This window comes from Psychrobacter sp. Ps3, from assembly GCF_022129275.1.
GTDB classification, from domain to species: domain Bacteria; phylum Pseudomonadota; class Gammaproteobacteria; order Pseudomonadales; family Moraxellaceae; genus Psychrobacter; species Psychrobacter submarinus.
The window spans coordinates 1-42,360 of sequence record NZ_JADQAL010000023.1 but is presented as its reverse complement, the minus strand read 5'-3'; the positions used below and the strand labels follow the sequence as shown (position 1 = coordinate 42,360).

Below are 42,360 nucleotides of genomic sequence, written 5' to 3'. Positions count from 1 at the left end.
GACGCCTGATATCCACGCCCTAGAAGGACGTGGTTTTACGGCGCTGGATGATAAAAATGAAGTTAGACCTTCAAATCACACCGAATAATACTAGCGCTGTATAGGCTCTAAATATAGCATTAACCTTTATCAAACAGAGTGCGTCACACCGCCATCAACACGTATGCTCTGCCCCGTAATATATCCAGCCGCCTCTGATAACAAAAAGGCAATCGTTGCAGCAACTTCCTCAACTTTACCATAACGTTCCATCGGAACATTTTCACGGCGCTCATCGACCTCAGGCAAGCTATCAATCCAACCAGGTAAGACATTATTAATGCGAACACCTTGTGACGCATAGTCATCAGAGAAAATCTTAGTAAACGCACCCAGACTGGCTCGAAACGCTGTCGAGGTTGGGAAGGTTGCTGTCGGCTCTGTGACCCAAGTTGTAGAAATGTTGACAATAGCGCCGCCGCTTTGTGCCACCATGATCGGCGTAACTAACCGAATCGGACGCACCGCACTGAGAAAATAAACCTCCATACCTTGATGCCAGTCTTCATCGGTAATCTCTAAAATGGGCGCACGTGGGCCGTGGCCGGCAGAGTTTACCAGCGCATCAATACGGCCCCATGTCTCCATTGCTAGGTCAACTAAGCGCTGTACATCAGCATCGACTAAGTTAGAACCGGTGACACCGACACCGCCAAGCTCTTTTGCTAAGGCTTCACCTCTACCTGAGGACGATAAGATTGCGACCTTATACCCATCTTGAGCAAGCTTACGAGCGGCCGCTGCACCCATACCTGAGCCACCTGCCATAATAAGCGCAACTTTTTCTATAGTCATGATTTTCTCCATTAGTGATTGATTTATCTATCATAACTAATGGCTGCAGATATCTCGCATGATATTAAAAGATGCTAGACTGTAGAAAATCTATTGTCAAATATAATGTCTAAGGAATGACTATGACAAACGCTTATCGCGCTTTACCCTCTTTGAATGCCTTGCGTGCATTTGAAGCAGCAGGGCGTCATTTGAATTTTCGTGCGGCTGCCGATGAGCTTTTTGTGACACAAGGAGCGGTCGCTCAGCAGGTGCGTGCCTTAGAAGAACACATGGGATTTGCGCTGTTTCAAAGGCTGCCAAAGGGTGTAGCTCTGACTGCTCAAGGCGCAATCTACTTTGCAGAAGTCACACGGGCGTTTGAGATTTTAAAAAAGGCCACTACTCAAGTACTCAAAGAACCTAGGACGGTCACCATTAGTGTGACACCGACATTTGCCACTAAGCTGTTACTGCCCAACCTTTCAGCGCTAACAACTGCTGTTCCTGATATTGACCTACGTACTGTCGCCACCGAATCTATTGTAGATTTCGACCGTGATCAGGTAGATATAGCGGTACGGCTTACCCGTCCACCATTTCCTACGTCATTTGATGCGCAGTTATTGTTCAAACAAAAATTAGTAGCCGTTGCTAATCCTTATTTTGTCGCTGACATCACGCTTCCTATGTCACTCAAGCAATTAAAAGAGATGCCACTGCTACATGATTCACACAACAACTGGCCACGTTTTCTTAACACGGCAGATAAGTTGCCAGGTGCAGTATTCAACCAAACTGCGCTGGCTTTAGATGCAGCTTTGGCAGGACAAGGGATTGCGATTGCTTGTCAGGCGTTCGTGCAAGCGGATTTGTCTGCGGGACGTTTGCTACAAGTCAGTGAATTAGATCTAACCGTCGAGCCTGATTATTACCTTATTCGTAAACGCGCATCGGTATTACGACCTGCTGTCGATGCGGTATGGGAATGGTTTATTGAAAACTTAGTTGTTGGTTGATTAGTATGTAATAACTTAATGGCTATACCCCAAGGGAAACAGCTAACTTAACCCTCATACCTATTAACAGACCACTGAAAACAGACTGCTATAGTAGAACCACCTATATTAGAGCTTGTTTGATGTCAAAATAGGTATATCAATGAGTAAGTGACTTCTCAGCCATCTCATTAGCCATATTTAATGCTTGATACAGACTGCTGTCGTTAGCGCCGCTTTGCCCTGCTAGGTCAAGCGCGGTGCCATGATCGACAGAGGTGCGAATATAAGGCAGTCCTAAGGTTAAATTAACTGTGTCACCAAAACCGTGTGATTTGAGTACGGGCAACCCTTGATCGTGATACATGGCGATGACTGCATCACAGTTTGCCAAATGTCTGGACGTAAATAACGTATCGGCTGGCATCGCCTCAGAGATATTAACCCCGGCAGCGATAAACTTACGCAATACGGGATTGATAATCTCAATCTCCTCCATACCCAAATGCCCGCCCTCGCCTGCATGTGGATTGAGACCGCACACCAAAATACGAGGCTGCGTGAGGCCAAACTTTTCTCTCATGTCATCGAGGACGATTTGTATTGTTTGCCGCACATTATCTGAAGTAATAGCATCAGCTACATCTCTGAGCGCCAGATGAGTGGTCACTAGCGCCACTTTCATGGCTTGATTAGCCAGCATCATTACCACTTTGTCGCAGCCACTTTGCTGCATAAAAAACTCAGTATGACCGCTGAACATAGTGCCATCAGGCAGTTTGATATCGGCATCTATTAGCGCAGACTTTTGCAGTGGTCCGGTGACGATAGCAGCGATTTGTGCGCTAGTGGCAAGCTTGTGCGCTAGAGTGAGTTGCTGTGCGACCATCGCGGAATTATTGGTGTCAATACGACCTGCCACTACCGGAGCATGACAAGGTATATTGATTAAGGTAAAGCCGCTATCATTCAGCTTATTTTGCGCGCCTTCTGACGCTATAGTTTTTTCACTGTCATCTTTATTATTATCAAAATCGTCTTCTAATATTTGCCAATCGACCACTTGCCATTTAGGATCGTTTTTTATTGTGCCGGCTTTGAGCAATCTATCAGCGCGCGCGCTCATCGCCTCGTGGTCAGCCGTGACCCAAATGGGCCGATCGAAATCCTGCAGTTTACCAGCATCAGCAAGCATCAATACGACATCCATGCCTATGCCAGCAGGCTCTCCGGTAGTAATGAGTAAGGGCCGCTTAGCTAATAGATCTTGCATATCAAACCATCCTTTTATTTATAACACTTATATTTATAGCATTGATTTTATTATTTTTTTTATTACATCCTCTTAGTCCTTACCTAAATCACAAAAGCCAATGAAACAGTGAGTAGCGACTGAGCAAGATAAAGATACTTAACGATTATGGCTAAAAAAAGGGCATAATGTGTTAAACTTCGCTGTTAATTGTAGCATCAATACGCTGAGTTTTATTTTGCGTTTTAGAAGTCTCGGCACTCCTCACTTATCAATAATTGGCTTCAAACCTATAGTAGTTATTGCATCATTTTGTATTGTTTTTACTTTAATATTAGGCGCTCATGGCAGATAACGACAAAACCGACGACTTACTCAATCAGCAGCCCCCGCACAATATCGATATCGAAAAGGCTTTGCTGGCCTCTTTGATGAGTATTGAAGAGGCGTACGACAAGATTGCCGATATTGTTACCAAGGACGATTTTTATGCTGGCCGTCATCAGCATATTTTCGCGGCTATTGCGCACTTGGCGGCAGTGAACGAGCCTTATGATACGGTGATGGTACATGATTGGTTAGAGGCGCAAAAGCTTCTTAAGAGCGCCGGCGGCGATAGCTATCTAGCGGATATTCTGAGCCAAAGCCCAGCGACTCTATTTAACCTGACCGCTTACGCCCAGCGGGTTCGCGAGCTGTCGACGCTACGCCAACTCATTACTGCTAGTAACGATATGCTCAGCCTCGCTTATAACCCCAAAGATCAGTCGGTCAGCGATATTTTAGACAGCGTTGAGGCGACTATCTTTAGTATTAACGAGCAGCATAATAAACGCGCCGAACAGCGCGGCCCTGTCGGTATCACCTCGGTACTGACCAATGTCATCGACCAAATACAAGAGCTCAAATCCAACCCTGATGGCATGATAGGCCTACAAACGCCTTTTACTGAGCTGAATAATAAAACCCAAGGCTTGCAAGCAGGTGATCTAGTTATTGTCGCGGCGCGCCCCTCTATGGGTAAAACGACTTTTGCGATGAATCTGGCGGAAGGTATCTTATTTAATGAGGAGTTACCCGTTGTGGTCTTCTCGATGGAGATGCCCGCTGAGTCTATCGTTATGCGTCTGCTGTCTTCTTGGGGCGCGATTAACCAGACACATTTGCGCTCAGGGCAGATGAATGAAGATGAATGGGCGAAGATGATGAACGCCATACAGCATCTACAATCCAAGCATCTGTATATCGATGACAGTACGGCGCTACCCCCATCCGAGCTGCGCTCACGCTGCCGCCGTATCGCCAAAAACCATGATGGTAAAATTGGCGCGGTTATCGTCGATTATCTGCAACTGATGAAAGTTCCTAGCCTCGATGGCAACCGTGTGGGCGAGATCTCCGAGATCTCACGTAGTCTAAAGGCGCTTGCCCGTGAGCTTGAATGTCCAGTTATTGCGCTCTCGCAGCTCAACCGCAGTCTTGAGAATCGCCCTAATAAGCGCCCGATCATGTCTGATCTTCGTGAATCTGGTGCTATTGAGCAGGATGCGGATTTGATTATGTTTATCTATCGCGATGAGGTCTATAATGAAAACTCAGACCATAAAGGCGTCGGCGAAGTCATCATCGGTAAGCAGCGTAACGGCCCTATCGGTACGATACGCCTAGCTTTTGAGGGACAATTTACCCGCTTTACTAACTTAACCCCTGAATACTATCAAGGCGCGACTTTTGATGATGAGTAATGCTTGCTATTTACTTGTTCCGCGGCTTTGAACTCACTTAAAACTTATATAATCAATTCACTTTACAACCGATACGATGCTACTAGGATGGTTTTTCGTAGCCTCTGCAGTGCAAAGCGCACAGTAAGCAAAGAAAAACTGGTACCAGTAGCACGATGATACTATCGTATCTATTTTATTTTCGATTGAATATAACCTAAAACCCGCCAAAATTTTGCTAAAAGAAATCTATTATGCGTACCGCTACCGTCACTATCGATCCTCTTGCCCTCACTCACAACTTGATGCAAGCCAAACGCTTAGCGCCTAAATCAAAGGTACTAGCGATGGTCAAGGCCAATGCCTATGGTCACGGCGTCGCTATGATATTACCAGCCTTGCAGCAAGCGGATGGTGTTGGGGTCGCAAGCTTTACCGAGGCGCTTGAGGCGCGGCAGTTGGGCTGGGATAAAGCCATTGGTTTAGTCGAAGGGGTATTCAGCGCGGATGAATGGCAACAAGCTATCGACTATGATTGCAGCTGCGTGATTCATCATCAGCCGCAGCTTGATTGGGCGCTGGCGAATATCCCAAGCTCTGATAGTGCGACGCGAATAGTTTGGCTTAAATATAATACCGGTATGAACCGTTTGGGTTTTGATTATCAGCAGACGATTGAAGCGGCAAAGCAGCTACATCAAGCTGGTTATCAGCTTATTTTAACCACGCATTTTGCCAATGCTGATGATCGCAAACATCCGTTAAATGCGCTACAGATTCAGCGCTTTGATGAGATGCTAGCGCTATTAAAAAAGACTGTTAGCGAAGATGTCCAAGGTTCGCTATGTAATTCAGCAGGACTCGTGAACTTCCCTGAACACCACTATGATTGGGTACGCCCCGGTATCATGCTCTATGGTAGCTCGCCCGTCATTGATAAGTCAGCGTCCGAGTTAAATTTAAAACCGGCGATGGAATTTAGCGCTCAAATTATGGCGTTATCTACGGTCAATACAGGTGAGGCTATTGGTTATGGCAGTCGCTGGATTGCGGATAAGCCCACTAGAACGGCACTCGTCAGCATAGGTTATGGTGATGGCTATCCTCGCGCAGTAAATGACGAGACGCACGTTTGCGTACTGGTTAAAAGTAAAACAGAGGACTCAGAAAAAAGCAATCAAAGTGATCAAGGCTATACAAGCTATCTTTGCCCGGTGCGCGGACGCGTAGCGATGGATATGATCGTTGTCGATGTCAGCGCTCTGCCCGAAGCATTACCACTAGATAGTAAGGTGGTCCTTTGGGGTAATGCGCCACATGTCGATGACGTCGCCGCCCAAGCAGGCACTATCGGTTATGAGCTTCTTTGCCGCTTAAGCGCAAGGCCTGCACGTGTGCAAACCATATAATCTGTCTGATCTTTAAGCCTAGTCTATTATTCGAAATCTGCAAAAATTGGGCATTTACATTAAAGGTAATTACGCTATACTAAAAGTTTGTTATCTCCGCGGTCAGTGTGCTGAGGCACAACTACCAACACCGGCTGATAGCCCACCATTATAATTGACCGTGATCGACTGCTAGGACTGCTATGAGCTTGCGCCATTTTTTGACTTTATCTGATTTAAGCAAACAAGAACTAGAAACCTTAATCAAACGAGCCAGCGAGCTGCGTAAAATGCAACACGCAGGTGAGATTTATCAGCCTTTTGTGGGCCGGACGCTTGGCATGATATTTGAGAAGTCCTCTACCCGTACGCGTATTTCGTTTGAGACCGGTATGGGACAATTTGGCGGCAGTGCGATTTTTTTATCACCAAATGACACGCAGCTTGGTCGCGGCGAACCTTTAGAGGACTCAGCCCGCGTCATCTCGAGCATGGTCGATATCATCATGATTCGCACCTTTGGTCACGAAAAAGTCGAAACCTTTGCTGAGTACTCTAGTGTGCCGATTATCAACGCTTTGACGGACGACTTTCACCCCTGTCAGCTCCTCGCTGATATGCAAACCTTCTATGAGCATCGCGGCAGTATCGAGAACAAGACCGTCACTTGGGTCGGCGATGGTAATAATATGTGCGCCTCCTTTATGCAAGCGGCGAGTCAGTTCGGCTTTGAGCTACGCGTGGCCGCGCCTTATGGCTTTGAGCCTGATCCTAAGCTGATGGAGCGTTTCTCGCATTGCGTCAGCTTAGTCGAAGATGTGCAAGATGCGGCAAAAGACTCGCACCTTATCGTCACTGACGTCTGGGCCAGTATGGGTCAAGAGTCTGAGCAAAATACACGCGCGCGCCGCTTTGCACCCTATCAAGTGACACCATCGCTATTAGATAAAGCTGATCCAGATGTTGTCTTTATGCACTGCTTGCCTGCGCACCGCGGCGAAGAAATCTCTCACGACATGCTTGATGATCCGCGCTCCGTGGTCTGGGACGAAGCCGAAAACCGCTTACATGCGCAAAAGGCCTTGATGGAGTTTTTGCTCAAGGATAAGATTAAACTATCGGTTTAACTGATGGATAATCGATTTGTTTAAAAGCACATATTTTTAAAACAGATAGCAAAAAGGCAGATTACTTATAGTAGTCTGCCTTTTCTTAGTTTCAAGCTTCAAAAGTTTAACGATAAATAATGACGCCTATTAACGCGTTATCGTTTCAACCCCACTACCACTGGCTTTTAGTAAAACATCGGCTTGATTGGCGGCAAAAATACCATTACAAACCACACCCACAATATTATTTAGCTCTTTTTCAAGCGCTATAGGATTGCTGACATCTAGGTCATAAGTATCGAGAATGACATTGCCATAATCAGTGACAAAGTCCTCACGGTAGACTGGCTCACCGCCCATTTGTGCTAGCTGACGTGCCACATAGGAGCGCGCTTGCGGCAAGACTTCGATCGGTACAGGAAACGATCGGCCTAGTATATCGACACTCTTACTCTCATCGACCATACAGACGAATTTATTGGACGCTGCAGCGACGATTTTTTCACGCGTCAGGGCGCCGCCGCCGCCTTTGATGAGTTGCAGATGGGCATTAACTTCATCAGCACCATCTATATAGACATCAAGCTGGCCGGCAAAGTTTAGATCGACAATCTCGATACCCAAAGCACGCAATTTGTCTTCTGTCACCTGTGAGCTGGCAACGGCACCAGCAAGCTTGACCTGCGGCAATAGCTCAATCAGGCAGTTCACCGTACTACCTGTTCCTACGCCAAGTATCATGTCATCTTCGATATAACTTAGAGCAGCTTGGGCTGCGGCTTGCTTTTGTGCTTGCTGATCACTCATCATAAATCCTTGACAGAATAAACGTATCGTCTTAAAAGTTAAAAAGTTAAAAGGCGCGCATATTATAACTGATGCTTGTTAGATATGTCAGCGTAAAACCAATTCTAATAATGAGGTCTTCCACCCGGAATTGATAACTAATATAGATGACTTTTAAACCCCAGAGACATGAGGTAACCAAAACACTAACGCTAACAGCGTCGCTAATAATACTGGCGGCGTAATGAGCAGGCCGATTTTCATATACTGCCCCCAGCTGATTTTATAGCCCTTTTCTGCTAAGACATGCAGCCATAACAAGGTCGCAAGACTGCCAATGGGCGTAAACTTCGGCCCTAGATCATTGCCAATCACATTGGCATAAATCATCAGTTCACGAGTCGCTGCGGGTACTTGCGCGCTATCGATAGCTAGTGCACCTACCAAGGTAGATGGCATGTTATTCATGATAGAGGCCACAATCGCTGAAAGAAATCCCGTGCCTACTGTGGCGATGACATTGCCTTGCTGCCCTAACCAATTGAGTATTTGAGCACCATAAGCCGTTAGCCCTGCGTTACCCAAGCCATACACCACCAAATACATACCCACAGAAAACAAGACGATCTGCCAAGGCGCGTTACGTACGACGTCAGGGACAGAAACAACGGCATCTCGCCCGCCTTGCCACCAGCGCCCAGCGATGGCCATTAATACCAATGCCGCTGCTCCAGTGACGAGGGAGATAGGAATACCTAGTGACTCGGTGGCAGAATACGCAACCAATAACAATGCTAGTAGCGGAAAAGCGGCTTTAAACACCAGCGGATCTTCGATAGCGGATTCAGGTGCGCTCAGATTGGCAATAGAATAGTGCGTTGGTATTTGGCGCGCATAGACCACCCACAGCACTGCTAATGTCGCAATGACAGAGACAATATTGACCGGCACCATAACCGCTGCATAACGCCCAAAGCCAATATCAAAATAATTGGCGCTGACGATATTGACCAGATTGGAAGTCACTAACGGCAAACTTGCGGTATCAGCGATAAAGCCCGTCGCTATGATAAAGGCCAATGCCGATGGCGGCGAAAACTTAAGCCGTAGCAAGATGGCGATGACGATCGGTGTCAGAAGTAATGCCGCGCCATCATTGGCAAAAAACGCGGAGATAAACGCGCCCAGTATCACAATCATAGGAAACAACAAACGCCCTTGCCCGTTGCCCAGTCTGGCCACATGGAGCGCCGCCCAACCAAAAAACCCTGCCCTATCTAAGATAAGCGAGATGATGATAAGCGCCACAAAGGTAAAGGTCGCATCCCAAACGATATCCCACACCACAGCGACATCGGACAATTGCACCACACCAAAAGCCAAGGCGACCAAGGCTCCGCCCAGCGCACTCCAACCAATGCCCAAGCCTTTAGGCTGCCATATCACCAAAACCAAAGTCACGATAAAGATAGTTAATGCGAGCATGGAGCAACCTTATTTACAGCGTGTTGATTATAACTAGGAGATATTAAAGCGACTTTTGATTGACACGTTGCGACACTGCTTCGGCACTTTCCACCCGTTCTGAATAGCGATCAGTCAGATAAGCTGAGCGTCCACGAGTGAGCCACGTAAACTTCACCAGCTCCTCACAGACATCCACGAGGCGTAGATATAAAGGTGACATATCCATGCGATTGTCATCATTAAACTCTAAAAAGGCCTTTGGAATCGAGGATTGATTGGGGATAGTAATCATGCGCATCCAGCGCCCCAGAATACGCAGCTGATTGACGGTATTAAAGCTTTGACTGCCACCGCTTACTTGCATTATTGCCAAGGTTTTGCCTTGAGTGGGGCGTACGCCGCCCAGTGCAAGCGGTATCCAATCGATTTGTGCTTTCATAATGCTGGTGATGCTGCCGTGACGCTCTGGACTCACCCACAGCATGCCCTCTGACCACTGCGCCAGCTCGCGCAGCTCTTGCACCTTTGGGTGATTGCTGTCAGCATCATCTGGTAGCGGTAGACCCGATGGATTGAACATCCGCACCTCGCACCCATACCAACGCAGCAGCCGACTTGCCTCCTCAGCCGCTAACCGAGAAAATGAGCGCTCACGTAATGACCCGTATAGGACGAGTATTTTAGGTGGATGACGTGGGTCATTTGGTGCAATCAATGACTCAGTATCAATCGGTTGTAATTGACTGGCATCAATATTAGGCAGGTCATCTAGCTTTAACGACCCCTCTGCGTGAGGCTGATTATTATTGGCTATTGTCATGATAAATCGTCTCGCCGTCTTCTTTAGTAAAGCTGCTCACTGGATTTTCTAACAATGCAAACACCCGCTCTGAAGGTCGGCATAACGCTGCGCCCTTATCCGTGACCACGATAGGACGATTGATTAAGATAGGGTGCGCGATCATCGTATCGATAATATGGTCATCAGATAGCTCAGGATTGTCTAAGCCCAGCTCATCATTGATAGCTTCTTTGCTACGTAATAACTCTCTTGGCGAGATATCCATCTTTGCCAATAGGTCAACCAACTCGTCACGAGTCGGCGGGTTTTTTAGATACTCCACCACTTCTGGCTGCTCACCTGATGCCTTTATGATGGCAAGGGTATTGCGAGAGGTACCGCAGTTGGGGTTGTGAAAAATCAAGGGTTTCATAGCGATTTCACCTATTTTTTGAATCTAGTTATTAGGGTGTGCTTTACAGACTGTCTTTTTTATCAGATTTGGCAGCCTCACAGCCGCTTAAGCTATCTATGAGCGAAGCACACAGCTCTGGATGCCCTGCGCAGCAGTCTTGCAATAAAAACTGCACGACCGCCTCCATATGCGACAACGACGCGCGATAGATAATTTGCCGACTTTGGCGTTTTGACACCACCCACCCTGCTCGTGCCAGCACGGCTAAATGCGCGGACATGGTGTTATGCGGTACCGACAGCTGACGGGCTATTTCACCCGCAGGTAGGCCGTCAGGCTCTTGACTGACCAGTAGTTTAAAGGCTTTTAGACGCGTGTCTTGAGACAGTGCAGCGAAGCTTGCAATAGCGTTAGTTATTTCCATATGTCCGATAATACAGACATATCAGAATAATGCAATAAGTTTCGTTTATACCCAGTCAGATTACCGCCCTGTTCTATCAGATACCCAAACAAGCTGACTACCTTTTAACCGCCAAACACTCACTCCTGCCCAGTTCAGTATGAAATCACCACAAAACTGCAATTGTGTCTTGCAAGATAGGTAAAATCAGCATAGGCTAATCTATTTCGTTTTTATTGTTATCTATACTTTTTATCGACAATTTTTAGGGGTCATTATGCTATCACACTGGGTACGAGCCATCTTGCAAGCCACCGTCTATGACGTTGCTATTCAAACGCCACTAGAAGCAGCTCCCAAGCTGACCCAACGTTTTGCTAATGATATTCGCTTTAAGCGCGAAGACCTGCAGCCTGTCAAATCCTTTAAATTGCGCGGCGCTTATAATCGCATTAGCCAGCTGTCCGATGAGCAAAAAGCGCGCGGCGTGATTTGTGCATCAGCAGGCAACCACGCGCAAGGCGTGGCTTACTCTGCGAAAACACTTAATCTTAACAACATCATTGTCATGCCCACCACTACGCCAGACATTAAAGTCAATGCGGTGAGAGCACTTGGGGGCAATGTCGACTTACATGGTGACAGCTTCGACGAGGCCAACCGCTATGCGATCAACCGCGCCAAGACTGAGGGCCTGACCTTTATCCCGCCTTATGATGATGAGCTGGTGATTGCCGGTCAAGGCACCATCGGGCTTGAGCTCACCCAGCAGTGGCGCAACATGGATTATGTGTTTGTGGCGGTTGGCGGCGGCGGCTTAGTCTCAGGGGTTGCCGCATTTTTAGGCGAAGTTGCGCCGCATGTCAAAGTCATCGCTGTAGAAGCGGAACAATCAGCCTCGCTTAAAGCTGCCCTTGAAGCCAATGAGCGCGTTAAGCTTGAGCAAGTCGGTCTGTTTGTCGATGGTGTGGCTGTGGCGCAAATCGGTGAGCTGCCTTTTGATGTGGTGCGCACGCAAAAAAGCGATGGCTCCGGGCCTATCGTCGAACCAGAAGTGGTGACTTGTACTAACGATGAAGTCTGCGCAGCAGTCAAAGATGTCTTTGAAGAAAACCGCAGTATCGTTGAGCCAGCCGGTGCTCTATCGGTCGCTGGTATGAAAAAATATATCAAAACGCACGATTTGCAAGGCAAAAACTGCGTCGGCATCATCTGCGGCGCTAACATGAACTTTGACCGCCTGCGTTATATCGCTGAGCGCACCGAAATCGGTGAGAAAAAAGAAGCCATCTTTGGTGTGACCATTCCTGAGCAGACTGGCGCTTTCTTAAACTTCTGCCGTAGCCTACATGGACGTAACATTACTGAGTTTAACTACCGCGCCGATAGTCAAAAATCACCAGACTCGATGGAGCCTGCCTCAATCTTCGTCGGTATCGCCCTAAAAGAGGGCGAAAAAGAGCGACACACCATCAGCAAACAGCTGGCAGATGATGGCTATACCGCTCACGATTTGACCGACGACGACATCGCCAAATCACACATCCGCCATCTTATCGGTGGCCATGCTCATGTCGAAAACGAGCAGCTACTAAAAGTGGTCTTTCCCGAGCGTCCTGGCGCGTTGCTGACTTTCTTAGAAAAACTTGGCGATGATTTTAATATCACCTTGTTCCATTATCGCAATCATGGCGCCGCTGAAGGTCGCGTGTTGGTTGGCCTACAAGCCTCGATGAGCAACTCGCGTCAATTGCAAGATGCGCTACTTGATATCGGCTATGACTGTACTATGCTCAATGATAATGTCGCTTATCAGCTGTTTTTAAAATAGCGGTTTTTATAAGAGACCGAGCGCTCTTTTAATTTATAAAAAAAACACCATTTACTATCATAGTTTATTGATATTAATGAGGTTTTGATGCGTAAACATAACAAAAACCATAACCGGCCTAGCCATAGCCAACCTGAAGCGGTACGTATGCGTATTGATAAATGGCTATGGGCGGCGCGCTTTTATCGGACACGTACGCTCGCCAAAGAAGCGATTGAGAGCGGACGTGTGCATTATGCTGGTAGCCGAGTCAAAACCAGCAAAGAGATTGCCGTTGGTGATGAGCTACAGATTCGGCAGGGATCCGCGACAGCAATGACTGAAAAAACGGTCATCGTTGAAGCCCTAAGCGCCCAGCGCGGTAACGCCTCTGCTGCGCAACTGCTCTATTCAGAGACGGATGAAAGCACTGAGCGCCGCGCCTATTATGCTGAGCAGCGTAAACTGGCCAATTTAGCGCGTCCTGATAATAAGCCTAATAAAAAGCAGCGCCGAGAGTTGCAGCGGTTTAAAGACAAACAAGACTAAATCAGCTTTTAATAACGTCTGTAACCACTGATACTTTAGCACTACAGCCCTTATTATTACTAGCGTTTATCTCTTCGCTCTTCTTGCCTTTGTCATCATTTATCGTTACGCTAGTGGCTATTTTATAACAATGCGATTGATCGTTACGTTTTTACTTAAACACATTGTTGCTCAGTCATAGCACTATTCCATAATTCGTTTTATATTGAAAGTAGACGCCAGCTGCTCTTTTTAGGGGAGCTTGCGCGCTATAGAGTCAATACATAATCAATATGCTGATAAAAAAGGTTATTTTATGCCAATTAAAGCCTCTGCCCCCTCGTCTGTACTCTTGGTTTGTTTGGGTAATATTTGCCGCTCGCCTACCGCTGAAGAGATTTTTCGTCAACAGGCTGCTATAGCTGGTCTAGATATCAAGATAGACTCAGCCGGAACCGGCGATTGGCATATTGGTCACGCTCCTGATACGCGCGCGCAGCGTCATGCCAAACTCAACGGCTATAACATTAGTAAATTAGTGGCTCGGCAAGTGATTGCCGATGATTTTCGGAGTTTTGACTTAATTTTGGCTATGGACACTCAAAATCTAGCGGATTTGCAGGCGATAAAGGACGGGATAGATGAGCCTGAAGAGAGCTTAGCAAAACTGGCTTTGTTTAGTGAAGAAGATCCTACTTATGGCGGTGATGATGTGCCTGATCCTTATCAAGGCGAAAGCGAAGCGTTCGAGGACGTTATCGAACGTATTGAATCGAGTACGCAAGCTTGGATTGAGAGCTGGAAGACGAATTAAGGGGCTTATATAATATTCCTCCCTTGATTGTTTGGTTTACTGAAGATTTTTCGCATTTACTTTTAGATCATTCTTTATTAGTCGCATAGGACTATTTATGGCCTCAGTTTTACCACCTCGCTCAAGCGTTAGTGCGAATGACTTAAGCTTCTCCCATAATCTAGCACACGATTTGTCACATGCTAATACTATGGCGCTAGCTTGCGTAGCGGACAAAGCGGTGACTATCACTGAAGAGTCTCAGCTAGATGCGTTTATGGCGGAATTTAATAAACGAGATGACGGTCAGCTACCTTTATTTGTTCTGTCAGGCGGTAGTAACGTCTTACTCCCCGCGCAGCTGCACGCTATTGTGCTACGTCCCTTTATGCGCGGTATTGAGGTCACCAATCAGACCGCAGAATATGTCGATATCGAAGTGATGGCAGGAGAAAACTGGCATGACCTGGTTACTTATACCGTCGCTCAAGGCTGGTACGGCTTAGAGAATTTAGCCCTTATTCCAGGCTTAACCGGCGCCGCTCCGGTCCAAAATATCGGCGCTTACGGGGTACAATTAGAAGACTACTTACAATCAGTGCGAGCTTATCATTTGCCTACGCAAACTTGGCATGACTTGTCCATTGGCGACTGTCAGTTTGGCTACCGTGACAGCCTGTTTAAACGCAGCCCCAATACTTGGCTCATCAGCCGAGTGAGCCTGCGTTTGCATACCGATCCGGCGCGAGTAGCTGTTAATTATGGTGATGTGAAATTGGTAGCACAGCGCTATGCTGAGCAGCATAACCGGTCTCAACCTGCGCCTAGCGATGTGATGCAGGCCATTATCCATATTCGTCAACAAAAAATCCCAGATCCTAAGCAGCTGCCCAATTGCGGCAGCTTCTTTCAAAACCCGATCATCGATCAAGATCAGTTCGACGATTTGCAAAGCCGATATCCTGATATCGTTGGCTACCCGATGCCAGAGCAAAAGGTCAAAGTAGCTGCCGGTTGGCTGATCGAGCATGCTGGGCTAAAAGGCGGCGGCATTGCGCCTATTCTCACTCATCAGCGGCAAGCTTTAGTCTTAACCAATCACCAGCCCTACCAAGCGAGGCAAATAGATGTCGCAAAATCCCAAGAGTTTATTGGTAGCCAAGTCTATGATAAGTTCAAAGTCGCTTTAACCCGCGAACCTATTTGGGTCAATACTAACGCTAGTATTGGACAAAGTGGCCATGCCGACTAAACGACCATTGTCAAAACGTTTATGGCGTTATTATCTGCGCGCAGCTGAGCGTATGGTCAAAGTGTTTCGTATTATTAATATCACCTTTTTAGTGGGTTCTACTGCTGTTGTCTTAGTACTCATTAGCTTATTTACGCCGCTATTTTCGCAAGCCGTGGTCTACGTGCTGACGCGCCTGCCTCTCCCCAATGCCGCCTCATCGGCCATAAGCTCGCCGCCAACCGCTTATGTGGTACTAGGCGGCGGCTTGACTAATGATAATAATAATCAAATTGTTCTTAATAGCTACAGCCTGAACCGGGCACAGACCGCGGCAGCTGCGTATCATGATCTGCCCTTACCCATCGTGCTTAGCGGCGCAGAAGCCCCTTGGCTTGGCCAATGGCTACTTGAGCATGATATCGATGGTTTGATTAGCGAAAATGCCAGTATGAATACTTGCGAAAACGCACGTTTTACCGCGAAACGTGTGCCTTTGCATCATGTTTATTTAATCACTGATCGTTATCACATGCCGCGTGCGCGCAGGCAGTTTGCTCTAAATGGTATTAAAAGTACTGCTCTCAATGCTCCGTTGCCGGTTAAGCGAGATTGGATGGAGCCGGCGCAAAACTTGACCCATTCAAGGCGTGCAGTCTATGAGATTGCCGCCTACTTACGCGATATCATTCGCCCGCAGAATAACTGCCGTGACGCTAAAGAGGTAAGCACAGAGCAGCTATTAACCCCAAGAGGCAAAGCGCAAAAAACCAATGAGTAGCGATAACAGATTTTTTGCCTGTGCCTTTCTCCTAATTGAGTCTTATTAAGCGTATAATAACCGCTGACAAACGTTTTTTAGAGTTAACCGTTAGAGGTTTATGATGCTCAGTATCTTTTTGTTGATTCCTTTGAGTTTGATGCTATTTGTCGTCGCCATTTGGGCGGTGCGTTATGCGGTAAAATCCAATCAATTTGAGGATTTAGATAACGCCTCTCAGCGTATTATCTTAGAGGATCGTCAAGAGCGCCGCCAAACCATGCAGACTCATGAGCGCGCCACTACCCATCAGCAGACTGATGATTCAGATAGCGTATCGGTGCAACCACAAGAGCGCGATAAACTTTGAACCATTAAGGCGTTAGTCATACACGGCTGGTAGTCCTTTGATATGGTGTTATTTGACGATCAGCCGTGTCATATCATTAGACCAACTTTTTACTATTTTTAGGAGTTACCCTATGACCACAGCGTTACTTGTTGCGGCATTACTAATGGGATTTTTTGGTTCTCCGCACTGCTTAGGTATGTGCGGCGGACTGGTGACTGCTTTTGGACTGTCGATGAAAGATATTAGCCCAGCCAAGCGCCGCGCTCTTGTCTTTACTTATCATTTTGGCCGTCTGAGCAGTTATGCACTGTTAGGTCTGCTGGCAGGATTTATCGGTACGACGGTGTTAGAGCCACTCATGAAAGGCAATAGCTTGCCACGTATTTTACTGGGCGCAGTGTTGGTCTTTGTGGGTGTGACCATGCTTGGCGCGCCTTTTTTGAATAAGCTTGAGCGCTTTGGTATGCGCTTTTGGCAGTTCTTAAGCCCGATACGCCAAAAGGTATTTCCGCTCAATACTTATCCGCGCGCCTTAGCAGCAGGTCTATTATGGGGATTCTTACCTTGCGGCTTGGTGTACGGTGCCCTCCTCATCGCGGTGGTCGCTCATGATCCGCTCAGCGGTGCCGCCTTGATGTTTGTTTTTGGTCTTGGCACGGTGCCGATGCTGGTCGCCACCCATGAGACGGTCGGCTGGTTACGTGAAAAAATTGGCCGCTTTCATCTAAGACAACTCAATGGCGCTATTATGGTGCTATCTGGCTTGGCTGTCGTTGCCATCCCTATGGTCATGGCAAATATGCACGGTGGACACGGCGGTGGCCATGGGCAAATGGATCATGGCAGTCACTCAGCGATGATGTCTGATGCAGACAGCACAGCCCATCATGATATGAGCCAGATGGATCATGACATGACGCCTGCGATGGATAGCACAGTCGATCATAGTATGCATGATATGAGTGATGATGCCATGAGTCATCATACACACCACGAGCCGTCTTCGTAGACATCATACATATAAAATTATCGACAGCTAAGGCTCGTCTTTATTTCGAAATAATCTTATTTTACTAAGACACTTTAGCCAAAAGCCCTTAACCTCACTACTGAGATTAAGGGCTTTTTGTATTAGGGCGTGTCCTTAATTTAATTGCTAGTCATCTAATTGGGTTAAAAATAAGGGCGCGCCCGAGTCTAGACGATACATATCGCCCTACTCTTGCCACTGCTCAAGACTAAACTTAGTATCCAAATGCTTCTCTAAGGCTGGCAAGTTAAAAGCATCGTCTTCGCTCACAAAGCTGATACTAATTCCTGTTTGTCCAGCGCGCCCGGTACGGCCAATACGATGCACATAATCATCTGGCTGATCGGGCAAAGTATAGTTGACCACATGGCTGATATCGTCAACATGAATGCCGCGTCCTGCTACATCGGTTGCGACCAACACAGACGCATTCCCGTCTTTGAAGCGCTGCAAGTACTTCTCACGCTTTTGTTGAATGACATCACCCGATAGCATAACGGTTTTATGTGTTTGACGCAGCTTATGATAAAGGCGTTTTACCTGATCTTTACGATTAGCAAAGACTATCACTTTATCGACACTATTGTCTGCAATGATACGCTGCAAAGCAGCTAGCTTTTGCTCTTCAGTCAAGAGATAGAAATGCTGCTCGACCAGCTCGCTAGTTTTGTGCTCAGGCTCAATCTCGACAAACTGCGGCTCATGTAGCCAGCGATAGGCTAGATTCATCACATCTTGATTAAAAGTCGCTGAAAACAATAAGCTTTGTCGATCACTATTAGCTGGCATCCGGCCAACTAGACGCTTAATATCAGGGATGAAGCCCATATCGAGCATACGATCTGCTTCATCGAGCACCAATACCTCTACCCGATCTAAATAGACCATCCCTTTATGCATCAGATCAATTAGACGTCCAGGAGTGGCGATCAATATATCAATATATTTACGTTCAAGCTCATGCTGCTGAGTATCATAGCTCGTCCCGCCCATAATACAAACGCTATGCAAGTCAGTGTATTTGGTCAGCTCCACACAATCATCAAATATCTGCTGCGCAAGCTCCCGCGTTGGCGCCATCACTACCGCCCGCGGCTCCCCTAGATAGCGCGCCTCGCCATTATCAAAAGGTCGCTTCAGTAGCGCCTCTATAATCGTAATCAAAAACGTCGCGGTCTTACCGGTACCAGTTTGTGCCTGTCCAATAGCGTCTTGATGCGCTAAAGTATGCGGCAATATTTGCGCTTGAATAGCGGTGAGCTCAGTGAAGCCCAAATCTTGAATAGCGCGTAATGTCGGCGCTGATAGTGGTAAGTCACTAAAAGTGGTAAAATTACTCAAAAAATCATCCTTATAGGTGAAGCGTCTATTAATACGCCTACAGCCCATGCTGATCAGCACTAACACTACTTTCACTACGATTACTTTTAAAGTAATGATAGCGTCTGCTAGTACTAGTGCAAAGCAAAAGCCAATATCCTAGCTATAAAACGCAAAAGAGCCAAACCTAGTGGCTCATTTTACCTGTACATATGATTATACATACAATACGGGCTAAATGAGACAGGTTTGACTCGGTAGTATAGCGTAGTTGCTACCAATATTATGACAAAGCGCCATAACGTCTGCAGCGTCTACTCTTCTAGTTTTCTAACTTCTTCAGCTTGTAGGCCTTTTTCGCCTTCAACCACACTGAACTCCACTTTTTCACCATCTTTCAAAGAGCGGTAACCATCGCCTTGAATCGCGCGGAAATGGACAAAGATGTCCTCGCCGCCATCACGTTGAATGAAACCAAACCCTTTTGAGTCATTAAACCACTTAACGATACCTTGCTCACGAGCTGACATAATAAAACTTCCTAAACAGTGCGCTTAGCCCCAAATTCCTTTGCAACATTGCATATAAACGGGTACTAAGATAATGATATTAGAATTACAGACCCATTAGTTGCTATTATATCGTTGTAAGATAGCAACTAATGGTAGGCAGACGACAAAACTATTATTGAACTCACCAGTAATAAATTTGTAACCTATGTTGCTTAAAAATATCATAGCACGGGTTTTTAGTAACTTAAAGGCTTTTAGTACGATTTTTATGGGTTAAAGTCTTTTTGGATAAATTTTCAGCAATATTGCTTAAACTGTTATTATAACTGGTTACTAGCAAGTCAGATTTTTGTCGCTAGCGTTCTTTATCTTATGTTATCTACTTATTATCTCCTTTATTTATTGTTATTGAGCTATTTTATTTACTGAGGCCAGTATGGATGCATCTACTTATAACCGTAAGCTACTCGTAGTCAATGGCGTCAACCTAAACTTATTAGGCAAACGCGAGCCTGAAATATATGGCCATACAACTTTAGCTGATATCGAAGCACGCCTGCAGTCGCAAGCAGCCAAACATCATATTGAGCTTATCTGTATTCAGTCCAATCACGAAGGTACACTTGTCGATGAGATTCAGCACTATGGTTTGTTAGCGAATAAGGATACACAAGTCGATGCCGTCATTATTAACCCCGGTGCCTTTACGCATACGTCGGTGGCGCTCCGCGATGCTCTACTCGCCACACAAAAGCCTTTCATCGAAGTGCATTTATCCAATGTTCATAGCCGCGAGCCGTTTCGCCAGCACTCTTATCTGAGCGATATTGCAACCGGCGTCATCTGCGGCCTTGGACATTTAGGCTATCAGATGGCGTTGGAGTATTGGCTAGCTCACTTATATCAAGCAAATTTAGCGGATTAAGCAGAGTGTTTTAAGCCTAAATTTTGGTGATTAATATAAATAGAGTCGCTTGATTAAAACAAAAACGCCTTAATAAAAAGGTGACGACTCAATACTCTATAGATGGTGATATGAATGGCAAAAACGTCCGGAAAACGCTTTATGAAGCTTGCAGGTATGACCGCAAGCATCGCAGGTAAAGCCGCTAAAAACTCTTTTAAACATCTATCGAGCGATGAAGAAAAGCGCTTGCAAGCTCGATCAGAGCTGATGCAAGATGTCGGTATTCAAATCGCTGAGACGCTAGGTGAAATGAAAGGCGCGGTGATGAAAGTGGGGCAAATTGCTTCGCAATATAAAGACGTCTTTCCGCCAGAGGTTGCAGAGGCTCTAGAGAAGCTACAAAAAGACGCACCGCCTATGCCCTACTCGCAGATACGCTCGCAAGTTGAGCGCGAGCTAAAAGCGCCTATTAGTGAGTTGTTTGCTGATTTTGCAGAAACGCCTTTCGCCGCCGCCTCTATTGGGCAAGTACATAAAGCAACCCTGCCTTCAGGTCAAAACGTAGTCGTCAAAGTTCAATACCCTAATGTCGATGAAAACTGCGATAGCGACCTAAAGCAAGTACGAATGGCGTTGAAAGTCGCCGGTGTGCTCAATATGAGTCGCGAGCTACAAAATCAGCTCTTTGATGAGATTCGTAGCAGCTTATATGATGAGCTAGATTATATTAAAGAAGCGAGTAACCTCAGAGTGTTTGGCGCGTTTCATGCTAGCGATACCGGGCTTGTTATTCCTAAAGTGATCGGCAGTCACTCCTCAAAGCGTATTCTTACTTTGAGCGAAGAGATGGGCGAGAGCCTAGCGACCGCTGCTACTTGGGATAATGATATCAAACAAAAAATCGCTAAGCGTCTGTTTCATTTTAGTGCCGGGCAACTATTTGGCTTGTACCGAATGCACTGCGATCCGCATCCAGGGAATTTTGCGTTTCGTCCTGATGGCAGCGTCATCGCTTACGATTTCGGAGGTATCCGTAGCTATAGTGATCATGAAGTACAGCTATTTCGCCGCTTTGCTCAGCATGCCGTGCGCAGCGATGTGACCGCGCTTGAGCAAGATCTTATTGCGCTAGGCATACGCCGTGACGATGATACGGATATTCCAGGGGAGTTTTATAAACAGTGGCTTGCTATCGGCCTTAAACCTTTATCTATTGCCCCTTATCACGAAGGCGATTTTGACTTTGCAAGCAGTCAAGTCCATCACGAAGCGATCACGCAAATGCGTACTTCATTGAAGTACTTTAATCAGTTTCAGCCCTCAGCGACCACGATGATGCTCGATCGGACAGTGTCAGGACAATACTGGAATCTCGTTAATCTTGGCGTGGAGATTGATTTGTCGCCTTTGGTTGATGAATATCTAGAAGTCACGACAGCAGAATCCTCAGCAGCTAACCTAACCAAAGCAGAGTCGGTAGCACCTATCTCGCCGCAGCTTACTGAGACTCCAAATCAGTAGGCTTTAGTATTAGTCTTAGCATCAATTAATTAGTACCAATACTTAGTACAAACGACTTACTACTAAGCACTCCGATACTAGATTAAACATGTAGCGCGTGGCCGCAACGATCACAGTATTCAGCCCCTATCGCATGACCAAATTTACCACAGTTTGGACAAGTAATAGGGTTGAGCTGAGGGCGCATATTACGAGCCAGCTCAGCGGTAAAAATACCCGTAGGCACGGCAATAATCGCATAACCGGTGATCATCACCATCGATGCAATCGCTTGCCCGATCGGTGTCTTCGGCGACATATCGCCATAACCGGTAGTCGTTACCGTTACTACTGCCCAATAGATGGAAAGCGGAATACTGGTAAAGCCATTTTCTGGGCCCTCCACCACGTATACCACCGAGCCAAAGATGGTCACGAGCAGCACTAAGGATAAAAAGAAGACGGTAATCTTTTGCTGACTGGTCTTCAAGGCTGAGGCCAAAAAGCCCGCTTGCTGCATGTAAGCTTTGAGCTTGAGCACCCGAAATACGCGCAGAATCCGCAAAATACGGATCACTAATAGATACTGCACGCCCACAAACAGTAAGCTTAGATAGCTTGGAAGTACCGACAGTAAGTCAACAATACCAAAAAAGCTAAAGACATATCGAAAGCGGTTTGGCGCTGAAAATAAGCGCAGCAAATACTCAATGGTAAATAAAATCGTAAAAAACCATTCGGCGTAAAAAAACAAAGTGCCATATTGCAAACGCATATAAAGCACACTATCGAGCATCACCACAGCGACACTGGTCAAAATGGCAATCAGTAACACGATATCAAAAAGCTTACCCAGACGCGTATCTGTGCCCTCAATGATGACATGGATACGATTACGCATATGAGTAATAGCTTCAGCGGTTGGTTGCTTCATAGAGTTTAGGGCTTAAGTCGGAAGGTGATTCTGATAAATAGGCTTAGTCGCCAAAGAGGAGTTTTGTCAAAATAGCTATAAGTGGTTTATAATACTGCTCATTCACTCAGGCTAATTTGCTTACTAACCCACAGTCAGGTTGTCACAGTGTAGCAAAAAATAGCTTTTAACAATATACAAATCGCACACTTAGACATCAGCCGTTTAGGTAAACTTTAAGGATGTAATATGGCAGGTCATTCCAAATGGTCAAACATTAAACACAAAAAAGCTCGTCAGGATGCGATAAAAGGTAAGATATTTACTAAAGTCATTCGTGAGATTGTGTCAGCTGCCAAGCAAGGCGATCCTGACCCTGATAAAAACCCGCGTCTTCGAGCCGCTGTAGAAAAAGCGCTGTCTGTCAATATGACCCGCGATACTATCAATCGCGCGGTGGATCGCGGCACCGGCGGCGGTGACAACGAAAACATGGAAGAAGTCAGTTATGAAGGCTACGGTGTTGGCGGCGTAGCAGTATTAGTTGAGACTATGACTGATAACCTCAACCGCACAGTCAGCGAAGTCCGTCATGCTTTTACTAAGTTTGATGGTAACTTGGGCACGAGCGGTTCTGTCGCTTATCTGTTTACCAAACGCGGCGAGATTCGCTTCGATGATGTCAGCCTTGAAGACGATGTGCTACTGACTGCACTTGATGCTGGCGCGCTCGATGTCGAGAACGATGGCGAGTCGTTGCTTGTTACAACTGAATGGGAAAGCTTCGGTCAAGTCAAAGATGCGCTTAATCAAGCAGGCTTAGTCTCTGATAGTGCTGAGGTCACTATGGCCCCTGCAACTAGTGCCGAGATCGATAATGTAGATGACGCTGAAAAAGTGATGAAAATGCTCGATATGCTAGAAGATATCGATGATGTACAAGAGGTTTATAGCAATGTCCATATCTCAGATGAGGTTATGGCGCAGCTGGAGTCAGAGTAACTAAGTGCATCATGACTCAATTTGATTAAACTCTAATATTTATAAAAGCTAAACGTGTACAACGTTTAGCTTTTATTTTTATATAAAACTAGGGCGTGTTGAACATTCAAATATTAGGACTGCTGATAGATAAAATCGCACCAAACTAGGCGTAAACCGACGATAATGTCGAGGCCTTAGCTAGGTTTACAACACCGTTTGGGGTGATTTTAGCATCAGCCCTTTGGGGCGGGGCTCTTTTTTGCCAATACATGGTGAAATTGTCTATCATAGAATGACTAGGCTTCGAAAATTTCACTGCGTATTGCCTGGAAAATAGCCACCGCCAGTGCCACATTTGAATGTTCATCACGCCCTAAGCGTAATTTTACCTCTTGCACTTCACGCCTTCGAGCGCTAGCAGATACTGTTTTTTGTCTAGGCCGCCCGTATAACCGCCAAGTTTGCCATCGCTAGCTATGACTCGGTGACAAGGAATAACGAGACTAAAAGGATTGTTGCTGTTGGCATTGGCGACCGCGCGAAACGCTTTGGGGTTGCCGATGCGGCGCGCTAAAGTAGCATAGCTTATGGTTTCGCCGTGCTTAATTTCTTGCAGCGCTTGCCAGACTTGTTGCTGAAACGTAGTCCCTAGTGATAAGTCAAGCGGCAAATCAAAAACCCTCCTTTCTTCTAACGCATACTCCCGAATTTGAATAATAGCGTCAATCAATACCGCTTGTGCCGGCTCGTCTGTGCTTAGGCTATTTTTTTCAATAAACTTAAAGTCGCTATCTGCCAATTGATAGTGCTTTTTGAGCTTGGCAAATGATTTTGCGTCCGTCCACCATTGATCCTGCGACAGCCAGCTGACTTGCACAAGCTTCGGCTCGTCTTTATCAGCTGAGCTGCCCTCACTTTGAATCACCATCAAGACGAGCCTATAGGTTTGTAATTTGGTCGTGGTAACTAGTATCATTATCTCTTGTCCTCAAAGACCTATGCAAATACACTAAGCATCAGCTGCTACTCTTTATCATCCGTCTCAAAGAGCGCCGCGACAAATTGTTTAGGACTAAAGGCGCGCAAGTCATCAATAGACTCGCCAACGCCAATATAGCGAATAGGAACATCGGTAGTTTCAGCGATATTGAAGACTACCCCGCCTTTGGCAGTACCATCAAGCTTAGTCACTGTAATACCAGTCAGCGGTACTGCTTCATTAAATAGCTTAACTTGATTAATCGCGTTTTGGCCAGTACCAGCATCGAGGACAATCATACCTTCGTGCGGCGCTGTTTCATCCGCCTTACGCATGACCCGTACGACTTTTTCAAGCTCGCTCATCAGATGGGTTTTATTTTGCAAGCGCCCAGCAGTATCAGCAATCAGTACATCGATGTTTTTTGCCTTAGCCGATTGCATCGCATCAAAGATAACCGAGGCACTATCTGAGCCATGACCTTGAGCCACGACAGGGATATTATTACGCTCACCCCAAATCTGTAGCTGCTCAGTCGCGGCCGCTCTGAATGTATCTCCAGCGGCAAGCATTACTGATTTACCCTCGCCTTGCAGGCGTTTGGCAAGCTTACCTATAGTCGTGGTTTTACCCACGCCATTGACGCCAACCATCAAAATCACAAAGGGCTTTTTACTAGTATCAATCATCAGCGGCGCAACTTTTGGCGTCAAAATATCGACCAGCTCGTTTTGTAGCGCTTTATAAAGAGAATGCGCATAAATCAGATCGCCACGAGCGGTCTGCTCAGTTAAGCTCTTGATAATACGATTAGTCGCATTCACCCCGATATCTGCAACGAGCAGCTGATCTTCCACTTCCTCTAGCAGCTCATCGTCAATCTCTTTGCCACCGATCAGAATACTGACCATCCCCTCAGCTAGATTTTTGCGCGATTTACTCAGACCTGACTTCATCCGGTTGAACCAACTGCCTTTTTTACCGCCTTTAGGCTCAGTGGTTTGTAGATCGTCTTGCGCTGTCGCCTTTGTGCTTGGTTCTAAATGAGCGCCCTCTTTGCTAGCGTTTGTAGCTTCTCCTAACTGTGCTTGTAAGGGCATTTTTGGTACGTCAACCTTAGAGACATCAAACTCAGCTGAGTCATTATTGATATCAGTCTTGTCATCACTAGCTGCTACGTCTGTGGACTGGTTTGGCGTTTCGCTGTCTGCTTCCGGCGACACAATAGGGGATCCTAACGCTATATTACCCACTTGCGTAGCGTTGGCAGCTTTATCTGATGCGGTTTCCGTAGCCTCTGTAGGCTCAATAGAAGTTGTGTTCGCAGACTTCGCCTCATCAACAATATCGACCGATTGCACCGGCAAACTAGGTAAGGTAATATCATCGTCATCTAAATTATCTAGATCACCATCTAGATTGATAACCACGCGATTGGGATTGTCAGCATTATTCATAAACTTGCCCTAAAATTGATCAAAGTATTATTTGGGATCTGTTTAATAGACCCTAGTTTTAATGAGTTACCGTGTTATAAGAAACGTTATAAGAAGCTGTTATAAGAAACGTATAAGAAGCATAGATGCATATACCTTAGTTTAGCATAATTCGGTGCAGCCTCATTAATGCTAGTTGTCTAAGCTTATAAAAATAAGCTTATAAAAACACAGCTACCAAATTCTAATGAGATACCAATTAGATATGTTACTAGCTATACACTTAATAAATAAAGAGCTATGCAAGCTTCGCTTAAGATTTAGACACAAAACTCCGACCTCAGTTTAAATAAGATTGGCCTATCCTTAGCCATCGATTTGTTTAGTGCCATTATGATCAAGTAGGATCAGACTTTTATTACTAGGCTTTTATTACTCGATTTTTACTATCAGGAACGCTCATGTCATCTACCCTATCCACTCATAACATTAATAAAAAACCTCAGCCCAAAACGACTGTTTCTAAGACAGTTCTGACAGGTGCTCTAGCTGTAGCCATCGCGGCATCCGCTTTGGTAACGAGTGGTTGTCACACTACGCAAGGTCTTAAACCTACCGCAAGCGTCATGGTTGGCGGGCATAAATCCCTCTAATTGCGTAGCACTTTAATGGATATAGCCCTATTTATCGTTTTTAACATTTGAGAATATTATGCTTGTGAAGCGTTACCATTATTCATCCAAACCGTCTCGTTTATTACGGCGAACTGCGGGCATGCTAAGCTTGATAGCTACGCTCGCTGCCTGTCAGACTACAACAGTGACTGCAACTCCAGCAGCGCAGACCGCTACTTCACCAAACGTGGCTAGCGAGACGGCGAATAGCGCATCTGATTTACAAATGGATCTCTCAGGTCGTCATGAGTATCTGTTAGATAATGGTCTTAAAGTCATTATCAAAGAAGATCACCGTGCTCCTGTCGCTATGACCCAGATCTGGTACCGTGTCGGCTCGACAGATGAGCCCGTGGATAAAGGCGGTATCTCGCATTTACTTGAACATATGATGTTCAAAGGCACCGCTGACGTTTCAAGCGATGATTATGAGCGTCTAATCGCTAAGTTTGGCGGCTCAAACAATGCCTTTACTAGCTACGATTACACTGGCTACTACGAGCTGTTTCCGGTCAATCGCTTGCCGCTCGCATTAGAGCTTGAAGCCGATCGCATGACAAATTTGTTGTTCAATGAAGAGGAGTTTGCCAAAGAGCATCAAGTGGTCATGGAGGAGCGCCGCCAACGCACCGATGATAACCCGCTAGCCAAAGCTTATGAGTCGTTTCGTCTGCTCGCCCTACCTGATAGCCCTAAAGGCGAGTCGGTAATTGGGCCTATGGATGAGCTTGAATCTATCACCCTAGGCGAGCTCAAAGACTGGTATCAGGCTTGGTATGCGCCTAATAATGCTACGTTAGTCATCGTAGGAGATGTGCAGCCTGAAGCGGTATTGTCACAAGTCAAACGTTACTTTGGTGAGCTTAAACCAAGCACGCTGCCTGAGCGTCCATCCGTTCGTCAACAAGGCTTTCGCGGCTATCAAAAGGTCGACTCAGAGCAAGCGGTAAAAGTGCCAGTACTGCTGATGGGCTTTAATGTGCCAAGCTTACTGACCGTAGGCTTAGGTCACGAAAACCAAGCCTATGCTTTATCGTTAGCACAAGATGTCCTCGATGGCGGACTCTCAGCCAGACTTGAGAGCCGGCTCATTCGGGAGCAGAACTTACTGACTAGCGTCGGTACTTCTTATGATTTGTTTGATCGCGGCGATGGACTGTTTCTCATCCAAGCCACGCCGCGTGAAGGCGTCAGCTTAGAGCAAGCGCAGCAAGCTATTAGTAATGAGATCGATAAGCTCATGCGCGATCCTATCGAGGCGGACGAGATTGCTCGGGCAAAAACCAATACCGTGACCGGTCTCGTCTACGCGCAAGACAGCATGGCAGGACAAGCGCGTATGATTGGCTCGCTACAGACCATCGGTATTGATGATCGAATAATCGCCAACCTACCAGCTAAGCTCGATGAAGTCTCTGTGGCTGACATTCAGGCTGCCAGTCAAAAGTATCTCGTCGAAGACAATTTGACCGTTATGCACATTGTGCCGCCTAACAGCACGGCTAACACCAGTACTGATAATGCGGTCAACAAGCATCGCTAATGAGCACACTGCTACTCAAATGCCTACTACAAATAAGAAAGAGCTATGAATAAAAAACCGTCATTGGTCACTAAGTCAACTACCAAAAAGGCTACGCCAAGCGCCTTACTCACCACTTTAACCAGTAGCCTCCTGTTAGGACTAGCTGCGCTCTCTAATACTGCTCTTGCCGATACTGATATTGCTGAAGACTATAAAGGTTCAGCTGCAAATGTTGATAGCCGTGCGCCTATTGCCGCCCTGTCAAAACTCACAAGCCTTGATAACGTTGCTCCTTTGAAAATGACTGTTCCTGATATTGAGCATTTCACGACTGTCTCCGGCGTGCCCGTCTCTTTTGTCCGTACTACTGCCCTCCCTATCGTCGATATCGATTTGCGTTTCAACGCCGGTAGCGCCCGTGATGGCAGTATTCGCAAGCAAGGTTTTGGTATCGCTAACATGACCGCCACTATGCTCACGCAGGGCACTGAGACCAGAGATGAAGATGACTTCACTCGCGCGGTGGAGACTCTAGGTATTACGCTAAATAGTAGCGCTTATAAGGATATGTTTATCGTCTCGCTCAGAAGTTTGTCTGATGATGAGCATCTGCTCCCCGCTATCGACTTGATGACCCAGATGCTCACTGATCCGACTTTTGATGAACAAATACTGGCCCGCAATAAAGCCAGACTCCTAGTCGGTCTGCAGCAACAAAAACAAGATCCAGGTAGCCTTGCCAGTCTCGCTTTTAACAAAGCGCTCTATGGCACGCACCCTTATGCTCACCCCTCCTCTGGTACACTTGAGACGGTGCCGACTCTGAACCAAAAAGACTTGCAAGACTTTCAGAACCGCTATTTGGTCGCAAATAACGCTTCTCTTGCGATGACAGGTCATTTGACGTTAGCGCAAGCGAAGCGGCTGGCAAATGACATCACCAATAACTTGCCAAGAGGCAAAACGGCGCCGATTTTACCTGAGCCTAAGCCATTAACGCAGTCACAAAACATTCATATTGACTTCCCCAGCACTCAGACCACTGTGTTAATGGGGCAACTGGGTACTAAGCGTGCCACTGACCCTATTGCCCAGCAGCAGCAAACCAACTTTGCGGTGGGTAATGATGTGTTAGCAGGCGGAAATTTTAATGCGCGATTAATGACTGAGATTCGCCAAAACTTGGGCTACACTTATGGTATCTCAGGCGCTATGAACCCAATGCTTGCGCGCGGTCCCTATCAGATTGGCTTCTCAACGCGCAACGATAAAGCGCGCGCGGCTATCGATGCCAGCTTAGGCGTGATTAACGATACTTTAGAGGAAGGAATTACGAAAGATGAGATGCGCCTAACCACTGATAATCTAAAGAATAGCTTTCCTATGAGCTTCGCCAGTAATGCAGGCATCAACGGCTTGCTTGGTATGATGAATTTTTATCACTTACCTGACAGCTATCTGAAGGATTATGTGAGCCGTATTGATAGCGTCAAGCTCGCTGAAGTCAACGAAACGTTACGCAGCACATTAGATACTAATAAGTTTTTGATTGTGACTGTGGGAGCGGATGACCCTTGGCAGGATAAAGGCGATAGCGCTAAAGAGTAAGCGGTGATAAAAAAGACGGGTAAAAAACTCATTCTAGTAGCGCGTTTAAATCGATAATTCGTTTACCTTAAACGCGCTGTACTAATTTTTTATTAACAAGACAGCTTATTCTGTAATGTCTATTGTCACATCATAACTAAAGTGCTCAGGCTTGTAGCCTGCGCCATCATAAGACAGGCGTATCACGTGCTTGTCGTAAGACAGCACTTCGTAGTCGCCATTAGCAAAGTTGTAAATCTTTGGGGTAACCAATAACGCTTCTATCTGATCGTTATTAAGACTGACCGCTATGTGTTCGCCTACTTTAGGATATAAGAAGTAATCACAGCTGTTATTTACCATAACCTCAGCTTTGCGTTCGATTACAGTATTATCTACCTCTTTTTGAACGAGCTTTGGGCATAGATCCGGTTTTTTAGCAGCAACACGGGCGTATGAGTTCACAATTTTATCTTCGATATCAGACTGGACTTGCTCTCTTACTACAGCTGGCTCATCTGCTATAGGCGAATTCGCCTTATCAGAAGTACAAGCAGAGATAAAGAGAAATCCTGTACTGACTGTTAGAGCCAAAAAGCTTGAGTATTTTTTAGTGAGCCCTACCGGATTACTCTGAGCTAAATAGCGGTTCGCTACTCGAGGCAATTGTTTATCTGACACTGTTATACCCTTTGCTTTTTAAGCGCTTCAACCTTAAAATAAAATATTTTATAGTAAGCTCTGATATTTGATAGTACTACCCAATGACAGCAGAGGAATAACTTATCCTCTCTGCAAAAACATGCTAAGCATTAAAACATACTATAGGCTTTTATTAAACATTATTAAATGACCTATAGGTCTAAAGGGTAAACAATTATTCAGAATGGTTTACTAGTAACGGCAAGAAGAGCTACTACTGGTGTTACCAAAGCCCCATTTGCGGTAACCTTGCGAGTCTAAATGTACCGCTCCTGTCGAATACAATCCTAAACCAAAGTCCATAGCTTGACCTTGATATTGCCAAAACTGACATAAGCTATCTTGCATACGGCTCAGCTGCCACAGATTTCCGTCATATTCAGGCACCCAAACATCTATCGCGCCCGCCGTCATGTGCTTGCTATTTCTGGCACCGCCTGCACAGGAGTTGAGGCTGGGACTGCGATAGGCAGAACGAATCTCGGTACTAGCAGGCAGCACGCCTTGGTTTTTTAGCTGACTATATAAGCTTAGCGTCGGTACCATATTTGACCAAAGCTCCCGCGGCGGCAACTGAAAAGGCTCATAACCACAGCGATCCCAACTGCGAGCGGTAGTCAGTAACTGCTCCATCGGAGGTACGTTTCGTGTCCCTAACTGTGAGCTGAGATAACGCTGATAGTCAGCGACTTGCTGCGCGCGGAAGCGATTACTGTTTAACCAAGTATTGAAGTCCGCACTCCTATCACCATAGTAGTTGTCGTGGTTGTTATTCGGACTGCCGTACTGAGTATTATAAGCTGTGTTATAAGAGGTGTTATAACGCGGTGAGCGGCTAGGCGTGATAACCCGCTGATTCTCTTCGATAGAGAGCTTGGCATCGAAATTGTACTGCCGGTTTTTTTGGGCAATCAGTCCTTGCATACTGTCGCCTCTGATGACACTGGTATTGGCAGGGGAGATGTAAACCTGACCAGTAGTCGTACTACTGCCCTGACGTACTTGAATACGGCGCTCGCTACTATCATTTAAGATAGCAGCATTCGTATAGATACTAGTCGTGCACGCCAGCGTTAATAACGTCAGCTTGCTAAGCGCTGCCATATTTTTTGTGTTTATCATATGCAATTATTACCACTAGATATTTATCGAATTTATTAAGACACAGCGCCTATCGCTAGATGATCAAGTCAATATCGCTTGCAAGCACTCACAAAGAGTATTGAGTCTATAGCTGTAGTATAATCTATGGATACTATCAAATTTTAAGTAAGCAGGCTAAAATATCGTCTATCATAATAAGCAATAGCTTCGCTTTTAACATTTATTATCATAATCTTTATAATCACGTGACTTTTTATAATCATTTACAATCATGTGTTTTTGCGCCCTCTTTATAGTTTAGCGTTATCCGTAACGTCTCATTGACCTTCTCTCTTTAGTATCGACTCTATCTATGTCCTCTAATTTGCAATATCGTTTTTCACGTCAAAGCCATCACCTCGGCCAGCGTCATGAGCCTAACATTTGGCAGCGCATCCACATTGATCCTTGGCTCACCTTACTGCTGCTAGCGTTGTGCTGTATCGGCCTGACGATTTTATATAGCGCATCGACTCAGAACGTAAGTATGGTCATGCGTCAAATGGTCAGTTACGTGGTAGCCTTTGCCGTGATGTTTACTATGGCGCAGATACCGCCAACTATATACCGTAGCTTTACACCTATATTTTATGTATTAGGGCTGTTTTTATTAGTACTAGTCGAGCTCATTGGCGAGGTGCGTATGGGGGCGCAGCGCTGGATCAACTTACCAGGCTTTGGTAGCGTACAACCTTCTGAATTTATGAAGCTTGGCATGCCGATGATGTGCGCTTGGTTTCTCTCTAGACGTGAGCTACCGCCATCGTGGACGAGCATCGTCGGTACACTAGCGCTTATTATGATCCCTGTTCTATTAATCGCCAAAGAGCCTGATTTGGGGACGTCGCTGTTGGTCGCAGCTAGTGGTATTTTTGTGTTATTTTTGGCGGGTCTATCATGGTGGATGATCGCTGGCGCTGTCGCACTATCAATACCGCTTGTGACCTTTGCTTGGTATTTTTTATTACATGATTATCAGCGCACGCGAGTTTTGACTTTGCTTAATCCAGACGCAGATGCTCAAGGCGCGGGCTGGAATATTATACAGTCGAAGACCGCTATTGGCTCTGGTGGTATAACAGGTAAAGGCTACTTAGACGGCACGCAATCGCACCTGCATTTTTTGCCTGAGGGTCATACAGATTTTATTATCGCGGCATTCTCAGAAGAGTTTGGCTTAGTCGGCGTCATGTTATTGATGTTTATTTATGCCTGTTTATTAAGCCGTGCTCTATTCATCGCTTTTACTCATCCAGACAATTACAGTCGGCTCTTGGCAGGGGCTATCGCCATGTCATTCTTCGTCTATATATTTGTCAATGTAGGCATGGTCGGCGGTATCCTGCCTGTAGTTGGTGTTCCGCTACCCTTTATCAGCTATGGGGGTACGGCAATTGTCACTTTGATGGCAGGCTTCGGTTTGCTAATGTCTATCCATACGCATAGAGCCGCCTAGCGCTTTTTATTCAACGTCTTAGTTAACGTCTTAGTTATAGTTACAGTGCTTTAATAGCTTTATTTTTATGTCCCTTGTCCTTATATAGACGCTAGATATAAACTAGCTGAGAACAGAGTAACTTTATAAAAAGGTTGCTTTAATTAGCTAAACTTAACTAGAGATGTAATTTGTATAACATTGCAAGGTTTTTTACTTGTCATTACGGTTCAATTACGATAACCTGTTTAAATCGTAATATGGTACATAACTTATACAGAGCTGCTAAGCAAATTTTCATAAGTATATAGTAAAGCCATAACTTGCAAGTATAGTCCGACATTGATTATTTTATTTGTTATTGAATTGTTTATATAAAGATAAACTTACCCTAATTTAAAAATAATGGCTTTTATCTGCTAGTACTAGCATACATAGCAGTATCACTCTAAACAGCCAGCGCGATTAAAGCCGGTCCACGGTCTACTGGTAATCGGCATAAGTTATTATGATTTAATATTTCTGCGCTCAAGTTTTAGAGTACAAGTCAAAGAGGTATATATGAATAAGCGTCTATCTGGTTTACTGACAATGTCAGTGGTTCTATTTACTGGTTCTGCTGTTATCTCTAATGCTCAAGCAGCAGAGACGAGTCCTGCGCTGTCTGCAATATCTCAAGATAACGCCTCCCATATTGATCGCGTATTAGGTGAGTTAACTCGCCAGCACGATGGTGCATCAAGCCTAGTCAAATCAGCCCGCAAGCCAACTTCACTGGCATTAAACAGCCCGTTACTAGCTGCCGACAGCTCGCAGGCGAGTAATGACGAAGATGTGCTAGAGCGTTTGACCGCTGTGGCTTCCAATTCTGTAGGCAAATTTAAGCAAACGGGTCTGGCATCATGGTACGGTCGTAAGTTTCATGGTCGTAAAACAGCCAGCGGTGAAACCTTCGATATGAACGCCCTAACCGCTGCTCACCGCTCACTACCACTGAACTGCTATGTAAAGGTGACCAACAAAAACAATGGTAAAAGTGTGGTAGTAAAAGTCAATGATCGTGGTCCTTTCCATGGTAAGCGAGTTTTAGACTTATCTTACGGTGCAGCTAAGCAGTTGGGCATCACCAGTAAAGGCGTCGGTAACGTCTCAATCGAACGCGTTGCTGGCCCCTAATCTTGATTAGCTGTTATTATTGCAGCGGATAGCTTTATTAAGCTAAAAAGAGCGCCTAGTTTAACGAACTAGGCGCTCTTTTTGTTGCGCACAATAAACGGACACAGCGATTAATAGCTAAAAGTCTATCTCAAAGGCCCTTTCAATAGCATCGTCAAGACGCTCTACAGCGATGACATTGATGCCCTTAAACTGAGCTGAGTTGGCAGCGGGTGCATTGGACTTAGGAATGATGGCATGCTTAAAGCCATGCTTCATCGCTTCTTTTAGGCGCTCTTGTCCGTTCGGCACAGGACGTATCTCACCGGACAACCCAACCTCACCGAATACCGCTAATGACGAAGGTAGCGGTTTCTCCTTTATACTAGAGGCACAAGCGAGCAGCACTGCTAGATCAGAGCCGGTCTCAATCACCTTTACGCCGCCCACGACGTTGACGTAGACATCTTGCCCACTCGTATGGATACCGCCATGCCGGTGCATCACCGCAAGCAGCATAGACATTCTTTGATAATCAAGCCCTAGTGCCATACGCCTTGACTGCCCTTGTGAGTCATCAACTAAGGCTTGCACCTCTACTAATAGTGGCCGTGTACCCTCTCGGCTCACCATGACCACCGACCCTGCCACGGGCTTATCATAACGGCTTAAAAATATCGCTGATGGGTTAGCGACTTCCTTGAGCCCCATATCCGTCATACCAAAAATGCCTAACTCATTCACCGCACCAAAACGGTTTTTGACGGCGCGAATCATGCGAAAGCGCGAGTCAGACTGACCCTCGAAATACAGTACCGTATCCACCATGTGCTCAAGCACTCTAGGGCCTGCTAAGGTACCTTCCTTGGTCACATGACCCACTAAAAACAGCGCAGTCCCCGTCTGTTTAGCATAGCGAGTCAAGATCGCCGCTGACTCACGAATTTGACTGACGCCGCCGGGAGCTGAATTGATAGCATCAGTATAGATCGTCTGAATAGAGTCAATAATGGCAATCGCGGGCTGCTCTTGAGTCAACGCGGCGCAAATGGTCTCTACATTAGTCTCAGCCAAGACTCGCAGTCTGTCTGCTGGCAAGTCTAAACGTTTGGCGCGCATAGCAACTTGCGCTAATGACTCCTCGCCGGTGACATATAGCGCGCTACCCGCTAATGAGTCCGCTCTCGCCATATTGGTCGCTGTCTGTAGCAAGATAGTGGATTTGCCGATACCAGGGTCGCCGCCGATAAGCACAACCGAGCCTGCCACTAAGCCGCCGCCTAATACGCGGTCGAACTCACTGATGCCAGTTGGCAGACGGGTATCTAAAGTGACGCTCACTGCATTTAGCGGCATCACTGCGCTATGCGTTCCCGAATAGTTCCCTGCAGGGGCGCTGCTAGCACGCGGCGTAGTACGGCTGGATGCCGACTTAGCTGAGCTTTTATTATGATGCGGCATACTAACATCTGGCGCTTCGACTAAGGTATTCCATTCGCCGCAGTCGCTACACTGCCCCGCCCACTTACCAAAGTGAGCACCACAATTTTGGCAGACGTAGCTGCTTTTATTTTTTGCCATAGTATATGCACCTTAAGTGAATTATGAGCTCAAACGAATATAAGCTTAAAAGTCTAGGAATAAAAAAAGATATAGTGTATTAAATAAGGAGGTAGTAAAAATAAAGGATAGAAGATGATAGCCAAGACCACTTGGCTACCTAATTGACGTCGTTTAATAAACGATTAAAATAAAGTCGTCATAAAAGAAAGATATGACAAATAAAATACTAGTTCATCAACAGGAATAAACTTTAAGCCTGAAAGTCTTTACCCAAATAGACGGACTTAACCAACTCGTTCTCTAGCACCTCACGAGAAGTGCCCTCAGCGATGATAGCGCCTTCTGAGACAATATACGCCTTTTCGCAAATCGCTAGCGTCTCACGAACATTATGGTCAGTAATCAGCACGCCAATACCGCGATTTTTTAAGGTGAGTATCACCTCTTTGATATCACCCACGGATATAGGATCAACGCCAGCGAACGGCTCATCTAATAGCACAAACTTTGGATCTGCAGCCAAAGCTCGAGCAATCTCGCAGCGGCGACGCTCGCCCCCTGAGACGCTCATGCCCAAAGAGCTACGGACATGCTCTAGATGGAACTCAGCGATCAGTTTTTCAAGCTCTTGGCGCTGCTCATTTGCAGACAGCTCGCTGCGCGTTTGCAAAATAGCCAGTATATTATCTTCGATAGACAGCTTACGAAAGATAGAAGCCTCTTGCGGCAGATAGCCTATCCCTGCCCGCGCCCGCTCATGCATGGCATATTTAGATAGATCCATTTTTCCTAGGCTAACGCGGCCTTTATCCATATTGACGAGACCAACTACCATATAAAAACTAGTGGTCTTACCCGCGCCATTTGGACCTAACAGGCCAACCACTTGTCCTTGTTCAACAGAGAACGACACGTCTTTAACGACCCAGCGCTTACCGTAGCGCTTGCCTAAGTTCTGCATCGATAAGCGCAGGGGTACTGGCGCTGCAGGGCTCACTGCTGATGAGGTGCTGCTCTCATTATTGTTTATCATAACTTACTCATGCTCTATTTGAGTCTTATACACTTTAGCGCTTATCTAGACGCGTCAATTTAAAACGATAATTAGGCTACCGGCGTAAAATAATGCGCTACTTGTCTTAGGTAGTGGTTATTTTAGTAGTGGCTGTTTTAATAATGGCTGTAAACTAGCGTATGCCCGTCTGATTGGTATTATTATTAGGAGGGAAGATCAATTCTACGCGCTGATTACCGCTCGCTGTCGCCTCGACATCCCCTGCTTTGAGACTATAACGAATCACATTACCTGCAAAGCTTGCACCGTTTTGCGTTAATTTTGCATTGCCGGTCAAAGTCATGATGCCAGTGGCCGCATTATAGTCAATCTTATTAGCGCGGCCTTTTGCTAAGCCTTTTTCGGCGGTCACCACTTGCTGCATCGTCGCCGGTCGACCGGTTGCCACAGCTGATTGGATGCTGCGCTGCTCTGAGAGATTGACCGTAATATTATCCGCTGTTAATTTGAGCGTGCCTTGGGTAATAACCACTGTTCCTGAATAGCTCGTTACGCCAGTACTCTCGCTATACGTGGCACGATCGGCAAGCAGCTTGATAGGCTGATTGGCATCAGAAGGTAGCGCATGGCTATAGATAGGCAGAGCTAGCAGCATAACTACTGGAAGGGCGCTTATATGAGATGCTGCTGATAGCTTGGGCGCTAGCGCACGAACTATAGGCAAAAGACTTGATTTCATGTTTGTATACTCTTTTTATGATAGGTATGAAAAGCAGCAGTAGTCGTGATTATTCAATAACGGTTTTATACTTTGAACATTTTATACTTTAAAATTTTTATAATGAAAGGTAGTTTATAGTTAACAACTTACAGTTCACAACTCATAGTTAAAGCGCTTTAAAATTAAATATACTGAGTTAAAAAAGTGCCTTATCCTGACGCTCAGCAGGAGTAAACATTACGGCCACTTGCTCAAACTCATACTCGCCCGTTTCTAAATTGGCTGTCATGCTAGCCGCTTCAAAACGATTAGCGCCTTGGATGACTTGTACGGGCTGCTCACTATAAACTTGCTTTGATTGGGTATTACCTTTTAATGCTTCACCTGTCACGGTTATAGGCGCTATTTTCTCACCATTGTCGGTGGTTTTTTGCTGATCTTGGCTAGCTAAACTAAAGCCGCCGTACAGGTGCAGGTCACCGGTTTCTTGATTGACCGTTGCTGTTCCTGACTCAATACGGTACAGCTGCTTAGCTGATGGCTCCCAGTTCATAGTAATACCGGACATTATGTCCTGATTAGTATTAGGATCATGCCTGAGCGATTCAGCGTTGAGCTCATACTCTGTTTCGCCTTGCTCATTAGTCTGCACCGCCTTTATATCAGTAGCTTCGTAGTCCACTTCTGAGGGACCCACACTCACTGTCGGCGTTACTTCTGCTTGCTGCTGAAAAAACCATCCTGCGATACCAGCGATGATTAGGGCCAAGATGATTAAGACACGAGTATTCACTATAATTTATCCTACTGATGACTCTGCACTGTGGGGAGCACTACCCTCTAAGGTATAGCCTGCAATGTACGCTTCGTAATGCCCGTGACCTTTCAAAATAAGGTCACATATCTCACGCACCGCACCGTAACCGCCCGCGCGTGTAGTGACCATATCACTGCGATTGATAACTTCAGAGTGGGCATTAGGTACTGTGGCCGCAAACCCGACTGTTTGCATCGCCTTTATGTCTGGCAAGTCATCCCCCATGTAGGCGCAGTCTGCTGTAGTGATATCAGCAGCTTTATCCACCATAGTCATCAGCTCTTTTAGCGCCACAACTTTATCATCTCGGCCTTGCACCACATAATCGATACCTATCTCTTTGGCGCGTTTGTCTACCATAGGACTACGACGACCGGTGATAATCGCGGTCAAAATACCATAACGTGCTAATGCCTTGATACCTACGCCATCTTGTACCGAAAAAGCTTTGGTTTCAACCCCGTTTGCATCATAAATAATCTGCCCATTGGACAAAATACCATCGACATCTAACACTAGCATTTTAACTTTACCGGCTTTTTCGATTAAATCTTGCATAGGCTACCTCTTATTATTAGTTTTTATCTATCATTTATGCTCAGTAAGAAGGGGTTATTTTACCCCAGCTTGCAATAAGTCATGAACGGTAATAATAGCATCTAGATGACCTTGTTCATCCATTACCAATAGCTGACTGATCGCATTTTCATTCATCACACTTAAGGCATCAGAGGCGCGCATGGTTTTACTGACATGACGCGGATTTGTAGTCATAATCTCGCGCATCGGCGTGGCCAAATCGATGCCTTTTTCAAGTACTCGGCGTAAGTCGCCATCGGTAAACACCCCAACTACTTTATCCTCGTCGTCGACGACTACCGTCATACCTAAACGACCATTAGTCATGGTAAACAGCGCTTCGTTGAGAGCCGCCTGCTGATTGACTAAAGGCAGGTTTTCACTACTGGTGTGCATCAGATCCTCAACCCGCGTTAATAGCTGACGCCCAAGGGCACCGGCAGGATGCGATAGAGCAAAATCCTCTGAAGTGAAGTTACGCGCATGCACTAAAGCTACTGCTAATGCATCGCCCAAAGCGAGCGTTGCGGTCGTACTCGAGGTTGGCGCTAAATTAAGCGGGCACGCCTCTTGCGACTGACCTAAGGTCAATACGACATCAGCCGCTCGAGGCAACATCCCCCGCTTGTCGCGGCTGATGCTAATGAGCGGTATGCCAAGGCGCTTGACGACAGGGAGTAGGGTTTTGATCTCATCAGACTCACCCGAGTTGGAGATGGCCAATAACACATCACCGCGCACTAGCATTCCTAGGTCGCCATGTCCGGCCTCTCCTGGATGCATAAAAAATGCCGGCGTGCCCGTAGAAGCAAAGGTTGCGGCTATTTTGCGACCGATCAGTCCTGACTTACCCATGCCAGTGACCACTAAGCGTCCTTGGCATGCCAAAATAATATCGCAAGCCTGAGCAAACCGCTCGTCTATTTGCTCGGTTAGTAGCGCTAAGGCGGTTTTTTCTGTGTTGATAGCTTCAATAGCAGTCGCTATAAACTGCTCATGAGTGAGATGACTGTTACCGCTATTCATATATAACTCATTATTGATTATTTGATCGTCTATTTTACTATATTATCGACAACTTTAGTAACCGCGCTCTAAATGGGCTCAATAGGATTTTAAGCAAATACAAAAAAGACCCACTGCGTGAGTAGGTCTTCATTTACTACAACAGCTTCATGAAACTATCGGCCATACCAGCTGACCGTGGAAACTTGAAAGAATAATGGCGATTAATGATTGTCGCTATCGTTAAAGTCCTCTTTTGGCGTATCATTTAGGCCGGTATTCTCGCCTGGGTTTTCAAAGCCGCGATCCTGACCAAAGCCCGTTCGATCAGAGCTTGCTCCAAAGCCGCTACGATTAGAGTCTTGACCAAAGCCGCCGCGCTCAAAACCGCGATCTTGTCCAAAACCGCTACGATTAAAGCCGCTACGATTTGCAGGGAAGCCGCGCTCTTCGTAGCCACTACTCATACCGCCCGCTTGATTACCACGGTCAAAGCCGCCGCCTTGGTAGCCACTAGCCGAGCCTGAGGATTGTGCGCTGCTACTAGAAGATGACGCTGTACTGCTACGAGGGTTTCGCGCTGGTACTACTGTCGATATGGCATGCTTATAGACCATTTGGCTAACGGTATTTTTTAATAAAACTACATATTGGTCAAAAGACTCAATCTGGCCTTGTAGCTTAATGCCATTAACTAGAAAAATGGACACTGGAATACGGTCTTTGCGCAGTGAGTTCAAAAACGGATCTTGTAGAGTCTGTCCTTTTGACATAAAAATTCTCCTAATAGTTATTATTTTATTGTAATGTACTGTGATTTTATACTAAGAAAAATCAGTCTAAATTATAACAGTTAACACCCTGCTCTATTGTCGTTTATCGTTATTTAATATAATCGTTTCTTACATATCATTTCTTGCGTAATGTTATAAAAACGATTCAATCATACTACTCTTTAGCTCATTCTATTTGTACTAATCTATTTATACAAAATAGCGATGCTATATAAATGTACTGTAGCGGCTACTCTAAATAATCTCTCACTTGCTCGATAGAAGTAAATGAGCTTATGACTATATTGTGTTGCGTATCAGTAATGCTTGTATCAATTTGTGCAGGCGCTATAGCGGACTGATTTGCTACCGCTAAGCCTTTGGACAACTTACGCAGCCAAGTGTACTGGCGCTTAGCCAGCTGTCTGGTAGCATATAATGCCTTATTTCGCATCGCTTCACAAGCGAGATGCTGCTGCTGAGACTGCATCTGTTTTGCAGAGTTATTAGACACCTTAATCTTGTCATCTGTACTATTAGCAAAAGCCTCATAAAACAGCGACTTATCTAAATGCGCGCGCTCAAAGACTGGATGGTCGATATGCACTAAATATTCAAGCACTTGACGATAGCCCACGCAGCGCATAGCAGGCATGTTTGGCGTTAGCGGATAACGCTCAAGTAAACCGATCACCTCATCCACTAAGCCTTCTTGCCACATAATATCTAAACGTTGATGAATGCGCTCATGTAACCAGGAACGCTCCGGTAGCACGGATAAGACATGCCACTGCTGGTTAGGATTATGGGCCAATGCTTGTTTGGGTTGATGTTGCCAGTCGCTTATTGGAACACTGGTTTGTTTATATACCTCGACGGCTCGCGTGATTCGCTGCGTATCAGCAGGCGCTAACCGTTGATGGCTCTGAGGATCGACGTCAGCCAAATAATCGTATAAAGCGCCAATACCTGCTGTTTGTCGCCACTGCTCGACTTGCCTGCGTACCTGCTCATCGCTATCCGGAACAGGCGACAGGCCTTCTATCAGTGCCATGTAGTACATCATCGTACCGCCCACTAACAACGGGATTTTACCTTTTGCATGACACTCATCAATCAGGCACTCAACATCGCTGACAAACTCCGCGACGCTATAGCTTTGTGTTGGATCAATAATATCGACTAAATGATGCGGATAACGCTGTAATTCTGCAGCCGTAGGTTTAGCGGTACCAATATCCATCCCACGATAAATAAGCGCAGAATCTACTGAGATAAGCTCATAACGACCACTATCATAAAGCTCATAAGCTAAGGCGGTCTTGCCACTCGCCGTTGGCGCCATTAAGCAAATGACGCTATTATCTGACATAGGATGAGGAGCGTCTGACATAAAGTTGCCTATAAAAAGAGTTTAACCATTTAGGGCGTGTTGAACATTCACAAATGCGCACTGCTGATCGCTAAAATAGTTC

General features: G+C 45.9%; 41 protein-coding genes. 19 read left to right on the top strand and 22 right to left on the bottom strand.

Translation table 11 applies throughout. The features are described from left to right. Positions 1 to 129: 129 nt before the first annotated feature. Complete coding sequence (locus tag I3248_RS08465; RefSeq protein ID WP_238063287.1) at positions 130 to 834, bottom strand: SDR family oxidoreductase; 705 nt, start codon at positions 832 to 834, stop codon at positions 130 to 132. A 122-nt stretch (positions 835 to 956) separates the two neighbouring features. On the opposite strand from I3248_RS08465, the gene I3248_RS08460 reads away from it, so the two are divergent. Continuing rightward, positions 957 to 1,832: a LysR substrate-binding domain-containing protein gene (locus tag I3248_RS08460; RefSeq protein ID WP_238063286.1), complete on the top strand. Its 876-nt coding sequence runs from the start codon at positions 957 to 959 to the stop codon at positions 1,830 to 1,832. Positions 1,833 to 1,971: 139 nt separating this feature from the next. On the opposite strand, the gene pdxA is transcribed toward I3248_RS08460, so the two are convergent. Next, a complete protein-coding gene (gene pdxA / locus I3248_RS08455; protein ID WP_238063285.1) occupies positions 1,972 to 3,084 on the bottom strand; it encodes a 4-hydroxythreonine-4-phosphate dehydrogenase PdxA in 1,113 nt (370 codons plus the stop codon). A 323-nt stretch (positions 3,085 to 3,407) separates the two neighbouring features. On the opposite strand from pdxA, the gene dnaB reads away from it, so the two are divergent. The 3 genes from dnaB to argF all read left to right on the top strand — a co-directional run bounded on the left by dnaB (position 3,408) and on the right by argF (position 7,302). Continuing rightward, entirely contained in the window at positions 3,408 to 4,808 is a 1,401-nt protein-coding gene (gene dnaB, locus I3248_RS08450; RefSeq protein WP_201558253.1) for a replicative DNA helicase, read from the top strand. 233 nt (positions 4,809 to 5,041) lie between these two features. Continuing rightward, entirely contained in the window at positions 5,042 to 6,196 is a 1,155-nt protein-coding gene (gene alr / locus I3248_RS08445) for an alanine racemase (protein WP_238063284.1), read from the top strand. A 182-nt stretch (positions 6,197 to 6,378) separates the two neighbouring features. After that, complete coding sequence (gene argF / locus I3248_RS08440) at positions 6,379 to 7,302, top strand: ornithine carbamoyltransferase (RefSeq protein WP_238063283.1); 924 nt, start codon at positions 6,379 to 6,381, stop codon at positions 7,300 to 7,302. Positions 7,303 to 7,431: 129 nt separating this feature from the next. On the opposite strand, the gene rpiA is transcribed toward argF, so the two are convergent. From rpiA to I3248_RS08415, 5 genes are all read right to left on the bottom strand, one after another. After that, entirely contained in the window at positions 7,432 to 8,091 is a 660-nt protein-coding gene (rpiA, locus tag I3248_RS08435) for a ribose-5-phosphate isomerase RpiA (protein WP_238063282.1), read from the bottom strand. Between the two features lie 153 nt (positions 8,092 to 8,244). Next, positions 8,245 to 9,555 carry an arsenic transporter gene (locus I3248_RS08430; RefSeq protein WP_238063281.1) on the bottom strand — a complete coding sequence of 437 codons (1,311 nt, stop codon included), beginning with the start codon at positions 9,553 to 9,555 and terminating at the stop codon, positions 8,245 to 8,247. A gap of 43 nt (positions 9,556 to 9,598) precedes the next feature. Beyond that, on the bottom strand, positions 9,599 to 10,357 hold the full coding sequence (gene arsH / locus I3248_RS08425) for an arsenical resistance protein ArsH (RefSeq protein ID WP_238063280.1): 759 nt from the start codon (positions 10,355 to 10,357) through the stop codon (positions 9,599 to 9,601). After that, positions 10,341 to 10,751, bottom strand: a complete 411-nt coding sequence (arsC, locus tag I3248_RS08420) for an arsenate reductase (glutaredoxin) (protein WP_238063279.1) — start codon at positions 10,749 to 10,751, stop codon at positions 10,341 to 10,343. The genes arsH and arsC overlap by 17 nt, the downstream gene beginning before the upstream one ends. A gap of 43 nt (positions 10,752 to 10,794) precedes the next feature. Next, positions 10,795 to 11,157: a metalloregulator ArsR/SmtB family transcription factor gene (locus I3248_RS08415; RefSeq protein WP_238063278.1), complete on the bottom strand. Its 363-nt coding sequence runs from the start codon at positions 11,155 to 11,157 to the stop codon at positions 10,795 to 10,797. Between the two features lie 256 nt (positions 11,158 to 11,413). Here I3248_RS08415 and ilvA point away from each other — a divergent pair, with 256 nt between their 5' ends. From ilvA to I3248_RS08380, 7 genes are all read left to right on the top strand, one after another. Next, on the top strand, positions 11,414 to 12,967 hold the full coding sequence (gene ilvA, locus I3248_RS08410; protein WP_238063277.1) for a threonine ammonia-lyase, biosynthetic: 1,554 nt from the start codon (positions 11,414 to 11,416) through the stop codon (positions 12,965 to 12,967). 87 nt (positions 12,968 to 13,054) lie between these two features. After that, positions 13,055 to 13,495, top strand: coding sequence for a S4 domain-containing protein (locus I3248_RS08405; protein WP_201610595.1), 441 nt, complete (start codon positions 13,055 to 13,057; stop codon positions 13,493 to 13,495). Positions 13,496 to 13,790: 295 nt separating this feature from the next. Continuing rightward, positions 13,791 to 14,288 carry a low molecular weight protein-tyrosine-phosphatase gene (locus tag I3248_RS08400; RefSeq protein ID WP_238063276.1) on the top strand — a complete coding sequence of 166 codons (498 nt, stop codon included), beginning with the start codon at positions 13,791 to 13,793 and terminating at the stop codon, positions 14,286 to 14,288. Between the two features lie 97 nt (positions 14,289 to 14,385). Continuing rightward, positions 14,386 to 15,519, top strand: coding sequence for a UDP-N-acetylmuramate dehydrogenase (murB, locus tag I3248_RS08395; RefSeq protein ID WP_238063275.1), 1,134 nt, complete (start codon positions 14,386 to 14,388; stop codon positions 15,517 to 15,519). After that, positions 15,509 to 16,279: a YdcF family protein gene (locus tag I3248_RS08390; protein ID WP_238063274.1), complete on the top strand. Its 771-nt coding sequence runs from the start codon at positions 15,509 to 15,511 to the stop codon at positions 16,277 to 16,279. The genes murB and I3248_RS08390 overlap by 11 nt, the downstream gene beginning before the upstream one ends. A 103-nt stretch (positions 16,280 to 16,382) precedes the next feature. Beyond that, a complete protein-coding gene (gene ccoS / locus I3248_RS08385; protein ID WP_238063291.1) occupies positions 16,383 to 16,628 on the top strand; it encodes a cbb3-type cytochrome oxidase assembly protein CcoS in 246 nt (81 codons plus the stop codon). A 112-nt stretch (positions 16,629 to 16,740) separates the two neighbouring features. Continuing rightward, the gene (locus I3248_RS08380) at positions 16,741 to 17,619 is read left to right on the top strand and encodes a sulfite exporter TauE/SafE family protein (protein WP_238063273.1); all 879 of its coding nucleotides are present in this window, start codon (positions 16,741 to 16,743) and stop codon (positions 17,617 to 17,619) included. A 207-nt stretch (positions 17,620 to 17,826) separates the two neighbouring features. Here the strand turns inward: I3248_RS08380 and I3248_RS08375 are convergent, their stop codons facing one another. Next, positions 17,827 to 18,981 (bottom strand): DEAD/DEAH box helicase, encoded by a 1,155-nt coding sequence (locus tag I3248_RS08375; protein WP_201602399.1) that lies wholly within the window; start codon positions 18,979 to 18,981, stop codon positions 17,827 to 17,829. 293 nt (positions 18,982 to 19,274) lie between these two features. After that, complete coding sequence (locus tag I3248_RS08370; RefSeq protein WP_025646588.1) at positions 19,275 to 19,490, bottom strand: cold-shock protein; 216 nt, start codon at positions 19,488 to 19,490, stop codon at positions 19,275 to 19,277. 418 nt (positions 19,491 to 19,908) lie between these two features. On the opposite strand from I3248_RS08370, the gene aroQ reads away from it, so the two are divergent. Further along, positions 19,909 to 20,397: a type II 3-dehydroquinate dehydratase gene (gene aroQ / locus I3248_RS08365; RefSeq protein WP_201558277.1), complete on the top strand. Its 489-nt coding sequence runs from the start codon at positions 19,909 to 19,911 to the stop codon at positions 20,395 to 20,397. A 114-nt stretch (positions 20,398 to 20,511) separates the two neighbouring features. Continuing rightward, a complete protein-coding gene (locus tag I3248_RS08360) occupies positions 20,512 to 21,900 on the top strand; it encodes an AarF/ABC1/UbiB kinase family protein (RefSeq protein ID WP_201558279.1) in 1,389 nt (462 codons plus the stop codon). 82 nt (positions 21,901 to 21,982) lie between these two features. Here the strand turns inward: I3248_RS08360 and I3248_RS08355 are convergent, their stop codons facing one another. Then, positions 21,983 to 22,813, bottom strand: coding sequence for an ion transporter (locus I3248_RS08355; RefSeq protein ID WP_238063272.1), 831 nt, complete (start codon positions 22,811 to 22,813; stop codon positions 21,983 to 21,985). A 228-nt stretch (positions 22,814 to 23,041) separates the two neighbouring features. Here I3248_RS08355 and I3248_RS08350 point away from each other — a divergent pair, with 228 nt between their 5' ends. Then, the gene (locus I3248_RS08350) at positions 23,042 to 23,794 is read left to right on the top strand and encodes a YebC/PmpR family DNA-binding transcriptional regulator (protein ID WP_025646584.1); all 753 of its coding nucleotides are present in this window, start codon (positions 23,042 to 23,044) and stop codon (positions 23,792 to 23,794) included. Positions 23,795 to 24,161: 367 nt separating this feature from the next. Here the strand turns inward: I3248_RS08350 and I3248_RS08345 are convergent, their stop codons facing one another. Together I3248_RS08345 and ftsY are read right to left on the bottom strand one after the other, a co-directional pair. Beyond that, the gene (locus I3248_RS08345; protein WP_201603230.1) at positions 24,162 to 24,749 is read right to left on the bottom strand and encodes a methylated-DNA--[protein]-cysteine S-methyltransferase; all 588 of its coding nucleotides are present in this window, start codon (positions 24,747 to 24,749) and stop codon (positions 24,162 to 24,164) included. Positions 24,750 to 24,799: 50 nt separating this feature from the next. After that, positions 24,800 to 25,711 (bottom strand): signal recognition particle-docking protein FtsY, encoded by a 912-nt coding sequence (gene ftsY / locus I3248_RS08340; RefSeq protein WP_238063290.1) that lies wholly within the window; start codon positions 25,709 to 25,711, stop codon positions 24,800 to 24,802. A 941-nt stretch (positions 25,712 to 26,652) separates the two neighbouring features. Between ftsY and I3248_RS08335 the strand changes: the two genes are divergently transcribed. The 3 genes from I3248_RS08335 to I3248_RS08325 all read left to right on the top strand — a co-directional run bounded on the left by I3248_RS08335 (position 26,653) and on the right by I3248_RS08325 (position 29,998). Then, positions 26,653 to 26,844, top strand: coding sequence for a hypothetical protein (locus I3248_RS08335; protein WP_201558280.1), 192 nt, complete (start codon positions 26,653 to 26,655; stop codon positions 26,842 to 26,844). A gap of 121 nt (positions 26,845 to 26,965) precedes the next feature. Continuing rightward, entirely contained in the window at positions 26,966 to 28,408 is a 1,443-nt protein-coding gene (locus I3248_RS08330) for a pitrilysin family protein (protein ID WP_238063271.1), read from the top strand. A 45-nt stretch (positions 28,409 to 28,453) separates the two neighbouring features. Continuing rightward, the gene (locus I3248_RS08325) at positions 28,454 to 29,998 is read left to right on the top strand and encodes a pitrilysin family protein (RefSeq protein ID WP_238063270.1); all 1,545 of its coding nucleotides are present in this window, start codon (positions 28,454 to 28,456) and stop codon (positions 29,996 to 29,998) included. Between the two features lie 105 nt (positions 29,999 to 30,103). Here the strand turns inward: I3248_RS08325 and I3248_RS08320 are convergent, their stop codons facing one another. Both I3248_RS08320 and I3248_RS08315 read right to left on the bottom strand, forming a co-directional pair. After that, positions 30,104 to 30,658 (bottom strand): hypothetical protein, encoded by a 555-nt coding sequence (locus I3248_RS08320; RefSeq protein ID WP_238063269.1) that lies wholly within the window; start codon positions 30,656 to 30,658, stop codon positions 30,104 to 30,106. A 213-nt stretch (positions 30,659 to 30,871) separates the two neighbouring features. Next, positions 30,872 to 31,801 (bottom strand): D-Ala-D-Ala carboxypeptidase family metallohydrolase, encoded by a 930-nt coding sequence (locus tag I3248_RS08315; RefSeq protein ID WP_238063268.1) that lies wholly within the window; start codon positions 31,799 to 31,801, stop codon positions 30,872 to 30,874. A gap of 334 nt (positions 31,802 to 32,135) precedes the next feature. On the opposite strand from I3248_RS08315, the gene rodA reads away from it, so the two are divergent. Both rodA and I3248_RS08305 read left to right on the top strand, forming a co-directional pair. Further along, positions 32,136 to 33,278, top strand: coding sequence for a rod shape-determining protein RodA (gene rodA, locus I3248_RS08310; RefSeq protein ID WP_025646577.1), 1,143 nt, complete (start codon positions 32,136 to 32,138; stop codon positions 33,276 to 33,278). Between the two features lie 540 nt (positions 33,279 to 33,818). Beyond that, the gene (locus I3248_RS08305; protein ID WP_025646576.1) at positions 33,819 to 34,433 is read left to right on the top strand and encodes a septal ring lytic transglycosylase RlpA family protein; all 615 of its coding nucleotides are present in this window, start codon (positions 33,819 to 33,821) and stop codon (positions 34,431 to 34,433) included. Between the two features lie 117 nt (positions 34,434 to 34,550). Here the strand turns inward: I3248_RS08305 and radA are convergent, their stop codons facing one another. The 8 genes from radA to miaA all read right to left on the bottom strand — a co-directional run bounded on the left by radA (position 34,551) and on the right by miaA (position 42,278). Then, the gene (gene radA / locus I3248_RS08300) at positions 34,551 to 35,993 is read right to left on the bottom strand and encodes a DNA repair protein RadA (protein WP_238063267.1); all 1,443 of its coding nucleotides are present in this window, start codon (positions 35,991 to 35,993) and stop codon (positions 34,551 to 34,553) included. Positions 35,994 to 36,225: 232 nt separating this feature from the next. After that, positions 36,226 to 36,936 carry an LPS export ABC transporter ATP-binding protein gene (lptB, locus tag I3248_RS08295; protein ID WP_238063289.1) on the bottom strand — a complete coding sequence of 237 codons (711 nt, stop codon included), beginning with the start codon at positions 36,934 to 36,936 and terminating at the stop codon, positions 36,226 to 36,228. A 226-nt stretch (positions 36,937 to 37,162) separates the two neighbouring features. After that, positions 37,163 to 37,645, bottom strand: a complete 483-nt coding sequence (lptA, locus tag I3248_RS08290; RefSeq protein WP_238063288.1) for a lipopolysaccharide transport periplasmic protein LptA — start codon at positions 37,643 to 37,645, stop codon at positions 37,163 to 37,165. 262 nt (positions 37,646 to 37,907) lie between these two features. Continuing rightward, complete coding sequence (gene lptC, locus I3248_RS08285; RefSeq protein WP_238063266.1) at positions 37,908 to 38,504, bottom strand: LPS export ABC transporter periplasmic protein LptC; 597 nt, start codon at positions 38,502 to 38,504, stop codon at positions 37,908 to 37,910. 6 nt (positions 38,505 to 38,510) lie between these two features. After that, positions 38,511 to 39,086: an HAD hydrolase family protein gene (locus I3248_RS08280; RefSeq protein ID WP_025646571.1), complete on the bottom strand. Its 576-nt coding sequence runs from the start codon at positions 39,084 to 39,086 to the stop codon at positions 38,511 to 38,513. A 54-nt stretch (positions 39,087 to 39,140) separates the two neighbouring features. Beyond that, a complete protein-coding gene (locus tag I3248_RS08275) occupies positions 39,141 to 40,133 on the bottom strand; it encodes a KpsF/GutQ family sugar-phosphate isomerase (RefSeq protein ID WP_238063265.1) in 993 nt (330 codons plus the stop codon). 203 nt (positions 40,134 to 40,336) lie between these two features. Further along, positions 40,337 to 40,885, bottom strand: coding sequence for an RNA chaperone Hfq (hfq, locus tag I3248_RS08270; protein ID WP_025646569.1), 549 nt, complete (start codon positions 40,883 to 40,885; stop codon positions 40,337 to 40,339). A 250-nt stretch (positions 40,886 to 41,135) separates the two neighbouring features. Next, complete coding sequence (miaA, locus tag I3248_RS08265; protein WP_238063264.1) at positions 41,136 to 42,278, bottom strand: tRNA (adenosine(37)-N6)-dimethylallyltransferase MiaA; 1,143 nt, start codon at positions 42,276 to 42,278, stop codon at positions 41,136 to 41,138. Positions 42,279 to 42,360 lie beyond the last annotated feature (82 nt).

What these genes read in the sequence shown, in the direction of transcription:
- I3248_RS08465 (WP_238063287.1), bottom strand. Translation starts at nt 834, where the DNA reads ATGACTATAGAAAAAGTTGCGCTTATTATGGCAGGTGGCTCAGGTATG.
- I3248_RS08460 (WP_238063286.1), top strand. Translation starts at nt 957, where the DNA reads ATGACAAACGCTTATCGCGCTTTACCCTCTTTGAATGCCTTGCGTGCA.
- pdxA (WP_238063285.1), bottom strand. Translation starts at nt 3,084, where the DNA reads ATGCAAGATCTATTAGCTAAGCGGCCCTTACTCATTACTACCGGAGAG.
- dnaB (WP_201558253.1), top strand. Translation starts at nt 3,408, where the DNA reads ATGGCAGATAACGACAAAACCGACGACTTACTCAATCAGCAGCCCCCG.
- alr (WP_238063284.1), top strand. Translation starts at nt 5,042, where the DNA reads ATGCGTACCGCTACCGTCACTATCGATCCTCTTGCCCTCACTCACAAC.
- argF (WP_238063283.1), top strand. Translation starts at nt 6,379, where the DNA reads ATGAGCTTGCGCCATTTTTTGACTTTATCTGATTTAAGCAAACAAGAA.
- rpiA (WP_238063282.1), bottom strand. Translation starts at nt 8,091, where the DNA reads ATGAGTGATCAGCAAGCACAAAAGCAAGCCGCAGCCCAAGCTGCTCTA.
- I3248_RS08430 (WP_238063281.1), bottom strand. Translation starts at nt 9,555, where the DNA reads ATGCTCGCATTAACTATCTTTATCGTGACTTTGGTTTTGGTGATATGG.
- arsH (WP_238063280.1), bottom strand. Translation starts at nt 10,357, where the DNA reads ATGACAATAGCCAATAATAATCAGCCTCACGCAGAGGGGTCGTTAAAG.
- arsC (WP_238063279.1), bottom strand. Translation starts at nt 10,751, where the DNA reads ATGAAACCCTTGATTTTTCACAACCCCAACTGCGGTACCTCTCGCAAT.
- I3248_RS08415 (WP_238063278.1), bottom strand. Translation starts at nt 11,157, where the DNA reads ATGGAAATAACTAACGCTATTGCAAGCTTCGCTGCACTGTCTCAAGAC.
- ilvA (WP_238063277.1), top strand. Translation starts at nt 11,414, where the DNA reads ATGCTATCACACTGGGTACGAGCCATCTTGCAAGCCACCGTCTATGAC.
- I3248_RS08405 (WP_201610595.1), top strand. Translation starts at nt 13,055, where the DNA reads ATGCGTAAACATAACAAAAACCATAACCGGCCTAGCCATAGCCAACCT.
- I3248_RS08400 (WP_238063276.1), top strand. Translation starts at nt 13,791, where the DNA reads ATGCCAATTAAAGCCTCTGCCCCCTCGTCTGTACTCTTGGTTTGTTTG.
- murB (WP_238063275.1), top strand. Translation starts at nt 14,386, where the DNA reads ATGGCCTCAGTTTTACCACCTCGCTCAAGCGTTAGTGCGAATGACTTA.
- I3248_RS08390 (WP_238063274.1), top strand. Translation starts at nt 15,509, where the DNA reads ATGCCGACTAAACGACCATTGTCAAAACGTTTATGGCGTTATTATCTG.
- ccoS (WP_238063291.1), top strand. Translation starts at nt 16,383, where the DNA reads ATGCTCAGTATCTTTTTGTTGATTCCTTTGAGTTTGATGCTATTTGTC.
- I3248_RS08380 (WP_238063273.1), top strand. Translation starts at nt 16,741, where the DNA reads ATGACCACAGCGTTACTTGTTGCGGCATTACTAATGGGATTTTTTGGT.
- I3248_RS08370 (WP_025646588.1), bottom strand. Translation starts at nt 19,490, where the DNA reads ATGTCAGCTCGTGAGCAAGGTATCGTTAAGTGGTTTAATGACTCAAAA.
- aroQ (WP_201558277.1), top strand. Translation starts at nt 19,909, where the DNA reads ATGGATGCATCTACTTATAACCGTAAGCTACTCGTAGTCAATGGCGTC.
- I3248_RS08360 (WP_201558279.1), top strand. Translation starts at nt 20,512, where the DNA reads ATGGCAAAAACGTCCGGAAAACGCTTTATGAAGCTTGCAGGTATGACC.
- I3248_RS08355 (WP_238063272.1), bottom strand. Translation starts at nt 22,813, where the DNA reads ATGAAGCAACCAACCGCTGAAGCTATTACTCATATGCGTAATCGTATC.
- I3248_RS08350 (WP_025646584.1), top strand. Translation starts at nt 23,042, where the DNA reads ATGGCAGGTCATTCCAAATGGTCAAACATTAAACACAAAAAAGCTCGT.
- ftsY (WP_238063290.1), bottom strand. Translation starts at nt 25,711, where the DNA reads ATGAAGTCAGGTCTGAGTAAATCGCGCAAAAATCTAGCTGAGGGGATG.
- I3248_RS08335 (WP_201558280.1), top strand. Translation starts at nt 26,653, where the DNA reads ATGTCATCTACCCTATCCACTCATAACATTAATAAAAAACCTCAGCCC.
- I3248_RS08330 (WP_238063271.1), top strand. Translation starts at nt 26,966, where the DNA reads ATGCTAAGCTTGATAGCTACGCTCGCTGCCTGTCAGACTACAACAGTG.
- I3248_RS08325 (WP_238063270.1), top strand. Translation starts at nt 28,454, where the DNA reads ATGAATAAAAAACCGTCATTGGTCACTAAGTCAACTACCAAAAAGGCT.
- I3248_RS08315 (WP_238063268.1), bottom strand. Translation starts at nt 31,801, where the DNA reads ATGATAAACACAAAAAATATGGCAGCGCTTAGCAAGCTGACGTTATTA.
- rodA (WP_025646577.1), top strand. Translation starts at nt 32,136, where the DNA reads ATGTCCTCTAATTTGCAATATCGTTTTTCACGTCAAAGCCATCACCTC.
- I3248_RS08305 (WP_025646576.1), top strand. Translation starts at nt 33,819, where the DNA reads ATGAATAAGCGTCTATCTGGTTTACTGACAATGTCAGTGGTTCTATTT.
- radA (WP_238063267.1), bottom strand. Translation starts at nt 35,993, where the DNA reads ATGGCAAAAAATAAAAGCAGCTACGTCTGCCAAAATTGTGGTGCTCAC.
- lptB (WP_238063289.1), bottom strand. Translation starts at nt 36,936, where the DNA reads ATGCAGAACTTAGGCAAGCGCTACGGTAAGCGCTGGGTCGTTAAAGAC.
- lptA (WP_238063288.1), bottom strand. Translation starts at nt 37,645, where the DNA reads ATGCTGCTAGCTCTGCCTATCTATAGCCATGCGCTACCTTCTGATGCC.
- I3248_RS08280 (WP_025646571.1), bottom strand. Translation starts at nt 39,086, where the DNA reads ATGCAAGATTTAATCGAAAAAGCCGGTAAAGTTAAAATGCTAGTGTTA.
- I3248_RS08275 (WP_238063265.1), bottom strand. Translation starts at nt 40,133, where the DNA reads ATGAATAGCGGTAACAGTCATCTCACTCATGAGCAGTTTATAGCGACT.
- hfq (WP_025646569.1), bottom strand. Translation starts at nt 40,885, where the DNA reads ATGTCAAAAGGACAGACTCTACAAGATCCGTTTTTGAACTCACTGCGC.
- miaA (WP_238063264.1), bottom strand. Translation starts at nt 42,278, where the DNA reads ATGTCAGACGCTCCTCATCCTATGTCAGATAATAGCGTCATTTGCTTA.